Source organism: Serratia ureilytica (assembly GCF_013375155.1).
Taxonomy (GTDB): domain Bacteria; phylum Pseudomonadota; class Gammaproteobacteria; order Enterobacterales; family Enterobacteriaceae; genus Serratia; species Serratia ureilytica.
On the sequence record NZ_JABXOF010000011.1, the window covers coordinates 166352 to 223354 of the forward strand.

The window sequence follows — 57003 nt, forward strand, 5'->3', positions numbered from 1 at the left end:
GAATCCGCCGATGCCGCTCCGCGCCGTCCGCGTCCAGCCGGTAAAAAGCCCGCTGCGCGTCGCGAAGGCGGAGCCGCGCCGGAAAACCGCAAGCCGCGCCCACAAACTCGCCCACAGCCCGCTCGCCAACCTCGTGCAGCCAAAGAGGAAAGCCAGCCGCGTTATGCGCCAGTCACGGATATCTCTAAACTGCAAATTGGCCAGGAAATCAAAGTCAGAGCAGGCAAGAGCGCGATGGATGCTACCGTACTCGAAATCGCTAAAGATGGCGTACGTGTGCAGCTCTCTTCCGGTCTGGCGATGATTGTGCGCGCAGAACACTTGCAGTTCTGATACGGAGGCCAACCCAGGCATGAACAAATTCGTCAGATTAACAGCGATTGCAGGGCTGCTGTGGGCGGGTGTCAGTTACGGCGCGGAAACAGCCAACATCCGCATCGGCCAACTGCCCCAACTGCAACAGGAACCCCAGCACGCTACGGTGAGTGAGCGCGTCACCTCGCGCTTCACTCGCTCTCATTACCGCCAGTTCGCCCTCGATGCGGAATTTTCAGGCAAGATCTTCGATCGCTACCTGAACATGCTGGACTACAATCATAACGTGTTGCTGGCCTCCGACGTGGCGCAGTTCGCCGGCAAACGCAATCAGGTTGGCGAAGAGCTGAAAACCGGCAAGCTGGACACCTTCTACGCGCTGTTCAATCTGGCGCAGAAACGCCGCTTTGAGCGTTACACCTATGCGTTGTCGTTGCTGGACAAGCCGATGAACTTCACCGGCAACGGCACTATCGATCTCGACCGCAGCAAAGCGCCGTGGCCGAAAGACAAGGCCGAGCTGGATAGCCTGTGGGATGCGAAAGTCACGTATGACGAGCTGAACCTCAAGCTGACCGGCAAGACCGACAAAGAAATCCGCGACACGCTGACCAAGCGCTATCAGTTCGCCATCAAGCGCCTGACGCAAAGCAACAGCGAAGACGTCTTCCAGCTGGCGATGAATGCCTTTGCGCATGAAATCGACCCGCACACCAACTATCTGTCTCCGCGCAACACCGAGCAGTTCAACACCGAGATGAGCCTGTCGCTGGAAGGCATCGGCGCGGTGCTGCAGATGGATGACGACTACACCCTGATCAACTCGATGGTGCCGGGCGGTCCGGCGGCGAAGAGCAAAGCGATCACCGTGGGCGATCGCATCGTCGGCGTCGGCCAGGCCGGCAAACCGATGGTGGACGTGATCGGCTGGCGCCTGGACGACGTGGTGTCGTTGATCAAAGGGCCGAAGGGCAGCAAGGTGCGCCTTGAGATCCTGCCGGCCGGCAAGGGCACCAAAACCCGCGTGGTCACCTTGACCCGCGAGCGCATCCGTCTGGAAGACCGCGCGGTGAAAATGACCATCAAGACCGTCGGCAAAGAGAAGGTGGCGGTGTTCGACATCCCCGGCTTCTATGTCGGTCTGACCGATGACGTGAAAGTGCAGCTGCAGAAGATGGCCAAGCAGAACGTCAAGAGCGTGATCATCGATCTGCGCACCAACGGCGGCGGCGCGCTGACCGAAGCGGTGTCGCTGTCCGGCCTGTTCATTCCGAGCGGCCCGGTGGTGCAGGTGCGCGACAACAACGGCAAAGTGCGCGAAGACGCCGACACCGACGGCGTGACCTACTATAAAGGCCCGCTGGTGGTGCTGGTCGATCGCTTCAGCGCCTCCGCCTCCGAAATTTTCGCGGCGGCGATGCAGGATTACGGCCGCGCGCTGATTGTCGGCGAGCCGACCTTCGGTAAAGGTACCGTGCAGCAGTACCGTTCGCTGAACCGTATCTACGATCAGATGCTGCGCCCTGAGTGGCCGGCGCTCGGTTCCGTGCAGTACACCATTCAGAAGTTCTACCGCGTCAATGGCGGCAGCACCCAGCGCAAGGGCGTGACGCCGGACATTCTGATGCCGACCGGCGTCGATCCGGCGGAAACCGGCGAAGCGTTTGAAGACAACGCCATGCCGTGGGACAGCATCAATGCGGCGACCTACAGCAAGACCGGCGATATGGCGCCGTTCGAGCCGGAGCTGCTGAAAGATCACCAGCAGCGCATCGCGCAAAATCCGGAGTTCCAGTACATCGCGCAGGATATTGCGCATTACAAGGCGCTGAAGGATAAACGCAACATCGTGTCCCTCAATCTGGCGGTACGCGAGAAAGAGAATCACGATGACGACGCGACCCGTCTGAAACGCATCAACGAGCGTCTGGAACGTGCGGGCAAGAAGCCGCTGAAATCGCTCGACGATCTGCCGAAGGATTACCAGGAGCCGGATCCGTACCTGGATGAAACCGTGCATATCGCGCTGGACCTGGCTCATCTGGAAAAGGATCAGCCTGCTCAGCAGCCGACGCCGGCCAAATAAGGCCACGGCTTTGCCTGTGAAAAACGCACCCTCGGGTGCGTTTTTTTTGGTTGCGGCAAGCCCGGCTTAAGCCGGTTTCTTACGGTGACGCAGCCCGAGCTGAATGCAGGAAACCACCACCAGCAGACAGCCGAACAGCGACAGCAGCAGCGGGATCTCATGCCAGAACAGCCAACCCCAGGCGATGTTGAACACGATGCCGATATAGCGCACCACCGAGACCACGATCAGGTTATCGGAAGAGAAGGCCTGGGTTAAGACGACCTGCCCCAACAGCGACACCAGGGCGATGGCGAGCAGAATGGCGAACTGATAGGCGTTGGGCCAAACGAACGCGTTCCACATCAGCGGCAGCGAGATCAGCGTTGCGATGAACAGGAAGTAGAACACGATCTCGTAGTTGTGGTGGCGCTTGCTGAGTTTGTTGACCGACAGATAGGCGATCGAGGCGAACACCGCGCTCATCACGCCGACCAGCGACGCCAGGGTATAGGCCGAGAAGTGCCACGGCCGCACCAGCAGCACGGCGCCGATGATGACCATCGCCAGCCAAAACGCGGTGCAGGCGCTGACCCGTTCACGCAGCACCAGCAAGGAGAGCAAAATGGAGAAAAACGGCGACAGGTAGGCCAGCATGCTGGCGTCGGCCAGCGTTAGATGGGCGATGCTGTAAAAATAACAAATGAGATACAGCCCGCCCATGGTGCCGCGCAACACCAGCAGCGGCCGGTCTACGCGGCTGAAGGCGATGCGGTGGCGGTACATCAGCAGCAGAACCAGCACACAGCCGATGCTGCTGCGAAAGAACACGATTTCACCGGTGGGAATAGCATCGGAGATGGTTTTAACCAGCGCGTTCATGACGCTGAAAATCAATGAGGCAAAAATGGCCAGTAGCGCACCCTGATTCATGCTTGCCTCCGCCATTGTCGGTAAATGATGTCCGCCTGCTCGTCGCAGGTATCGTCCAGCAACGAACGATGGCAATGCTCGGCGCCGATCCGGGTGACGAAGTGCTGCAGCGCCTGCTGAAAGCGGGCCAACAGACGCTGGGCGGCGGGCATCTCGACGTCAAGCCGCTGCGCCAGCAAGACCAGGACGCGCAGTTTGCGCACGTCCTCTTGCGGCACGCGCGGCAGGCGCCAGCGCCCCTGGACATCCTGGAAGACGCGGGCGACCCTGACGGCGGAAAAATCATAGTAGCGACCCTGCGCGTCCGGCTCGGAATAGGGGTCGACCAGCAGCGCGGTATAACGCGTAAACAGCGCATAGCATTGCTCCGTCGGCGCGAGCTGCGGGAATTGGTCAATCCAGCGGCGGCTCACCATACGGGGCGGAACCGGGTAGTTGTCGTCATTCAAAAAGCGCAGCAGGTTAATGGCCTCGATGCCGAACCGGTTGAGCAACTGCTGGTAATCCTGCGAGAGCGCCAGCATGTCGGCGATCGCCTCGGGACAGATGGGGCCCTCGGGGTGGGTTTTATACAGGTACTGGATCGGCGCCTGCGGCTCGAATATCGCCTGCAGCGTGGTTTCGGCCAGCGCCAGCGGAGGATGAACATAATTGGTGATGCTGAAGCGCTCGGCGGCGAGCTGGCTGTTGCAGCGTTGGGCGTCAATGCCGTGACGCGCCAGCAGCGAGCAAAGCCAGTCGAGTTCGGCGCAGTCTGACCTTGTGCCTGCGCCGGCCAGATAAATTCGCTGCTTGAACGCCTTGGTGTAGGCGCGGTAAGGCTGTTCGGCGTTCTGGTATTTGGTGTCGGCGTAGTAGCTCGACAGGCTGATGACCTCGACGTGGGATTGCCCGGCCTCCTGCAGCAGGCTTTGCGCCATCAAGCCGGAGCCGATGGAGGGAGAGAGCAGGATCAGTGAGCGCAGTTGGGGCAACGCCGCCCATGGCACCTGTCGCAGCACGTCATGGTATTGATCGGCGGGGACGGCAAGGATCAGTCTGCGCCAGTCGCAGCCGACGAGCGCCAGATCATCGCAATAGCGGTCAATTGTCACCTGCGCATCGTCTTGGGTGCGCTGCGCCTTACCGGCGCCCGTCAGCCACAGGCTGGGCGTGTGCGCCAGATGTTGCTTCAGGCGGCGCCCTTTTTCGCTGGGACGGTTGTACAGGCCGATGCGCGCATTGCCCGCGGCCTTGATGTCCGCCGCCAGTTGGATCGCCGCCGGGCCGGCGCCGAGGATCAGGGTGGGAAAGGCATTATTCATGGCGGTGAGGCTCCAAAATCAACAGATCGTACAGCGGGGTGGTGAGCGGTTTACCGCTGACGCGCCAGGGCGAGCCGGCGGCCTGGTGGTGGTAAGGGCAGTTGAAGATCGACTTGAGGCCATTGCCATAGCGCACCAGCAATTTGCCGCACTGGGGCAGCAAAGGCCGCAGCGCCTTCAGCAAACCCTGCTTGTCCGCCACCAGGGAGGCGATGATGATGTGATCGATATCGTTGCGCGTCAGGCCGTTCAGCTTGTCGATGCAGGGCATCTGCTGCACCAGCCCCAGGTGGCGCGTGAGCCGGCGGGCAAAACGCTGGGCCGCCGGGTCGCAATCGTAGCAAATGACGGTGGCGGAGAGCCTGGCGACCAGCGCCAGCGCCGTGGTGGGCAATGCGCCGCTGCCCACCAGCAGCACCCGTTCGCCGGGTTTAATGTCGGCGGCCGCGATCTCCAGCTGCAGCGCGCGGTCGAAACTGTTCAGGTAGGCGTTGGTTTGCGCCGGTTCCCGGCACAGCGCCGAGACGCGATGCTTCTCGTAGTCGCACAACGCGGCGTTGGCCGTCGCCCGCAGTTGGGTGATCTGCGCCGTTATCAAACGGTCGTTTTCCAGCTTTTGACGATAGGCCTGCAGCTGCGGTTCGTCGTTAAAGGCCTGCAGGCGGCTGAAACGACGTTCCAGCAGGGAAAAATGGCGCCGATCTTGCCGGGCGGAACGGTGAAGCTGGTGAATTTCCTGTTGCAAGCCGGCGAGTTGCGCCAGCATGTCCGCCTTGGTCAGAGTGTACATGGGGATTCTCCGTGTGCGTGTAACAGCTGTGTCGGCAGCAGATAGGGGTAGCCCTGCGGGCTGACGCCGTTTTCGATGCCGACGCCAAATACGCGAGACACCATCGGATGTCCCATCATCTGATGGGTATCGCCGTGGCAAACGACGCGTCCGTGCGCGAGCAGCGTGAGTGAGTGGCAATAGCGCAGCGCCAATCCCAGATCGTGGATCACCAGCAGCGTGATGCAGCGGTGGCGCCGGCCGTAGTCGGCGATCTGATTGAGCACGCGCAGCTGGTGGTGGATATCCAGCGCGCTGGTGGGTTCGTCGAGCAAAATGATCTGCGGCTGAGAGACGAAGGCCTGAGCCAGCATCACCAACTGTCGCTGGCCGCCGCTGAGACGGTTGAAGGGGCGATCGGCGAGCGCGGAAATGCCGCATTCCGTAAGCGCCTGCTCGACCGCATCGGCCTGGGCGGCGCTGATGCGCCAGCTCAACTGGCGTACCTTGCCCAGCAGCACCATGTCAAAAGCGGTCAATGCCGAATCGCAGCGATTAAGCTGCGGCACATAGGCGATACGGCTGGTTTTCGGATCGAGAGGGCGCTCGCGGTAAGCGATCTCGCCGCTGCACGGCACCATGCGGTTAATCGCTTTCAGCAGCGTCGATTTGCCGGCGCCGTTGGGGCCGATGATGCCGCCGAGCTGCGCCTCCGGCCAGCTCAATGAAACGTCTGCCAATAGCGAGCGGCGATGCAGCGAGACGCCGACGCGGGTGAGGGTCAGTTGAGTCATGGGCGTTTAACCTGTCGAGTGACGAAGTAAAACAGCACCGGCACGCCGATCAGGGCGATAACGATGCCGATGGGCACCACGCCGTTCGGCATCACCAGCTTGGCGACGATCGAGGCGCACAGCAGCAGCAGGCTGCCGCAGAGGGCGGAAATGCAGATCAGGTAGCGCTGATCCTCACCCACCAGAAAGCGGGCGAAATGCGGGGCGATCAGCCCGACGAACCCGATGGTGCCGACAAACGAGACCGAGGCGGCCGTCAGCAAGGTCGCCAGCAGAAAGGCCAGCTTGCGCAAGGCGCTGACATTGATGCCCAGCCCCTGGGCCTGCTCTTCGCCGGCGGACAGCGCCGTCAGCCGCCAGGCGAGCCGCAGACTGACGAACAGCGCGCACAGCAACACGACGCCGGTGATCGCCACGCCGTGCATATTGGCTTTGAGCAGGCTGCCGAACAGCCAAAAGACAATTTGCTGCATGGCTTCCGGCGAGGCCAGAAACAGCAGCAGCGATTGCAGCGACTGAAAGAAAAACAGCACCACGATGCCGCTCAACACTAATATTTGCGGCGTCATGCCGCGGCGTTGTCCCAGCAGATAGACAGGCACGCAAGCCAACAGCGCCATCAGCGAAGCCAGCAGCGGCGTGCCCAGCGCCAACGCGCCGCCCAGGCTGAAGCCGGTGAGGATCGCCAGCGCCGCGCCGAACCCCGCCGCGGCAGAGATCCCCAGCGTATAGGGGCTGGCGAGGGGATTGGCCAGCACGGTCTGCATCAGCAGGCCCGCCAGCGCCAGGCTGGCGCCGACCACCAAGGCGGTGAGCGTCATCGGCAAGCGAATCGACCAGAAAACCGCCTGATGCAGTGCGTTGCCGGGGGCAGAGCCGGGCCAAAGCATCCGCACGATATCCGTGAGGCCAAGTTGCGCGGCGCCGACGGTGAGATCGATGGCGGTCGCCGCCAGCAGCGCGCCGAGCAGCGCCAGCGTCAATAGCCCGCGGCGCAGCCTGCGCCGTCGCAAAAACGCACGTCCTGTGTGGGCCATGGTTATTCTCCTTGCCAGCGTTGCAAGAAGATGCCGTCCGCCTCTATCGGCAAATATTGATGGTAGAACTGCGCCAGATTGCGCGCGGGATCAACATCGGCAAACGCGGCGGGATAGAGCGCTTTTGCCAGATACTGGACAAAGATAAAATCGTAAATCGTGCGCGCGCCGCCATGGTAAAGCGCATAAAGACGCTGATTTTTTACCGCCGGCAGTTGCGGCCATCCCGCCCGCCGGGCGTATTGCGTCAGGCGCGTCTGTAGGGGGGCTGCCTGCGTGCCGTAGCCCATCGGCACGGCGTTCGGCATGTTTTCCCAGTCGCCACCGGCGAGAAAAATCACCTCGGGCCGTCGGGTCAGGACATAGTCGGCGCGCAAGGGGGAAGGGCTGCCGACGACGCCGGCGGCGATATTGTCGGCGGCGGCCAGCTGCAGCAGCGGCCCCCAGATCGATGCGCCATAGCTGCTGCCGTACTCGCCGGGGCCCTTGTCCCCCAGCTCAATGTAGGTGACCGGCGGCGGCAGCTGCGCCTGGCGGATGCGCCGCCGGGTATCCTCGAGACTTTGGCGATATTCGTCGGCCAGCCGTTCCGCTCGCTCGGCGTGGCCCATCGCCTGGCCCATTAACCGGATGCTGGCGAGCTTGACTTCAACGCCCTGATTGAAGTCGACGACGATGTAAGGAATGTTGAGCTGTTGCAGCACCGGCAGGTAGTTGGCGAAGCCGTCGAGCTGCCACTTCGCCAGGATCAGCAGGTCTGGTCGCGTGGTCAGCAGGCGTTCAAAATCGAAGCTCTGGTTATAGAGCGAACCGACATCGACCAGTTGAGCGAGCCGTGGCAGCGCCGCCTGATAGCGCGTCCATTGGCTGGCGCGCAACGCCCAGTCGCTTTTGGAGAAGGCGACGACCTGTTGATAACTCTCCGGGCCGTTCACCGCCAGAAAATCTTCGTAGTAAAAGCCGATATAGGCGCGCTGTGCGGGGGCGGCCAGGGTAACCTGGCGTCCTTCAACGTCGGTGAGGTGAATTTCAGCGTGCGCGACCTGGCAGAAAAGCAGCCACGTCGCCAGCATCCAGACGATACGCGATAACATGATTGACATCCCTTTACGATTAATTGTGATGTTATAATGTAACAATTAATCGCGAGATTCAAACTTTCATCGCCGCTGAATCAGGCGGGGTATGATGAAACGCGCTGAGCGGATATTGGCCTATAAAGCGTGAGGATAACGGTTCTCGTTGTCATGGCGTGCGGGCAAAGAAATTTTTCTGCAAAATCCCTCCGCCTTGCGCAACAATCGTTTACAATTTGCCAAATCCCGGTCGCGCGTCGTTTTTGTAAAGTTTCGTATTTTTAGTAGGTTAATGGCGCGCAACTCTTGAAACTGTGACGAATGCCCATACGATCCAGGGTATCTGGACAGTGTTTTGTTAACATTTATGAGGAAGTAAACATTTTATGATGCGTATAGCTCTGTTCCTGCTCACCAACCTGGCGGTGATGTTGGTTTTCGGGCTGGTGCTCAGCCTGACAGGAATCCAATCCAGTAGCGTTCAGGGCCTGATGATCATGGCCGGTCTGTTCGGCTTCGGCGGCGCTTTCGTGTCGTTGCTGATGTCCAAATGGATGGCGCTGCGCTCCGTGGGCGGGGAAGTGATTGAACAGCCGCGTAACGAAACCGAAAACTGGCTGCTGGAAACGGTGCGCCGTCAATCGCAGCAGGCGGGCATCGCCATGCCGCAGGTCGCTATCTACCACGCGCCGGACATCAACGCCTTCGCCACCGGCGCACGGCGCGACGCTTCGCTGGTCGCCGTCAGCACCGGCCTGCTGCAGAGCATGAGCCGCGACGAAGCGGAAGCGGTTATCGCGCACGAAATCAGCCACGTCGCCAACGGCGATATGGTGACCATGACCCTGATCCAGGGGATCGTGAACACCTTCGTCATCTTCATTTCGCGCCTGATCGCACAGGTTGCCGCCGGCTTCCTGGGCAACCGCGACGGTGAAGGGGAAGGCAACGGCAACCCGATGATTTACTTCGCCGTGTCGATGGTGCTGGAACTGGTGTTCGGCATCCTGGCGAGCATCATCACCATGTGGTTCTCGCGTCACCGCGAATTCTATGCCGACGCCGGTTCCGCCAAACTGGTGGGCCGCGAGAAGATGATCGCCGCCTTGCAGCGTCTGAAAACCAGCTATGAACCGCAGGAAGCGGGCAGCATGATGGCGTTCTGCATCAACGGCAAATCCAAGTCGTTCAGCGAGCTGTTCATGTCGCACCCGCCGCTCGACAAGCGCATCGAAGCGCTGCGCACCGGTCAGTACCTGAAGTAATCGGCTGAATGAAATGAAAAACCCCGGCTTGCCGGGGTTTTTTTATGGCATGCCTGAACCGCTATTTCAGTGGCGGCGACGGATTCAGCAATGAAATTCGGCAATGAATGGGATGAGCGCTTCAGCGAAGTTTGCGGGCGTTAATGCCGTGCAGCAGCGCCCGAAGTCGCTGAAGCCCACCTGCAAACCGCGTCTTTCGGCCTCTCAGCCTGGGCTGGCGCGGTGCCAGATCACCCGGTGAGAGGGCAAGCCGCATCGGGCCCGGTCACGACCGCCTGTTTGGCTTTGGAAGCGTATGTTATATGCTTTGGCACAATGACATTTGTCCCTGAGGCCCTATGAAAATCAACCACCTTCCCTTACTCAACGGTGATGAGGTGTCGGCGCGCCTGGCCGCATTGGCTGGCGGTGTCGCCGATGCGGTTGCGGAATTGTTGAACCGGCATGATGACGATGATGAGCCACCGGTTATTCGCTGGCATTCAGGCGATCTGCGCCAGCCGGCGTTTTTCCCCGACGAGCACGACGGCCACGATTACGATTACCTGATCGTGGACGGCGATGTGATCGTGGAGAGATGCCTGGCGGTGTCACCGCAGCGAGAGGACGGCGGCATTGTCGTGCTGGGGCGGCTGCAGGCGGATACGCTGATTTGCTGGGGCGGGCTGGTCGTGCGTGACGATGTCCGCATACGCCATGCCTATTGCAGCTCAGGAAACGACGGCGCGTTCGTGGTGGGGGGAGACCTGACCGCGCTCACCCTGGTAGAAACGGGGGAGTTTATCCATGTTCATGGCGATCTCGACGCGCGATGTCTCGCTTCGTTGCAGAACTTCGTTCAGGTTGACGGAGAAACGCGCTGCGACTGCCGCATCGACAGCGCGCAGTCCGAAGATCTGATAAAGCGCATGTTCGCCCCCGGCCTGCTCAAGGCCTTCGAGGGGATGGATAACGACGGCCAACGCCTTGTTGGCTGGTATCCGGATGACGACGCCTATTTAGCCTGTTTACGACAAGGCCGCAGCCCGTTGAGGTGCGGCGACTGACGCCTGGCCTGCCATGCTCCCGGCACCGCACCCGACGCGGCCCGGCCGCCAGTGCTGGCCCCGTCGGTTTTACAATCGATGAGGGCTCGGCTCTTTTATGTGCGCTATTTCACCTCGCGGCTGGGCTGCGCCGTTTGCGTCGTCGGTTGAGTGATGCGCAGGCTGCTGACGGCCGCCGCCAGGGTGGCGAACACCCCAGCCAGGATCAGTGAAGCGTGGGTGCCGGAGGCCGGGAACAGGTTGAACATCAGCGCCACCAGGGCGGCTCCCGAGGTTTGTCCCAGCAGACGGGCAGTGCCCAGCATGCCGCTGGCGCCGCCGCTGCGGTTGCGCGGTGCGGCGGAGATGATGGTGTGGTTGTTGGGCGACTGGAACAGGCCGAAACCGGCGCCGCACAGCACCATGCGCCAGATGATGTCCATATTCGACGGCGCCGCGGGCAGCAGCGCCAGCGAGAACAGCCCGAGCGCGAACACCGCCAGCCCGATGCAGCCCAGCAGGCCGGCATGCACGCGTTCCACCAACCGGCCGGCGATCGGGGCCATCACCACGATCGCCAGCGGCCACGGCGTCAGCAGCAGCCCGGTCGCCACCTCGTCGCGGCCCAATGCGCTTTGCAAGAAGAACGGCAGCGACACCATCGCCAGCATTTGCGCGGCAAACGAGCAGATTGAGGTGCCCATCGACAGGGCGAAGATCGGAATGCGCAGCAGATCGACCGGCAGCAACGGAAATTCCTGGCGCAGCTGGCGGCGCACGAACAGCGCGCCAATCGCCAGCAGCGCGGCGATCTCGCTGAAGATCAGCGTCAGGCTCTGGCCCTGGGCGAAGCCGCTGATGGCGGTGATCAGCAGGCCGAAGGTCAGCGCATTCAGCACGGCGCTGGTGGGATCGAAACGGCGGTTATCGCTTTTTTGGCCGTTGGCCGGCAGGAATTTCATCCCCAGCAGCAGCGCGACGATGCCGATCGGCAGGTTGATGGCGAACAGCCATTGCCAGGACGCGACCGACAGGATAGCGGCCGCCACCGTCGGCCCGGCCGCCGAGGAGCAGGCGACGATCAGCGAGTTGATGCCCATGCCGCGGCCGAGAAAACGCTGCGGGTAGATGATGCGGATCAGCGCGGTGTTGACGCTCATGATGGCGGCGGCGCCAAAGCCCTGCAGCACGCGGGCGATGGTCAGGGTGAGCAGCGAGTCGGACAGGGCGCAGAACAGTGAGGTGATGCTGAACACCAGCAATCCAGCCTGATAGATGCGGCGATAGCCGACCAGATCGCCGAGCGACGCCAGCGACAGCAAAGAGACGGTGATCGCCAGTTGATAGGCGTTAACCACCCAGATGGAACTGGCCGGACTGGCGTTGAGATCGCGCGCGATGGTGGGCAGCGCCACGTTGGCTATCGCGCCGTCGAGCACGGATACGGTAATGCCGAGGGCGATGGCGAGGATCGCCCCATAGCGTTGCGGGACGGGGAGGCCGTCGGAACAAGGACGCATGCAGGTCTCAGCGGTATTTATTCAGGAGAGTATTATCATGCTAATCATATTCGCCTGCGATTGCATGCCCCTTGTCCGCTTAATTGTAAACGGCGGTGAGCGGCAGGCGGTTATTCATTTGGCTTCAATCGCTTAGCCTTCAGCTGCGTTGCGCGTCGCGATCTGTTCCGATTATACTGAAACCCTTGTTTAAATTTCCTGAAACAAAACCGTTAAGTAGGGTATTCGCCATGGCTAACGCAGATTCAGACAAGCAACCGGATGCCGTCTCATCCGTGATGAAAGTGTTCGGCATTTTGCAGGCGCTCGGCGATGAGCGCGAGATAGGCATTACCGAACTGTCCCAGCGGGTGATGATGTCTAAAAGCACCGTCTACCGGTTTCTGCAGACCATGAAAGCGCTGGGTTACGTTTCACAGGAGGGCGAGACGGAAAAGTATGCGCTGACGCTCAAGCTGTTCGAACTGGGCGCCAAATCGTTGCAGAACGTCGATCTGATCCGTAGCGCCGACGTGCAGATGCGCGAGCTGTCGAATCATACCCGTGAAACCATCCACCTCGGCGCCCTGGACGAGGATGGCATCGTCTACATCCATAAGATCGACGCGATGTACAACCTGCGCATGTATTCGCGCATCGGCCGCCGCAACCCGCTGCACAGCACCGCCATCGGCAAGGTGCTGCTGGCCTGGCGCGAGCGGGATGAGGTGGCGCAGATCCTGTCGCAGATTGAATTTACCCGCAGCACCGAGCATACCCTGACCAGCGCCGCCGAACTGTTGCCGGTGCTGGATCGGGTGCGTGCGCAGGGATACGGCGAAGATGCCGAAGAGCAAGAAGCGGGGATCCGCTGCATCGCGGTACCGGTTTTTGACAGGTTCGGGGTGGCGATCGCCGGGCTGAGCATCTCTTTCCCGACGCTGCGCTTTTCCGAAGCGGCGCGGGAGGAGTATGTGGCGTTGCTGCACGTCGCCGCCCGACGCATTTCCGAACAGCAGGGCTATCACGACTACCCGTTCTGACCTGCGTTTCGATGAGCAAGGCGCCGCCATGACGGCGCCTTGCTGTTATTTTGCGCCGGGCGTCAGCCGCTGAGAAATCCGCTCCAGCACCAACATCAGCAACAGCGTGGCCGCCACCAGGATCATGGTCAGCGTTGCGCCATTGGCGATGCTGCCGCGATCGGTCAGGCTGAAGATCGTGACTGGCAGCGTCGCCCAGCTCGGCGGGTAGATCATCATGGTCGCGCCCAGCTCCCCCATCGACAGCGACAGGCTGAGCGCGAAGGCGGAGATCATGTAGGGGGCGATCATCGGCAGGGTGACGTGGCGCAGGCGAAACAGCGGCGAAGCGCCCAGGCTGGCGGCGACGTTCTCGTAGTCGTCAGGCAGCCGGGTCAGCCCGGCCATGACGTTGCCGAAGGTAAAGGCGGAAATCAGCACGAAGTGGGCGGCGGGCACGATCAGGAAGGTGCCGTTCATCTGCAGCGGCCCCTGGCTGAACGCCACCAGCATCCCCAAACCGATAGAGACCGAAGGCACCGCGCTGGGAATGAAAAACAGCGTGCCCAGCAGCCGTCGGCCGCGTTCAGGCACGTGGCGCAGCGCCAACGCCGCCCAGGTGCCGCACAACAACGCGAACAGGCTGGCGCTGAAACCGATAGCCAGACTGGCGATCAGTGCGTCCCAGGAGGCGCCGCTGAACGCCTGGCGGAAGTGGCTGAGGGTGAAGCCGCTCGGCAGCACGCCGCTCCACTGTTCACTGAGGCTGGACATCAGGATCACCGCCAGCGGCAGGCAGAAGAACAGGGCGAACAGCGTGACCGCCAGTGTGCAGGTCAGGGTGCGTCCGGTGCGAGACCAAATCAACATCGTCAGTTCCTCAGCCCGGCGCGCGCCGCGGCGTAGCGGTAAAGGGAGAACAGCCCGAGCGACAGCGCGATATTCACGACGGCGATCGCGCAGGCGACGGCGTAGTCCGATTCCAAAATCGCTTTGGCGTAGACCATCATCGGCAGCGTGGTGACGCCCTTGGCGCCGATAAACAGCACGATGCCGAACTCATTGGTGGTCAACAACAAACACAGGCTGCCGCCGGCCAGCAAGGCCGGCAGCGCGGCCGGTAAAATCACCTGGCGCACCACCCGTCCCGGCCGGGCGCCGAGGATGCTGGCGGCCTCGAGCTGGCTGCGGTCGATCTGCGACAGCGCCGCCATCAGCGGGCGCATCACCAGCGGGGTAAACACGGTGATTTCCGCCAGGATCACCCCCCAGATGGAGTAAAGAAAATCCACCGGCGGCAAGGTGAAACCAAAGGTCGCCATCAGCGTGCCGTTCAGCAGGCCGGCGGAACCGTAGATGAACGTGAAGGCCAGCGTGATGAGGAAGGTCGGCATGGCGATAAAGGTATCGATCACCCGGGCGATCAGACGGCTGCCGGGGAACGGCGTGAACACCAGCAACAGCGACAGCAGGGTGCCGAGCACCAGGCAGCCCAGCGTCGCCAGCAGCGCGATCTGCAGCGTGTTGAGCAGGGCGCCGACAAAGCGGCGTGATTCGAACGCCTGCTGCAGCGCAGCGGCGCTGAACAGCCCTTGGTCGTCGGTAAATGCCTGTTTGACGATCAACGCCAGCGGGTAGAAAAACAGCGTCGCCAGCGCCAGCAGCGGCAACAGGATCCACAGGCGGCGCGACAAACGCAGCCGCTGGGCCGGGCGAGTAAGCGTAGAGTCGGTCATGTCAGTCCTCGATCAGTACCGCATCGTCGGGGGCGAAATAGAGCGGCACCCGTTCGCCGATCTGCGGCATCCGGCTGCGATGGGTGGTGACCACGCGCAGCGGGTGGCCTTGCGCGTCGAACTGCAGGTGCGTCAGTTCACCCTGCCAATGAATATCGCGTAGCGTGCCGATAAGGCAGTTGCTGCGCTGAGCGTCGGCATCGAGCGCAATATGCTGCGGCCGGATGCACAGCAGCTTGTCGAAGCCGCGTTGTGCGCCGTAGGTGAAACAGCCGATCACTTTGCCGGCGCAGCTGACGGTGGTCATGCCTTGCCCGGTGGTGGTCTCCAGCGCGGTGGCCGGCAGCAGGTTGGCGCGGCCGAGAAACTCGGCGGCGAAGCGGTTCGTCGGATGGTGGTACAACGCGCGGGTTTCGCCGTGGGCGATCAGGTGGCCGTCGCGCATGATGCCGATCTTGTCCGCCAGCGTCAGCGCTTCGCCCTGATCGTGGGTGACGTACAGGATGGTCAGATCCGGCAGCTCGCGGTGCAGGCGGGCGATCTCTTCCACCATGCTGTGGCGGATTTGCGCGTCCAGCGCCGACAGCGGTTCATCCAGCAACAGCACTTTGGGGCGCACCGCAATGGCGCGGGCGATCGCCACCCGCTGTTGCTGGCCGCCGGAAAGCTGGCTGGGATAGCGCCTGGCGTAGGCGGACATGCCGACGATGGCCAACGCTTCTTCGACGCGCTCGGCGGTCAGGCCGCGCGGCTTGCCCTGGGCGCGCAGGCCGAACGCCACATTGTCTTCGACGCGCATATGCGGAAACAGCGCATAGTTCTGCACCACCATGCCCAGGCCGCGTTCATAGGGCGGCACGTCGGTGACATCGATATCGCCGATGGCGATGCGTCCGGCGGACGGCTGCACGAAACCGGCAATCGCTCGCAGTACGGTGGTTTTGCCCGAGCCGGAGGGGCCGATCAGCGCCAGCACTTCGCCGGGCGCGATGGTGAGCGTCAGGGGTTTCAGCACTTCGGTGCCGCGGTACGACACGCTGACGCGGTCAAGCTGAATGCCCGACGGCCCGGCGATGTCCCGGCTGTTATCCCGCGCCGAGGCGCGGGAAGAGAGTGTAGAAGGCATCGTCAGCGTCATTCTGTCACCTGGTGCCAGCGGGAAATGTCGGCGGACAGGCTGCTCACCACCTGATTCCAGTCCGGCGCCCAGATATCCACGCCCTGCAGCGCAGCCTGCGACTGCCTGAAGTTATCGTCGGTCGGGGTCACGTCTTTACGCACCGGCATGCCGTAGGAAATGGCGCTGACGCTGCTCTGCGCTTCTTTGCTCAGCAGGAAGTCGATCAGCTTTTTGCCATTGGCGCTTTGCGGCGCGCCTTGCACCAGGCCGATGTAGTAAGGCAGCACCAGCGTGCTGCGCTTGCCGTCCGGCCCGGCCGGCCAGAACACCTTCACGTTCGGGTTGCTGCGCATCTGCGCCAGGTTCATCTGCAGATCGCCGTTGGCCACCAGCAGCTCCCCTTTATTGACCAGCGCGGTCAGCTTGCCGGTGGAGGCGGAAGGGCCGACGTTGTTGCTTTGCAGCTTGCCGAGGTAGTCGAAACCGGCGTCTTTGCCGCCGAAGCTGTGGAACGCCTGCAGCATCACCGCAGTGCCGTCGCCCGCCTGGCCCGGCGTGGAGTACTGCAGCTTATTGCGGAACTGCGCGTCCAGCAGCTGTTGGTAGCTGGCGGGCGCCTGCGGCAGCAGTTTGGCGTTATAGATGAAGCTCAGGTAGTTGTTCACCAGCGGCACGAACTGCGGCTGGGCGTCGGCGATCTGCGCCGCATCCTGCGGGGTGAAATCCTGCAGCAGTTTTTCCGCGGCGGCGCGCTGGATGAACGGCGGCAGCGTCACCAGCACGTCGGCCTGCGGGTTGCTGCGCTCCTTCGACAGGCGTTCCACGATGGCGCCGGAGCCGCCTTCGACGTACTGCACCTTGACGCCGGTCGCCTTGGTGAAGGCGTCGAACTGGGTTTGATACCAGCTGTGATCGCCGTCGTGCAGACCATCGGCGGAGTAGACGGTCACCACCGCGTCGGCGGCCCAGGCCGGCGCGGCGCCGAGTGCGATGGCGGTCATCACGACCAGACGAGAGAATTTCATAGCTTCAGCCTCACTGTTACGGGTTAATGCGAACTGGTATACACCAGATATGCGGCCACGCTAATCGGCGAATATGACAAACAAATGAAATCAGCAAAATATCATTGCCGGAAACGGGGAGGACGACGCGGGAGAGAAAGGCGGGCCTGCGTGCGCAGGCCCCGTTGGGCAGGGGGTTAAAGCGTATCGACTTCGATGCGCAGGCTGTCGTGGCGCCAGTATTCGATATCGAAATCGAGAATGCGGCCGTGCTGATCGTAATTCAACCGGCGCAGCAGCAACGCGGGCAGGCCGACCATGGCGCCGAGCGCGTTGGCGGCGCGATAAGGCAGGGCGGTCGGGTAGAACGACAGGTGCATGTTGCTGTAAATCAAATCGTAATGCTGTTGATAAACCTCGGTCAGGCTGCCGTTGAGATCGTGACTGAGCAGTGCCGGCACCCGCTGCGGCAGGCAGTGGTTCTCGCAATAGCAGATGGCGCGGCCGTCGGCATACCGCACGCGGCGCAGCAGATACACCTGATCGAACGGTTCGAGCGCCAGCGGCTGCATCACGTCGAGCGGCACCGTGGTTTTTTCGCCGGACAGCAGTGCGGTGCGCGGCGTGCGCCCTTGCTCCTGACAGAGACGGTGGAAGTTGGTGTTCTGCGTCGGATCCAGCCACAGCCGTTCCGGCGTGACGAACCAGCCGCGGCGATCGGCGCGGTAGATGGCGCCGGTGGCTTCCAATTGCGCCAGGCTTTCGCGAATGGTGACGCGGGTGGTGGAGAAGATGGCGCACAGCTCGCGCTCCGAAGGCAGCTTATCGCCGGCCTGCAGCGCGCCGCGGGTGATGCGCGCCTGAAGCTGATCCTTGATCTGCAGGTAGTGAGGCATATCGCCCTGATGTTCTTTCATTTCGTCTCGCTATGGCATCGGCCCGACATTCCGGCACGCGCTTATTATACATAGCCAGATGAATTTTTTGTTTCACCGCGCTTTGTCGTTTGACCGAGGCAGGAATTTGCCGCCACAATGCGCACAATCTGGTATAGACCAATAGGTGAATAACATGTCCGATCGTAACTACCTGCTGTTGACCCCCGGCCCGTTGACCACGTCGAAAACGGTGAAAGAGGCGATGCTGTATGACAGCTGCACCTGGGATGAAGATTACAACCTCGGCGTGGTGCAGCGCATTCGCCAACGGTTGGTGGCGCTGGCGACGCCGTCCGCCGGTTATACCTCGGTGCTGCTGCAAGGCAGCGGCAGCTTCGCGGTAGAGGGCGTGCTGGGCACGGTCATCGGCCCGCAGGACAAGCTGCTGATCGTCAATAACGGCGCCTACGGGGCGCGGATGATCGAAATGGCGCGGCTGATGGATATCGACCACCACGCTTTCGACTGCGGTGAGGTGAATGAACCGGATGTGACGGCGATGGAGGCGGTGCTGAAAAGCGATGCGCGCATCAGCCATATCGCCATGGTGCACTGTGAAACCACCACCGGCATGCTCAACCCGCTGCAGAAGGTTGCCGGTCTGGCGGCGCGCAACGGCAAGACCTTTATCGTCGACGCCATGAGCAGCTTCGGCGGCATTCCGTTGGATGTGGACGCGCTGGGCATCGATTTTCTGATCAGCTCCGCCAACAAATGCATTCAAGGCGTGCCGGGCTTCGCTTTTGTCATCGCCCGCCGCAGCGAGCTGGAGAAATGCGCCGGCCGCTCACGCTCGCTGTCGCTGGATCTGTATGCCCAGTGGCGTTGTATGGAGGATCAGGCCGGCAAATGGCGCTTTACGTCGCCCACTCACACCGTGCTGGCCTTCGCGCAGGCGCTGAAAGAGCTGGAACAAGAGGGCGGCATTGCCGCGCGCCACCACCGCTATCAGACTAATCAGCGTCGGCTGGTGGCGGGCATGCGCGAGCTGGGCTTTGAAACCCTGCTGGACGATGCGTTGCATTCGCCGATCATCACCGCGTTCTATTCGCCGAAGGCCGACACTTACCGCTTCGCCGAGTTTTATCAGCGCCTGAAGCAGCAAGGTTTCGTGATTTATCCCGGCAAAGTGTCGCAGAGCGACTGCTTCCGCATCGGCAACATCGGGGAAATTTATCCGCAGGATATCGAACGTTTGCTGGCGGCCGTCGGGCAGGCGATGTACTGGAATCAATAAGGATTGACCATGAAACAGATCAACGCAGTGATCCTCGACTGGGCCGGCACCACGGTGGACTTTGGCTCCTTTGCGCCGACGCAGATTTTCGTCGAGGCGTTCAAACACACCTTCGATATCGATATTAGCCTGGCGGAAGCGCGCATTCCGATGGGCCTCGGCAAATGGCAGCACATCGAGGCGCTGGGCAAACTGCCGGCGGTCGACGCGCGTTGGCGACAGAAGCTGGGCCGCTCGATGAGCCATCAAGACATCGACGCGCTGTATCAGGCGTTTATGCCGCTGCAAATCGCCAAAGTGATCGACTTCGCCGATCCCATTGAGGGCGTGCCGCAGGTGATTGCCGGGCTGCGCGAACAGGGCATTAAAATCGGCTCCTGCTCCGGTTATCCGCGCGCGGTGATGGAGGTGCTGGCGCCGGCCGCCGCGCAGCGCGGTTACGCGCCGGATTACTGGGTCGCCACTGACGATCTCGCGGCCGGCGGGCGGCCGGGGCCGTGGATGGCGTTGCAGAACGTCATCGTGCTGGGCATCGATGCGGTGGCGCACTGCGTGAAGGTGGATGACGCGGTGCCGGGCATTGCCGAAGGGCTGAACGCCGGGATGTGGAGCGTCGGGCTGGCGCTGTCCGGCAACGAGTTCGGCGCTACCTGGTCGGAGTACCGTCAAATGGCGGCGGGGGAAATAGCGCAGCGCCGCACGGCGGCCGCCGATAAGCTGTACGCGGCGGGCGCGCATTATGTGATAGACACGCTGGCGCAATTACCGGATGTGATCGCCGATATCAACCGGCGGCTGGCGAACGGCGAGCGGCCGTAACGACCGAAAGCGGGGCATAAAAAAACCGGGGATAATCCCCGGTTTTTTTGTTCTGAGACGGCGTTAGCGGTGAGCCAGTTCGACTTCGTCTTCGCTGTCCATCACGGCTTTGTCGGTTTGCTTCATCAGCTGGCTGGTGATGGTGCCTGCCGCCATCGAGCCGTTGACATTCAGCGCGGTGCGGCCCATGTCGATCAACGGTTCGACCGAGATCAGCAGCGCGACCAGCGTCACCGGCAGGCCCATCGCCGGCAGCACGATCAGCGCGGCGAAGGTGGCGCCGCCGCCCACGCCCGCCACACCGGCGGAGCTGATGGTGACGATGCCGACCAGGGTGGCGATCCACACCGGATCCAGCGGGTTGATGCCGACGGTCGGCGCAACCATCACCGCCAGCATCGCCGGGTAGAGGCCCGCACAGCCATTCTGGCCAATGGTGGCGCCGAACGACGCCGAGAAGCTGGCGATGGATTCCGGCACGCCCAGACGACGGGTCTGCGCTTCCACGTTCAATGGAATGCTGGCGGCGCTGGAGCGGCTGGTGAAGGCGAAGGTGATCACCGGCCACACCTTGCGGAAGAACTTCATCGGGTTCACGCCGGTGAAGGCCAGCAGGATGGCATGTACCACGAACATGATGGCCAGGCCGATGTAGGAGGCCACCACGAAGCTGCCGAGCTTGACGATGTCGTGAATGTTGGAACCGGCGACCACTTTGGTCATCAGCGCCAGCACGCCATACGGCGTCAGCTTCATGACCAGACGCACCAGCTTCATCACCCAGGCCTGCAGGGTGTCGATAGCCACCAACACGCGCTCGCCTTTCGGCTTGTCGTCTTTCAGCAGCTGCAGCGCCGCCACGCCGAGGAAGGTGGCGAAAATCACCACGCTAATGATCGACGTCGGGCTGGCGCCGGTCAGATCGGCGAACGGGTTTTTCGGGATGAACGACAGCACCATCTGCGGCACGGTCAGGTCGGCCAGTTTGCCCACGTAGTTGGTCTGGATCGCCGTCAGGCGCGCGCTTTCCTGCGCGCCCTGCACCAGGCCTTCGGCGGTCAGGCCGAACAGGTTGGTGACCAGCACGCCCACCAGCGCGGAGATCAGCGTGGTGAACAGCAGCGTGCCGATAGTCAGTACGCTGATTTTGCCCAGAGAAGAGGCGTTATGCAGCTTGGCCACCGCGCTCAGGATCGAGGCGAACACCAGCGGCATGACGATCATTTGCAGCAGTTGCACATAGCCGTTGCCGACGATGTTGAACCAGCTGATGGATTCTTTCAGTACCGGGTTGTCGGAGCCGTACACCAGCTGCAGGCCCAGACCGAACACCACGCCGACCACCAGGCCGACCAGCACTTTTTTCGCCAGGCTCCATTGCTTGTGGCGGGTTTGCGCCAGCAGCAAAAGGAGCGCGACAAACACCAGCACGTTAATCACGAGCGGAAGATTCATCCCCAATGTCTCCAATAATCTTTCTTATAAAAACGACAACGCATCACGTATGTCGCGATGTAAATATCGTAACAGTTTGCCGAGTGGCCCACTTATATCCAAATGGAATTTGATATAGCTTTTTGTGTGTTTTTGTTCGTTTTATATACTTCAAGGTGATGGGTTAAGCGTTTTTTTGTGATCAGAGTCTGATATTTCTGATTTGCTCGACATAGGATTGCACCGGCAGGGTGAAATCACCTTGCCAGCAGATGGCAAACGCCACCAGGCACAGACACAGCACCCGCTCCAGCTGGTTGCCTTTTTGCGAGTTGAGCAGCGGCAGGCGAAAACGCCAGCGGCACGGCCACAGCAGCGGTACGCCGGCGGGCGTGAGCATGTCGGCCAGCAGATGGCTGAAGTAACCGATGATCATGGCGTGCAGCGCGTCGGCCGGGATCGGCCAACTGCGCGGCACATCAAGCTGAAACAGCGCCATGCCGCCGGCGATCGCCAGCAGGCTGTGGGTGAAACCGCGGTGGCCGAAGGCGCGGGCGATGGGAATGGCGATCCAGCGCAGACGCTGGCCCAGCACCGACTTGGGGTGATCTATGTCCGGCAGCAGTGAGGTCAGCAGCGCGGCGGGTATGATGTGCCACCAGTCGCCGGTAGCCAGCTCTGGCGTCACTTCCGCCTTCTTGGCGAAGATCGCGCAAGCGACAGAGAATATAAGGTGTCCTTCCGCGGTCATGCTGTTGCGATTCCGACTGGTAAACTGTTAATTTATCCAGTATATGGGAAAATTCCCAGTAGTGGAAGCAGTTACCCTGTAACCAATTGTTTATTTTCCCCTGTTTTACAACGGCTTGTTACGGCAATGGGTAACAAAGCATCGATTTTGACGGGCGAGAACAAAAAGCGGGCGATGGGGGGCGTATGGCGGTGAGAAAAAAGACGGTTGCTCGGCGTGTGGCGGGAGGAAGCGGCGGCCTTGAACCGCGCTGCGTGGCAGTGACAACGCGCCGCGGGCCGTCGCTTTCCCTGCCATGCAGCATAATGAGAACGTCATGCCAATTCAATAAAATGAAACGGTGTTTCGTTTATTTTGCGGTGCGGATCCCTTTTATGACGCAGAGCGGCAAACCCAGGGCGCCGATGGCCGGCGCCGCAGGTCAGGCAAAGTGGGCGGGGGTGAGCTGTTCCAGGGTGTCCAGCTTGTGGTCCGCCAGCGCCCAGCGCGGATCGTGACGGTATTCGGCTGCCGGGATCACGATGGAACGCATGCGTGCGGCCTTGGTGGCGATCATGCCGTTAAACGAGTCTTCCAGCGTGATGCAGCGCAGCGGATCGCTGCCCAGGCGTTCGGCGGCGATCAGGTAGACCTCCGGGTGCGGCTTGCTGTACGGCAGGTATTCGGCGGAAACCAGCTGATCGAAGTAATCCTCAAGCTCGAACATCTTCAGCACCTGCCGTTGCATGTGCAGCGGCGAGGCGGAGGCGAGACCGATGTTCAGCCCCTGGCGGCGGCACAGCTCCAGCGCCTGCTGAACGCCCGGCAGCAGCGGGCGCGTCTCGTGCACCAGCTCGATGGCGCGCTCGATAATCCGCGCCGACACCTCATCAAGCGAAACCCCTTGCCACGGCATCGCCTGATACCACATCTTCACCACCAGATCGATGCGCAGCCCCAGCGTGTCCGGCAGCTTGTGACGGTCGGACAGATCCAAACCCAGCGCGCCGAAGATATCCAACTCGGCCTGCAGCCACAGCGGTTCCGAGTCGATCAACAAGCCGTCCATATCAAAAATTGCGGTTTCAATGCGTTGCGAATAAGCCATTAGCGGTTAACTCCTGCCGGCGCGGGTGAATGTGCCCGACACTTTATCATCGCCGGTGACGAGACTAAAACCTTTGCCTGCGCGTTTGGCTTTTGCCAAAACGCAGGATATTCCACACCTCGCGCAATTTCAGCCACCAGCGCTGGTGTTGACGCTCGGTGACCTGTTGCAACATGCGTGCGTAGTCCAGCACCAAACCCGGCGTCCAGGTCATGCTTTCGCCGCGGCTGCGCAGTACCGCCAGCATCCACAGGTTGGGATCGAGCACCAGCAACAGAAAGCGGCGCCACAGATGTTTATCGCCCAGCACGCCTTCCAACGCGCTGTCGAGCGCGCCGATGACCGTGGTGGAGCAGTTGCGCCGGGTCAGATTGTAGGTGGCGTCCTGCCGATAACGCAGCCAGAATGCGCGCAGCGCCGCCGGGTTATAGCGGTAGAATTGAATTTTTTTGTCCGGGGGGCACCAGGCGGCGATCTCGCCCGCCAGGTCGGGCAGGAAACGCCCGTCGACGTTGTTCTGTTCGCCGGCATGCAACAACTGGCGGAAATCCTGAACGGAATGGCTGATGTCGTTGAGCGGGTAGTGACTGATATACACATCCGGCGCGAGCGCCAGGGCGGCGTGACCGGTGGAGATATTGCCGCCGCCGTCGACCGCCGCGATGTATCGGTCGACGATATAACGCCGGCGCGGATCTTTAGCCGCACCAATCGGTGTCCAGACATACACCGTGAGCGGCGCAGTCTCATCCTCCGGGTGCGGTGGCTGCCGCGCGGGGTGCTGATTCAGAGAGAAGCTTGTCAGTCTCCGGGCGATACGCAATAAGGCCCAACCGGAAAGCACCATCATCACGCCGAGGCAAAAGGGCACCGTCATCCGATGCGGCGCCGGCCAGCCGACAAAAATCATCAACGAAAGCAGGATCTCGCCGCTGCCCGCCAGCGCCACGCCTTTCCATCGACTGTGTTGAATCACCGTGGAGGAGGCGATGCGCACGGCGCCGTCAAGCAGCAGCGCGCTGCCAAACACCACGGTGGCGACGATGTTATCGTCTGCGGGCACGTCCAGCATTAAAAAGGCCATAAAGACAAAACCCAATCCTTTCAGCAGCACCGGCCTGCTGGCCGAAGAGCCGATCACCAGCGCGGCGGATACCGCCACCAACCCCTCCAGCGCCAGGATGACCGCCAGGGCATCCAGCGCCAGCACCGACCGGCCATCCTGCAGGATGTCGAACAGCATCAGCGCCCCTGCGGCTATCCACAGCCAACCGAACAGCACCAGCAGACGGCGCTGACCGTGCAGCGCCTGCGCGCCCAGCAATAAGATAATCAGTCGAATCATGGCGGCCTCTGCCCGAATGGATAACGTTATCTCTTCAATGATAGTGTGCCGGCGCGGTTAAGTTTTTGATTTCGACTAATTCGGCTAAGCTTGTAGCACAGCGGGAGTGAAGAAAACGGTGGGCGAGTTTCGCCAACAGCAGGTAGACTTAGCCGATTCGGTTACGTCGCTAACAAGGGGAACACATGACGTATCAACAGGCCGGGCGTCTCGCCATTTTGAAACGCATTCTCGGATGGGTGGTTTTTATCCCGGCGTTGCTGTCGACGCTGATTTCCGTGCTGGGTTTTATCTATCAGCACAGTGAAAAAACCAAGGGCATCAACGCGGTGATGCTGGATTTCGTCCACGTGATGGTGGACATGGTGCGTTTCAACACGCCGTTCCTGAACCTTTTCTGGTACAACTCACCGGTGCCCGACGTGGATAAAAGCCTGTTCAGCGGCGCCAATCTGATGTTCATCATCATCTATATTCTGATCTTCGTCGGGCTGGCGCTGCAGGCTTCCGGCGCGCGCATGTCGCGTCAGGTCAAGTTCATCCGCGAAGGGTTGGAAGACCAGATGATCCTGGAGCAGGCCAAGGGCAGCGAAGGGCACACGCGCCAACAGCTTGAGGAGCGCATTACGCTGCCGCACCACACCATCTTCCTGCAGTACTTCCCGCTGTACATCCTGCCGATCGTGATTGCGGTGATCGCCTGGTTCGTGATCCGCCTGTTGGGGCAGTTGGCTGGCGCGGCCTGAACCATGAACGGGGCGCCGCTCGGCGCCCCGGAACGTTATGACGCTTCGGGCTGCAACAGCGCCTCCACCGCGCGTTGGGCAGCCACCAAATGCTGGCCGCCGAACAGATTGCTGCGGTTGAGCAGGTAGTACAGCTGATACAGCGGCTGGCGTTCGATAAATCCGGCCCCCAGCGGCCACACGCTCTGATAGCCGTCGTAGATCTGCGGCGGCAGCTCCGGATACAGCGGCAGCATCGCCAAATCGCACTCTCTGTCGCCCCAGTAGCTGGCCGGATCGAACAGTATCGGCCCGTTGGCGGTCATCGCGCAGTTGCCCGGCCACAGGTTGCCGTGCAGCAGGGAAGGCTGCGGCTGGTGGTGCTGCAAGCGCAGATACACCCGATCGACGATGTCGTCGATGTCGCCGAAGGTCATGCCTTTTTCCGCCGCCAGCTGCAGCTGCCAGCCGATGCGCTGCTCGGCGAAGAATTCCGACCAGCGGCGTTGCCAGGCGTTGGGTTGCGGGGTGGTGGTCAGATCGCTGTCGAAGTCGAGACCGAACTGCGGTTGCTCGCTCCACTGGTGCAGATGCGCCAGTTGTTGCCCCAGGCAGTAGGCGCCATGGGCGTCGAGGGGTTTCAACTGCTGATACTCCAGCAGCAGGAAGCTGTAGTCGCGATCGCTGCCGACGCCGTACACTTCCGGCACCCGCACGCTTTTGCTGCGCGCCAGCAGCGCCAGCTGATCGGCCTCGGCGGTGAATATCGGCAGTTGTTCACGGGCGTCGCATTTCACGAACACCTCGTTGTCACCGTAACTCACGCGCCACGCCGGGTGAATGTCGCCCCCGGGCAGTTCAATCCTTTCGCGTATCTCTGCGCTGCCAAGATGTTCACTTAACAGACGGCTAACGGCTTGCCACATGGTATTTCCCCCTCTGTGCTGCCTGATAATTCATTAGGTTAGCGTCTTTCCCGTGGTGAAAACACGACGCGGCGCACAGCCGGCGTCAAAGGCGGCGATTTTTTCAGCATCCCGCCAGCTCACAGTATATACCCTATTGATTAATTTAAGCGCAATACCGGTTGCAACTTGATGACAACGGATAAGGGGGCAGAGGAAACAGGATGCGGCGGAGAGCGCCGCCGCATCAGAGGAGGGCGTTTAACTGTCGCCCAGGGCGGTTTGGTTACGCTGTAACGGACGCAGTTTACCGTACAGTAAGGCGATAACGAACAGCACGGCCTGTACAATGACGATGCAGGGCCCGGTTGCGCCGTCGATGTGGAAACTGATCAGCGTGCCGAGCACGCAAGAGAACACCGACACCACCGTCGCCACCATCAGCATGCGATCGAAGCGGCGGCACAGCATAAAGGCGATGATGCCGGGGGCGATCAGCATGGCGATCACCAGGATCACCCCCACAGCCTGCAGCGAGGCGACGATGGTCATCGCCAGCAGACACAGCAGCCCGTAGTGCAGCAGCTTGACCGGCAGGCCAATCACCCGCGCATGGTGCGGATCGAAACAGTAGAGCATGAAGTCTTTGCGTTTAAGCAACACCACCGCCAGGGTGAAGCCGGCGATCAGCAGGGTTTGCTTCAGCTCGCCGTCGGTGATGCCCAGCATGTTGCCGAACAGAATGTGGCTCAGGTGCTGGTCGGTGTCGATGCGCGAGAACAGCACCAGGCCGAAGGCGAACATGCCGGAGAAAACGATGCCCATCACCGTGTCTTCTTTCACCCGGCTGTTCTCTTTCAGGTAGCCGGTGGCCACCGCGCAGAAGATGCCGGAGAGGAAGGCGCCGATCGCCAGCGGAATGCCGATGACGAACGCCACTACGATGCCGGGCAAGACGGCGTGCGAGATGGCGTCGCCCATCAGCGACCAGCCCTTGAGCACCAGATAGCAGGAGAGCACGGCGCATACCACGCCGGTGACGATGGCGGCGACGATCGCCCGCTGCATGAACGGGTAGGCGAAGGGTTCGCTGAGCAGTTGGTAGAGCGTGTCCATCAGCGGCCTCCGGTTGGTGACTGTGCTACGCGACGTTTTGCCGCCAGCAGGCCGTGTTTCGGCGCGAAGCAGAACGCCGCCAGGAACACCAGCGTTTGCAGGGTGACGATCACCCCGCCGGTGGCGCCGTCGAGGAAGAAACTCAGGTAGGCGCCGATGCCGCTGGTCAATGCGCCGATGATGATGGCGATGATCACCAGCCGGCTGAAGCGGTCGGTCAGCAGATAGGCGGTGGCGCCCGGCGTGATCACCATGGCGATCACCAAAATGGCGCCGACGGTTTGCAGTGCGGCGACGGTGCAGGCGCTGAGCAGGGTGAAGAACAGGATCTTCAGCTTCAGCGGCGACAGGCCGATCGACACCGCGTGGCTTTCGTCAAAGAACACCGCCAGCAGATCTTTCCACACCAGGCACAGGATCAGCAGCGAAACGCCGATGATGATTTCCACCTGCAGCACGTCTTCGTCGGCGATGCCGAGGATATTGCCGAAGATGATCGACTGTACGTTGACCGAGGTGGGGTTGAGCGACACGATCAGCAGGCCGACGGCAAAGAAGGTGGAGAAGATAAAGCCGATGATGGCGTCTTCGCGCAGCCGGGTGATGTGGCGCACCAGCGTCATCGCCAGCGCCGCCAGCATGCCGGTGAAGAAGGCGCCGGCGGCGTAGGGCAGGCCGAGGGCATAGGCGCCGGCCACGCCGGGCACCACCGAGTGCGACAGCGCATCGCCCATCAGCGACCACCCTTTCAGCATCAGGTAGGCGGACAGAAACGCGCAGGCGGCGCCGACGATGGCGCTGACCCAGATGGCCTTCACCATGTAGTTATAACTGAAAGGTTGCAGCAGAAGGTCCAGCATCAGGATTGTTTCTCCCTGGCCTGACTGTTGGCAGGCGGATCGCTCTTGGTGTGGCCATAGAACACCGCCGGGCGTTCATCGTCGGTCAACACCGTGACGGTGCGCGGATCGTTGTCGTCGTGCAGATCCGGGCCGGAGAGGTTGATATGGCGCAGCACGCCGCCGAACGCCAGCTCCAGATTGCTCTGGGTGAAGGTGGTTTCGGTCGGGCCGGCGGCCAACACCGTGCGGTTGATGAGGATCACCCGATCGCAGAACTCCGGCACGCTGCCGAGGTTATGGGTGGAAACCAGGATTAAATGCCCCTCGTCGCGCAGCGAGCGCAGCAGATCGATAATGGCATTCTCGGTTTTCACATCCACGCCGGTGAAAGGCTCATCCAGCAGCAGCACCGTGCCCTGCTGCGCCAGGGCGCGCGCCAGAAACACGCGCTTTTTCTGACCGCCGGAGAGTTCGCCGATCTGCCGGCCGCGCAGCTCGCTGAGGCCGACGCGCTCCAGCGCCTTGTCGACCCGCAAGCGATCCTCGCGCGACGGAATGCGCAGGAAATTCATCTTGCCGTAGCGGCCCATCATCACCACGTCTTCCACCAGCACCGGGAAGTTCCAGTCGACGTCTTCGGTTTGCGGCACGTAGGCGATCAGGTTCTTTTTCAGCGCGTCCGCCACCGGTTTGTCGCTCAGCGACACCCGGCCGCTGGTGGGCTTGACCAGCCCCATGATGCTTTTGAACAGCGTCGATTTACCGCTGCCGTTAACGCCCACCAGCGCGCAGATAGAACCGCCGCTCAGGGTAAAACTGGCGTTATGAATGGCGGTGTGCCCGTTGTTGTAGGTCACGGTGACGTCGTCCACGCTCAATTCAGGGCGGACAAACAGCTCATGGGTCATTGATCGAATCCTTTGGCGATGGTTTGCACGGTGGTGTTAAGCAGATCGATATAGGTCGGCACCGGGCCATCGCGGGTGGACAGCGAATCCACGTACAACACGCCGCCGTATTTGGCGCCGGTCTCTTTCGCCACCTGCCTGGCCGGCTTGTCGGAAATGGTGCTCTCGCTGAACACCACCGGAATATGGTGGGCGCGCACCGCGTCGATCACCCGGCGGACCTGTTGCGGCGAGCCTTGCTCATCGGCGTTGATCGGCCACAGATAGACTTCTTTCAGCTGATAGTCCTGCGCCAGGTAGCTGAAGGCGCCTTCACTGGTCACCAGCCAACGCTGCGCGGCCGGAATGCGCGCCAGGCGTTCGCGCAGCGGAGCGTCCAGCGCGCCGATTTTCTCTGCGTAGGCCTTGGCGTTGCGGTTGTAGGTTTCCGCATTGGCCGGATCGTGCGCCACCAGCGCTTTACGGATGTTTTCGATATATACCAGCGCGTTGCTCGGTGACATCCAGGCATGCGGGTTCGGGTTGCCGTTATAGGGCCCTTCACGGATCGGCAGCGGGGTGATGCCTTCGGTCACGACCGCCGCCGGCACCTGCTTGATGTTCTCGAAGAAGCGCTGGAACCAGCGTTCCAGGTTCATGCCGTTCCACAGGATCAGGTCGGCGTGCTGCGCTTTGACGATATCGCGCGGGGTGGGCTGGTAATCGTGGATCTCGGCGCCCGGTTTGGTGATGGATTCCACGACGGCGGCGTCACCCGCCACGTTCTGGGCGATATCCTGAATGATGGTGAAAGTGGTCACCACGCGCAGCTTTTTTTCCGCCAGCGCGGGTTGGCTGACCAGAGCGGCGCCGAGCAGCAAACAGGCGAGCGTGAAGGGGCGTAACAGTGCGGCAGCGCGGGGAGGGCGACTGCGACGAAAAGCGCAAGTTATCAATGGCATGATGACGTCTCCTGGTTCAAATGAAAATGATTATCAATATCAATTGAAGCGAAGTCAAGCGTCACTTGCCCACCGCCGGCGGGGCTATTTCTCCAACTGAAAAATAATACCGTCCGGGGAGTTATAGCATTTTATGTATCAGTATGTAACCGCTGAAGGTAGTCCTTACAGGTGCAGATCGCCACCTCCGGCTGTTTTCCCAAAGCCAACTGCCCGAACCCCTGCGCCAGACGCTGCACATCCTCTTGATCCAGAACGGTTATGAACGCAAAACTGTTGCTGCCGAGTTCATGATGAACGCCATTTTCGTCTGTCACCGACGTGACAAAACCTTCACGGGTCAATTGCCCGGTCAGCTTGGCCAGGTCGGTCAGTCCCGCTTCCTGATAGCGAAAAGTCACCACAAAGCAGCTTGTTGCAGATTGACTCATAAATCACCTCTTGGTATATGGATAGCTTGAGATTAGTCCAAAAAATTACTGCAGGTGTCCTTACAAGTTGTATATGCTACGCAACTCATTGAAAGGAGTGAGGGATTCTGTGAAAACAAAAATAGGTTGCCTTACGGCAATTTTGCTTTTGTCGGGGTGCGCCAAAGACCCGCAAACGGCGAGCAATATTTCAGGCAGTGGCACAACGCGTGGCGGTTGGTTAAAACCCCCTCCGCAGGCACCGGTAAACCGCACAGGCACCCCGGTTGCTTATAACGATTACATTCGTCAGGCCGCCAGCAACTACGGCGTCGACGAAACGCTGATTAAAGCGATTATTCAGGTGGAGTCCGGGTTTAACCCGAACGTGGTCAGCACCTCGAACGCAGTGGGATTGATGCAGCTGAAGGCTTCTACCGCCGGCCGCGACGCCTATCGCATGAAAGGACGAAGCGGGCAACCCAGCTCGCGTGAGCTGAAGGATCCGGCGGTCAATATTGATCTGGGAACGGCCTATATCAATATTCTTCAAAGCCAGCAGCTAGCCGGGATCAACAACCCACAGACTTTGCGTTACGCCACCATCGTTTCGTATGTGAACGGGGCGGGCGCCATGTTGCGCACTTTCTCCTCGGACAAGCGCGTGGCGGTTAATCGCATCAATCAGATGAGTCCGGATGAGTTTTATCAGCACATCCAGAAAAAGCACCCGGCACCGCAGGCGCCGCGCTATTTATGGAAAGTGACCACCGCTTATCAGGCGATGTCGCAGTAATCCCATCCTTTGAATCGGCCGCCGAACGCGGCCGATTTTGTTTTCGGCGTCAGTTTTTAGCGCGACCCGCCTCTCATTTTTCGTTATTTCCTCATCGCTTATCAGAAAAACCGCACAAAAAGTTAAATTTACGTTAGCAGATAAATCTTTACGTTCATTCAATAAGTTACCGGTAACATTTTTGCTTTTGCTCGCATTCTGACCTTCAATAAATAGACAAATAAGTAACAAATTATTTTAAAAACCCGTATCGATCGCAAGGTTGCGGTTAAATAGTTGTGACTATCTTTGGATGGAATGTGACATGTCGAATCATAAAACCAACAATTCGCGGCGCGATTTCTTGTTGAAATCGATGACCTTAATTCCTGCGGCGGTAATTGGTGGCAGCGGCGTTGGCGCGCTGACGGCCCCAGCACCAGCGGTCGCTGCCTCGAACACTTCAACGCAGAACGATTACCAACCGACCTTTTTCACCCCGGAAGAGTGGGCCTTCATCAAGGCCGCCGTCGCGCGCCTGATCCCGGCCGACGAACGCGGCCCTGGCGCGCTGGAAGCCGGCGTGCCGGAGTTTATCGATCGCCAGATGAACACGCCGTACGCCACCGGTTCCATCTGGTACATGCAGGGGCCGTTCAACCCCGATGTGCCGAAGGAAATGGGCTACCAGCTGCCGCTGGTGCCCAAGCAAATCTACAACCTCGGCATCGCAGACGCCGACGCCTACAGCAAGAAAACCGCCGGCAAGCCTTTCGCCGAACTGGATGGCGCGCAGCAAGACGCCCTGCTGCAAAAGTTCGAGTCCGGCGAGGCGGAGTTCCAGCAACTGCCGTCGAAACTGTTCTTCTCCTATCTGCTGCAAAACACCCGTGAAGGTTTCTTCAGCGATCCGATCCATGGCGGCAACAAAGACATGGTTGGCTGGAAGCTGATTAATTTTCCGGGCGCGCGCGCCGATTTTATGGACTGGGTTGAGCGAGGGGAGCGTTATCCCTTCCCGCCGGTCTCGATTCGTGGGGAGAGGGGCTAACCATGGCAACGGTAATGAAAAAAGTAGACGCGGTGATCGTCGGCTTCGGCTGGGTGGGCGCGATCATGGCCAAAGAGCTGACCGAGGCCGGCCTCAACGTGGTGGCGCTGGAGCGCGGCCCGATGCGCGACACCTACCCGGACGGTTCTTATCCGCAGGTGATCGACGAGCTGACCTATAACATTCGACGCAAGCTGTTCCAGGATCTGTCGAAAAGCACCGTCACCATTCGCCACAACAGCAGCCAGACCGCGGTGCCTTACCGCCAGCTGGCGGCGTTCCTGCCGGGCACCGGCGTCGGCGGCGCCGGTCTGCACTGGTCGGGCGTGCATTTCCGCGTCGATCCGATCGAACTGCGCATGCGCAGCCATTATGAAGAACGCTACGGCAAAAACTTCATTCCGAAGGACATGACCATCCAGGACTTCGGCGTGACCTACGACGAGCTGGAACCGTTCTTCGACAAAGCGGAGAAAGTGTTCGGCACTTCCGGCACCGCCTGGACCATCAAAGGGCAGAAAGTGGCGCAGAAGGGCGGTAACCGCTTTGCGCCGGATCGCTCCGACGACTTCCCGCTGCCGGCGCAGAAAAACACCTACTCCGCCCAGCTGTTCGAGAAAGCGGCGCTGGAGGTGGGTTACCACCCTTACAACCTGCCGTCCGCCAACACCTCGGACTCTTACACCAACCCGTACGGCGCGCAGATGGGCCCATGCAACTTCTGCGGTTTCTGCAGCGGCTACGCCTGCTACATGTATTCCAAAGCCTCGCCGAACGTCAACATCTTGCCGGCGCTGCGCATGGAGAAACGCTTCGAGCTGCGCACCAACGCCAACGTGCTGAAGGTCAACCTGACCGATGATAAGTCCCGCGCCACCGGCGTGAACTACGTCGATGCGCAGGGCCGTGAGATTGAACAGCCGGCCGACCTGGTGATCCTGGGCGCGTTCCAGTTCCACAATGTGCACCTGATGCTGCTGTCCGGCATCGGCAAGCCTTACGATCCGGTGACCGGCGAAGGAGTGGTCGGGCGCAACTTCGCCTACCAGAACATGACCACCATCAAGGCGTTCTTTGATAAAGACGTCTTCACCAACCCGTTCATCGGCGCCGGCGGCAACGGCGTGGGCGTGGATGACTTCAACGCCGACAACTTCGATCACGCCAAAGAAGGCTTCGTCGGCGGTTCGCCGTTCTGGGTCAACCAGGCGGGCACCAAGCCGATCTCCGGCCTGCCGACCCCGCCGGGTACCCCGGCCTGGGGCAGCAAGTGGAAAGCGGCGGTGGCGGATGCCTACACCCACCACGTCTCGATGGATGCCCACGGCGCGCACCAGTCGTACCGCAACAACTATCTGGATCTCGATCCCAACTACAAGAACGTGTTCGGCCAGCCGCTGCTGCGCATGACGTTCGACTGGCAGGAAAACGACATCAAGATGGCGCAGTTCATGTACGACAAGATGGCGCCGATCGCCAAGGCGATGAACCCGAAACTGATCGCCGGCAGCCCGAAAAACGCCAACAGCCACTTCGATACCACCAGCTACCAGACCACCCACATGAACGGCGGTGCGGTGATGGGGGAAGATCCGAAGACCAGCGCGGTCAACCGCTATCTGCAGAGCTGGGATGTGCACAACGTGTTCTCGATCGGCGCATCGGCCTTCCCGCAAGGGCTGGGCTACAACCCGACCGGCACCGTGGCGGCGCTGGCTTATTGGTCTGCCCGCGCCATTCGCGAGCAGTATCTGAAAAACCCAGGCCCATTGGTGCAGGCATAAGGACGGCGAACGATGAAAGCATTTGTACCGGCACTGGTTCTCAGTGCAGTGAGTTTCTCCGTTTGGGCGCAGGACGCCACCGTCAGCAGCGAGCTGATCAAGCGCGGCGAGTACCTGGCGCGCGCCGGTGACTGTGTGGCCTGCCATACCGATGGCAAGAACGGCAAGACCTTCGCCGGCGGCCTGGCGATGGAGACGCCGATCGGCACCATCTACTCGACCAACATTACGCCGGACAAGAAAACCGGCATCGGCGATTACAGCTTCGAGGATTTCGACAACGCGGTGCGTAAGGGCGTAGCCAAAAACGGCAGCACCCTGTACCCGGCGATGCCGTACCCGTCGTTCGCGCTGGTGAAAGAGGACGACATGCGCGCCATGTATGCCTATTTCATGCACGGCGTGCAGCCGGTGGAGCAGGCCAACAAGGACTCCGACATCCCGTGGCCGCTGTCGATGCGCTGGCCGCTGAGCATCTGGCGCGGCATGTTTGCGCCGTCGCCGGCGGATTTTGTCGCCGACGCCAAGGCCGATCCGGTGATTGAGCGCGGTCGCTACCTGGTGGAAGGCCTGGGCCACTGCGGCGCCTGCCATACCCCGCGCAGCATCACCATGCAGGAGAAAGCGTTGAGCAACAGCGAAAGCGACGACTACCTGTCCGGGAGCAACGCGCCGATCGACGGGTGGGTGGCTTCCAGCCTGCGCGGCGACCGCAAGGACGGCCTGGGCAGCTGGAGCGAAGCCGAGCTGACCGAGTTCCTGAAAACCGGCCGTAACGACAAAGCCATCGTGTTCGGCGGCATGAGCGACGTCGTGGAGCACAGCCTGCAATACCTGAGCGACGACGATCTGACCGCCATCGCGCGCTACCTGAAATCGCTGCCGCCGAAAGACGGCAAGCAGCAGGCGGCGCCGGTCGAAGACAGCGTGGCCAAGGATCTGTGGCGCGGGAATGACAGCAAGCCCGGCGCGGCGCTGTATGTCGATAACTGCGCGGCCTGCCACCGCACCGACGGCGTGGGCTACAAGCGCGCCTTCCCGTCGCTGAAGGGCAATCCGGTGGTGCAGACCGAGGACGCGACCTCGCTGATCCACATCGTGCTGACCGGCAACACCACGCCGGCGGTGCAGGGCGCGGTGTCCAACATCACCATGCCGCCGTTTGGCTGGCGTTTGAACGACCAGCAGGTGGCGGACGTGGTGAACTTCATCCGCACCAGCTGGGGCAACAGCGCCAAACCGGTGAGTGCCTCCGACGTGGCCGACGTGCGTAAAGACCGCTCGATGATCCGCGACGAGAAGGAGATGGGCAGCGCCGAGGTGCCGGACCATCCGGACGCGAAGAAGTAAACCGCTTAAGGGCTCCGCAAGGGGCCCTTAGTTTTTCCTGCCTGCGCCGTTTTTTTCAGCATTTCCTGTTCGCAAATCGTTCGTTCGGCCGATAAAACATAGACCCGCAGCGGATTTTTCATTATCCTTTGCCGTCCTTTCATCAGGCGTAAGTATGAAATATCGCTTTAATTCACTGATTACTATTAAAAAATTCGCGGAGAAGGATATCCCGTTAGGCGCAATCGTTGGCGCCGCAGATTAAGGTAGACTGTCTCATGAGTACGATTTCTCCCGATTCAGGCACGCTGACGGCCGCTCAGCCTGCCAAATGGAACAAAACCGACACCGTCTGGATGTTCGGTCTTTATGCCACCGCGGTGGGCGCCGGCACGTTGTTCTTGCCGATCAACGCCGGCCTGAACGGCCCGTTGGTGTTGCTGCTGATGGCGCTGTTCGCTTTCCCGCTGACCTATTTGCCGCACCGCGCGCTCAGCCGCTTCGTGCTTTCCGGTTCCAGCCGCGACGGCAACATTCACGATGTGGTGGTGGAACACTTCGGCGTGCTGGCCGGCAAAATCATCATGGTGCTGTATCTGATGGCGTTCTTCCCGATCGTGCTGGTGTACAGCATTTCGATCACCAACGCGCTGGACAGCTTCCTGATCCATCAGTTCCACGTGGCGCCGCTGCCGCGCATCTGGCTGAGCCTGGCGGTGGTGGTGGTGCTCAATCTGGTGCTGCTGCGCGGCAAAGACAGCATCGTGGCGGCAATGGGCATGCTGGTGTTCCCGCTGCTGGTGTTCCTGATGGGCATTTCGCTGTACCTGATGCCGAGCTGGAATACCGCCAACTTCGTGCATGGCCTGGCCGCCACCCGCTTCGACACGCCGGGGCTGTGGCATTCGCTGTGGCTGGCCGTGCCGGTGATGGTGTTTTCCTTCAGCCATGCGCCGATCATCTCTTCCTTCGCCTCGACCCAGAAGAGCCTGTACGGCGACAAGGCGGAACGCCGCTGTGCGCGCATCATGCGCTACAGCTATGTGCTGATCTGCGTTACCGTGCTGTTCTTCGTGTTCAGTTGCGTGCTGAGCCTGTCTCATGAAGACATGCTGCAGGCGAAAGAGCAGAACATCACGGTGCTGACCACGCTGGCCAACAAGTTCTCCAACCCGCTGATCGCCTACCTTGGCCCGGTGATGGCGATGCTGGCGATGGCCAAATCCTATCTCGGCACCTCGCTGGGGGTGACGGAAGGGGCGACCAGCCTGATCGACGGCGTCACGCGCGCGGTCGGCAAGCCGCTCAGCTCGCGCATGACGCACCGCATCTCGGCGGTGTCGCTGTTCCTGCTCACCTGGGCGGCGACGGTGTGGAACCCCAGCGCGCTGCATATCATCGAAACCATCAGCGGCCCGCTGATTGCGGCGATCCTGTTCATCTTGCCGATGTACGCCGTGCGTGCGGTGCCGGCCATGCGCCAATATCGCGCGGCGAGCAACGTCTTCGTGCTGGTGATGGGCCTGATCGCGCTCTCGGCGCTGATCTACGGCCTGATGTGATCCCCTGGGCGCGCTGGCTCCGGCGCGCCTCTTATCCTTCCTTTACACATCCCTTTGCAATTAATCGCCGGCATGCCGGGCGTTATCTTTGATAATGCAAGCCATTCTCATTAGTATTTCCTGAATGTATTCATGACTAAGGAGTCTTTCGTGCACCGTCGAATCACTTTGCCGGCGCTGGTTTGCGCCGCCTTACTCGCCTCTCCGGCGATGGCCACTACCTATCCGTTGACCCTGACCGACACCTCCGGCCAGACGGTCACCCTCCCGCAGGAGCCGAAACGCATCGTGGTGCAGGACGGGCGCGACATTCTCACGCTGGCGCTGCTCGATCGCGCCAACCCGTTCGGCCGGCTGGTGGCCTGGAATAACCTGCTGAAGAAAAGCGACGCGGCGACCTGGGAAATCTTGCAGAGCAAATGGCCGGCGGCGAAAAACATCATCGACATGGGATTCAGCGATAAAGGTGAAGTGAATCTGGAGAGCGTGATCGCCAAGCGGCCCGATCTGATGATCGCCCAGCTGCGCTCCAAACCTTCCCTGAGCCAAACCGGCGTGCTGGATAAGCTGAAGGCGCTGAACGTGCCGGTGTTGTTTATCGATACCATGCTCAAGCCGGTGGAAAACACGCCGAAAAGCGTGATGCTGTTGGGGGAAACCCTCAACCGCGAAAGCGAAGCCAAGCAATATACCGATTATTATCAGCAGCATTATCAGGCCATTCAGGCCAAAACGCAGGCGGTGGCACCCAAACCGTTGGTGTTCTTTGAAGCCAAGGCCGGTCTGAATGGCCTGGAATCCTGCTGCTTCACCCATGCGCACGTCGGCTGGGGCGCGTTGGTCGAAGCGGTCGGCGCGCGCAACATCGGTTCTGCGCTGCTGCCGGGTGCGACCGGCGACGTGGCGCTGGAAAAAGTGATCAGCATGAAACCGGATGCCTACATCGTTTCCGGCTCGCAGTGGGCCAGCAAGACCAACGCCGCGGTGCCGTTCGGCTATGGCGTGACGCAGCAGCAGGTGGATGAGGCCTTCAACCGCATGAAGCAGCGCCCGGGGTTCTCGCAGGTGTCGGCGGTGAAGGAAGGGCGGTTCTACGGCATCTACCATAACTTCTACAACCACCCGTACAACATCGTCGGGCTGGAGTATCTGGCGAAGTTTATCTATCCGGCGCAGTTCCCGGATATGGATCCGGCCAAGACCTACAGCGAGATCCTCAGTCGCTTTACCGAAGTGCCGGAAGGCAAGGGCATTTTGGGCGCGCAGGCGCCGGCGGGGAAATAACGGCAACGGGCGCGATGTCGCGCCCGTTTTTCATGGTCAGGCGGCGGCCGGTGTATAGGTGGAGATGATCTCCAGCACGCCGTTGATGATGAACTGAACGCCCATGCACACCAGCAGGAAACCCATCAGGCGCGAGATCGCCTCGATGCCGCTTTTCCCGACCAACCGCATGATGGCGCCGGAACTGAGCAGGCAGGCCCACAGGATCACCGCGACCGTCAGGAAGATGGCGACCGGCGCCACGGCCAACACCCAGGGTTCAAAACCCAGCGAATTCGCTTTGACGCTCGACGCCGAGCTGATGATCATCGCGATGGTGCCCGGCCCGGCGGTGCTCGGCATGGCCAGCGGCACGAAGGCGATGTTGGCCGACGTCTTGTGGCGCAGCTCGTGCGACTTGCTCTCCACCTCCGGCGCGTCTTCGGGGCTCTGCTGCGGGAACAGCATGCGAAAACCGATGAAGGCGACGATCAGGCCGCCGGCGATGCGCAGGCCGGGGATCGAAATGCCGAAGGTGTTCATCACCACCTGCCCGGCGTAAAACGCCACCGTCATGATGCAGAACACATAAACCGAGGCCATCAGCGACTGCTGATTACGCTCTTCGCGCGTCATATTGCCGGACAATCCGAGCAGCAACGCCACCGTGGTCAGCGGGTTGGCCAGCGGCAACAGCAGCACCAAACCCAGTCCGATGGCCTGGAATAACTGCAAAATACCCGTCATAAAATAGACTCCCTGTGCAACGTTCAAGCCGCCAAACGGCGGCCCATGAGCTGAACAGCCTAGCCTGCCGTACGCCTGGCGGCAATGGGGATAGCTCGTAACGTTAATTAACCGTCGGCCCGGGCGTTCAGCATCGCCGGCCGGCGAAATTCGTCGGCGGGAGACTCATCGTCATCGCTGCACTCGCCGGCGAGCTCAGGTTCATCCTCACACCCCAGCGGCGCCTCGTTGACCGCAATCGCGCGCGGCACCGAACGTGCGCCAAAATGCACCAGCCCATATAACGTCGCCAATGCTGCGCACGCCACGATGAGGGCTGCGAGTAACCGGTTCATGTTGTGCGCTAAGACCTTGTTCATTGGTGGATAGCGTAAGAATAGTGACGCTAAGGCGGCCTGTCAGCGTAGCGCCGCTGAAAGTAAACGCACGTCTGAAGTCATTATCATTAATTATTTTTAACTGTTTTCACCCTTTAACCGCCTGATCGATGAAGCGAGTCTATAATGGTAAGGCTTTCTGGCATTTCTTTATAATCGAAAACTTAAAAGGAGTTTTACTATGGAAGTGGCAAAAGAATGGGTAGCGGCGAAAAAAATCTCCTGGGGCAGCGTCATCGGCGGCGTGATCACCGTATTGGCTGTTTCACTGTTGCTGTCGACGTTAGGCACCAGTCTTGGATTCTCCATCGTGGATCCGACATCAGACGATCCGATAAGCGGCGCCGGTACCACCGTAGTGATTTGGTCCGCTGTTTCAATCATTATTAGTTTGGCCGCCGGCGCTTTTATTGCCGGGCGTTTGGCTGCTAATGACGGACTTATTCATGGCTTCCTGGTATGGGCGACCTCACTGATTGTGGCGGCGGTGCTGGGGGGGATGCTGGTCGGGTCTGCCGTGAAGGCGACCGGCAATGCGCTGGGCGCTATCGCTTCGACCTCCGGCAGCTTGCTCTCCGGCGCCGGTTCAGCGATTGGCAAAGGGGCATCCGGATTGGCGGACGCCGGCGGTAAAGTGTTTGACAAGTTGGGCATTGACACAACCTTGGAACCTGAACAGTTGCAAGGCGATGTGGTTACGGCGCTTAAAAAAAGCGGTATCCCGTCATTACAGCCTGAATTCATGCAACAGCAGTTGAATGCGGCCAAAACTGATTTGGCGGACGCAGTAAAAGCTCTGGCACTTCAGCCTGACAATAGCGACGCCATTATTAATCAACTGGTCGCCAAGCTTAAAAAACAGGGTGAGGCCATCTCGCAAGATGTGGATCAAGACGCCCTGAAAAAGGCCTTGGCGGAAAATACCGAGATGACGCCGCAGGAAGTGGACCAGACGGTGAAGAATTTGGTCGAAGCCAAAAATAAAACTGCCCAGCTGGTTAATCAGCGTTTGGATGACGCCGAAGCAAAAATCAATCAGGCAAAACAGGAGTATGTGGAGCTGAAACAGAAGGCGCGCGAGCAGGCTGCCGCTGCTGCGGACGAATTGTCGCGGGCCGCATTGTGGTCGTTCTTTGCGCTGTTGATTGGCGCAGTGGTCAGTGCGTTGGCCGGCTTGTGGGGCGTTAACACCAATGTCCGCCGTATCGCGGTATCACCTGCGCAGGCGTAATCTTCAGGCTCCTTTGCGCGTCTCGATGATATAGGGATGAGAGCCTGGAATACTGACGACGATGAAGTGACTGCCAGGAAAGACTGGCCTCACCCCGGCCCAGGTGCCGGGGTTTTTTATTGTTTCGGCGTAATTAACGACCACCTTTCGCGCGGCGCAGGGCATTAGGCATCAATTGCCACGATCCCTGAGAACAGGTGGATACCATAGATGCGCTGTAAATAATAATGAGTGTGATTATGAAACAAGAACTGCATATTTTACTGGGGAAAATCGGCGCATTCGCGCTTTCCGCCGCCTTCATGGGGGCATTGGTCGGCCTGGTGTTTATCGATGTGCACTGGCTGCATAACTTCGTGCATGAAACCTCGTTGACCGAAGCGGCGCAGGAGCTGTTGCTGCTTGCCATCTCCGGCGGTTTCTTCGCCGCGGCTCGGCGACAGGCCGAGCGTCGTTCCGCCTGGCTGCTGGTTGGCGGCTTCTTTCTCTGCATGCTGATCCGCGAGATGGACTTCGCTTTCGATGCGTTGTGGCACGGCGCCTGGGTGTGGTTCGCGCTGGCGGTCGCCTTGGCCTGTCTGTGGCATGCCGCAAGGCATATTGCGGCTACGGCGCGCGGCCTGGTCTATATCGTGTCGCACCCCGGCTACGGCATGATGTGCGCCGGCCTGCTGTGCATCCTGGTGTTTTCACGCCTGTTCGGCATGAGCGCGCTGTGGCAAACGCTGATGCTGGACGGTTACAACCGGGTGGTGAAAAACATGGTGGAAGAGGGATGCGAACTGCTGGGCTACGGCCTGTGCCTGCTGGCCACCCTTAGCTATCTGAAAGGCGTGTTTGCGCCGGATAGAGCGAAAGTGTGAGGGCGGCGGCGCTTTATTTATCCGGAACAATTTTAGTGATACTATTCGCTTAGCCGAATGCGGCTGAGAAGGTATGCGTTCCATTCTGTATACCCAGTGAGGTTTCAATCTGGCAATTGTGGGCGAGATCTGAAACCTGGCTGACCAAACCCAAAATCCAATTTTCGTACTGCATGTGATCTGTCGTGTGGGTCACCACTGTAGATAAGGAATTATTAATGCCTGTTATTACCCTTCCTGACGGAAGTCAGCGTCATTTCGACCACCCCGTTTCCCCGATGGATGTCGCGCGCGATATTGGCCCTGGCCTGGCGAAAGCCTGTATCGCCGGCCGTGTCAACGGCGAGCTGGTCGACGCCGGCGATCTGATCGAATCAGATGCGCAGCTGGCCATCATCACCATCAAAGACGAAGACGGTCTGGAAATCATGCGCCACTCCTGCGCGCACCTGCTGGGTCATGCGATCAAGCAGCTGTGGCCGGATACCAAAATGGCGATCGGTCCGGTGATCGACAACGGTTTCTATTATGACGTGGACATCGATCGCACCCTGACGCAGGAAGACCTGGATCTGCTGGAAAAGCGGATGCACGAGTTGGCCGATAAGGATTACGACGTCATCAAGAAGAAGGTCAGCTGGCAAGAAGCCCGCGACACCTTCGCTGAGCGCGGCGAAATCTATAAAGTGGCGATCCTGGATGAGAACATCAGCCATGACGATCGTCCGGGCCTGTATCACCACGAAGAATACGTCGACATGTGCCGCGGTCCGCACGTGCCGAACATGCGTTTCTGCCACCATTTCAAACTGCAGAAAACCTCCGGCGCTTACTGGCGCGGCGACAGCAAAAACAAAATGCTGCAGCGTATCTACGGTACCGCCTGGGCAGACAAGAAGCAGCTGAACGCCTACCTGCAACGCCTGGAAGAAGCGGCCAAGCGCGATCACCGCAAGATCGGCAAACAGCTCGACCTGTATCATATGCAGGAAGAAGCGCCGGGCATGGTGTTCTGGCACAACGACGGTTGGACGATCTTCCGCGAGCTGGAAGCCTTCGTGCGCATGAAGCTCAAAGAGTACCAGTACCAGGAAGTGAAAGGTCCGTTCATGATGGACCGCGTGCTGTGGGAAAAAACCGGCCACTGGGAAAACTACAAAGACGCCATGTTCACCACCGCGTCGGAAAACCGCGAATACTGCATCAAGCCGATGAACTGCCCGGGTCACGTGCAGATCTTCAACCAGGGCCTGAAGTCGTACCGCGATTTGCCGCTGCGCATGGGCGAATTCGGCAGCTGCCACCGCAACGAGCCTTCGGGTTCCCTGCACGGCCTGATGCGCGTGCGCGGCTTCACGCAGGATGACGCCCACATCTTCTGTACCGAAGAGCAGGTGCGCGCCGAAGTGAACGAATGCATTCGCATGGTCTATGACGTGTACGGCACTTTCGGCTTCGACAAGATCGCCGTCAAGCTGTCCACGCGCCCGGAAAAACGCATCGGCACCGACGACATGTGGACCCGTGCGGAAGAAGACCTGGCCGCCGCGCTGACCGAGAACGGCATTCCGTTCGAGTACCAGCCGGGCGAGGGCGCCTTCTACGGACCGAAAATTGAATTTACCCTGCATGATTGTTTGGATCGCGCATGGCAATGTGGTACCGTGCAGCTCGATTTCTTCTTGCCGGGCCGTTTGGGCGCATCGTACGTTGGCGAAAACAACGATCGCGTCGTGCCGGTAATGATTCACCGCGCCATTTTGGGCTCCATGGAACGCTTCATCGGTATCCTTACCGAAGAATATGCCGGGTTCTACCCGACCTGGATCGCTCCGGTGCAGGTGGTGGTGATGAATATCACCGACAGCCAGTCTGATTACGTCCAGCAATTGACCAAAAAACTGCAGGATGCAGGTATTCGCGTGAAAGCGGACTTGAGAAATGAGAAGATTGGCTTTAAAATTCGCGAACATACTTTACGTCGAGTCCCTTACATGTTGGTGTGCGGTGACAAAGAGGTCGAAGCAGGCAAAGTTGCCGTTCGTACCCGCCGTGGCAAAGACTTGGGCAGCCTGGACGTAAACGAAGTCGTAGACAAGCTGCTGAAAGAGATTCGCAGCCGTAGTCTTCATCAACTGGAGGAATAAAGTATTAAAGGCGGAAAACGAGTTCAACCGGCGCGTCCTAATCGCATTAACAGAGAAATTCGCGCGCAAGAAGTTCGCCTAACCGGCGTCGATGGCGAGCAGATTGGTATTGTCAGTCTGAATGAAGCTCTTGAAAAAGCTGAGGAAGCGGGCGTTGATTTAGTAGAAATCAGCCCAAATGCCGAACCGCCAGTTTGCCGAATCATGGATTACGGCAAATTCCTCTACGAGAAGAGCAAGTCGACGAAAGAACAGAAGAAGAAGCAAAAAGTTATCCAGGTTAAGGAAATCAAATTCCGTCCTGGCACCGATGATGGCGACTATCAGGTCAAACTACGCAACCTGATTCGCTTTCTGGAAGATGGCGATAAAGCCAAAATCACCCTGCGTTTCCGCGGGCGTGAGATGGCGCACCAGCAGATCGGCATGGAAGTGCTTAACCGCGTCCGTAAAGACCTGTGTGAAGATATGGATCTGGCAGTGGTCGAGTCCTTCCCTACGAAGATCGAAGGCCGCCAGATGATTATGGTGCTCGCTCCTAAGAAGAAACAGTAAGGCTTACAAGTAATGGAACCCGCGCGGCGCTTGCGCTGTGTGGGTTTTATTCGCCCAACTGATTCGTTGTTTAACAATGCGAAGTGGATTTAATTAAAATGCCAAAGATTAAAACTGTACGTGGTGCAGCCAAGCGCTTCAAAAAAACCGGCAGCGGTGGTTTTAAGCGTAAACATGCCAACCTGCGTCATATTCTGACCAAAAAAGCAACCAAGCGTAAACGTCACCTGCGTCCGAAAGGCATGGTGTCTAAAAACGATCTGGTCCTGGTTACCGCGTGCCTGCCGTACGCATAAGCCATTTTTTTTGAATTTAGAATAAGACTTTAGGAGAGAGCATATGGCTCGCGTAAAACGTGGTGTAATTGCACGCGCACGTCACAAGAAAATCATGAAGCAGGCGAAAGGTTACTACGGTGCCCGTTCGCGCGTATATCGTGTTGCCTTCCAGGCAGTAATCAAAGCAGGTCAGTATGCTTACCGTGACCGTCGTCAACGTAAGCGTCAGTTCCGTCAGCTGTGGATTGCACGTATCAACGCAGCTGCTCGTCAGAACGGTCTGTCTTACAGCAAGTTCATCAACGGCCTGAAAAAAGCCTCGATCGAAATTGACCGTAAGATCCTGGCTGACATCGCAGTCTTCGACAAAGTGGCCTTCGGCGCACTGGTTGAGAAAGCGAAAGCAGCTCTGGCGTAAGTCAGTAGAAGAGGGAGCTTGCTCCCTCTTTTAATCTTTGTTTTCAGCGACAAATATTGACTTTCATTGCCCGCCGCTATATCACTGGTGGACAATCATCGACAAGGTACCGCAATCATGCACGCAGCTATTTTTCGTTTCTTTTTTTACTTTAGCGCCTGACTTCAGGAGGCTTTGCGCGTAAGAAAAGAAACGAAAAGTAGCGCCTAAGCCTCCCTCGTGGAGGCTTTTTTGTTTTTGGCCATCGTCCCGCCTTGCAAAGCGTTGCGGTGAGAACGGCGGGTACTCAGCCGGCCCTGCGCCGCGCAGGCGAGCTGCCTGGCCGGCAACGCATTGAAAAGTCTTTGAAGATTGCTCAAAGGCGTGTTCGAATAATAGATAACAATTACTTAGGGCCATCCCGGCCAGAGGAAGAGGAAAGCAATGCCACATCTCGCAGAGCTGGTTGCCAATGCCAAGGCAGCCGTAGAAGATGCCCAGGATGTTGCCGCGTTAGATTTGGTGCGCGTCGAATATTTTGGCAAGAAAGGTCATTTCACCTTGCAGATGCAGTCTCTGCGCGACGTACCGGCGGAAGACCGTCCGGCGGCCGGCGCGGTGATCAACCAGGCCAAGCAAGAGGTGCAAGACGCCCTGAACGCGCGCAAGAACGCGCTGGAAAGCGCCGCGCTGAACGCGCGCCTGGCGGCTGAAACCATCGACGTCTCCCTGCCGGGCCGTCGCATGGAAAACGGCGGCCTGCACCCGGTGACCCGCACCATCGACCGCATCGAAACCTTCTTCGGCGAGCTGGGCTTCTCCGTCGCTACCGGCCCGGAGATTGAAGACGATTACCATAACTTCGACGCGCTGAACATTCCAGGGCATCACCCGGCGCGCGCCGACCACGATACTTTCTGGTTCGACGCGACGCGCCTGCTGCGCACTCAGACCTCCGGCGTGCAGATCCGCACCATGAAGAACCAGCAGCCACCAATCCGCATCATTGCGCCGGGCCGCGTTTATCGTAACGACTACGATCAGACTCACACCCCGATGTTCCACCAGATGGAAGGGCTGATCGTCGATAAAGACATCAGCTTCACCAACCTAAAGGGCACGCTGCACGATTTCCTGAATAACTTCTTTGAAGAAGACCTGCAGGTTCGTTTCCGTCCGTCCTACTTCCCGTTCACCGAGCCGTCCGCCGAAGTGGACGTGATGGGTAAAAACGGTAAATGGCTGGAAGTGCTGGGCTGCGGCATGGTGCATCCGAACGTGCTGCGCAACGTGGGCATCGATCCGGAAGTTTACTCCGGCTTCGCCTTCGGTATGGGCATGGAGCGCCTGACGATGCTGCGTTACGGCGTCACCGACCTGCGCGCATTCTTCGAAAACGATCTGCGTTTCCTCAAACAGTTTAAGTAAGGCGGGAATATCACATGAAATTCAGTGAACTCTGGTTGCGCGAGTGGGTAAACCCGGCCATCAGCAGCGAAGCATTATCCGATCAAATCACCATGGCCGGTTTGGAAGTGGACGGCGTGGATCCGGTTGCCGGCGCGTTTAACGGCGTCGTGGTGGGTGAGGTTGTCGAGTGCGGTCAGCACCCGAACGCCGATAAACTGCGCGTCACTAAAGTTAACGTGGGCGGCGATCGCTTGCTCGACATCGTCTGCGGCGCGCCGAACTGCCGCACCGGCCTGAAAGTGGCGGTCGCCACCGTGGGCGCGGTGCTGCCGGGCGATTTCAAAATCAAGGCCGCCAAACTGCGCGGCGAACCTTCGGAAGGCATGCTGTGTTCGTTCTCCGAGCTGGGCATTTCCGACGATCATGACGGCATTATCGAACTGCCGCTGGATGCGCCGATCGGCACCGACATCCGTGACTATCTGAAACTGAACGACAACACCATCGAGATCAGCGTCACCCCGAACCGCGCCGACTGCCTGGGCATCATCGGCGTCGCGCGTGACGTGGGCGTACTGAACCAGGTTGCGCTGACCGAGCCGGACATGAGCCCGGTGCCCGCGACGATTGACGCCACGCTGCCGATCCGCGTTGACGCGCCGCAGGCGTGCCCGCGTTATCTGGGCCGCGTGGTGAAAGGCATCAACGTCAAGGCGCCAAGCCCGCTGTGGATGCGTGAAAAACTGCGTCGTTGCGGTATCCGTTCTATCGATGCCGTCGTCGACGTCACCAACTATGTGCTGTTGGAACTTGGCCAGCCGATGCACGCTTTCGATCTGAGCCGCATCGACGGCGGCATCGTGGTGCGCATGGCGGAAGAAGGGGAAACCTTGACGTTGTTGGACGGCAACGAAGCCAAACTGAACGCCGACACCTTAGTGATCGCCGATCACCAAAAAGCATTGGCGATGGGCGGCATCTTCGGCGGCGAGCATTCCGGCGTCAACGGCGAAACCCAGGACGTGCTGCTGGAGTGCGCTTTCTTCAGCCCGCTGTCGATCACCGGCCGCGCGCGCCGTCACGGCCTGCACACCGATGCTTCTCACCGCTATGAGCGCGGCGTCGATCCGGCGCTGCAGTACAAAGCCATGGAGCGCGCCACGCGCCTGCTGCTCGACATCTGCGGCGGCCAGGCAGGCCCGATTATCGACGTGACTCACGAGAATGAACTGCCGAAGCGCGCCACCATCACGCTGCGCCGCGAGAAGCTGGATCGCCTGATCGGCCACGTGGTGCCGAGCGAGCAGGTCAGCGACATTCTGCGCCGCCTGGGTTGCCAGGTGACCGAACAGAGCGACAGCTGGCAAGCGGTCGCGCCGAGCTGGCGTTTCGATATGGAGATCGAAGAGGATCTGGTGGAAGAAGTGGCGCGCGTTTACGGCTACGACAACATTCCGGATGTACCGGTGCGCGCCGATTTGGTGATGACCCAGCATCGCGAAGCCGATCTGACGCTCAAGCGCGTGAAGACCATGCTGGTCGATCACGGTTATCAGGAAGCGATCACCTACAGCTTCGTCGATCCGAAAGTGCAGGCGCTGCTGCACCCGAATGAAGAAGCGCTGATCCTGCCGAGCCCGATTTCGGTCGAAATGTCGGCGATGCGTCTGTCGCTGTGGACCGGCCTGCTGTCTGCGGTGGTGTACAACCAGAACCGCCAGCAGACGCGCCTGCGCCTGTTCGAAAGCGGCCTGCGCTTTGTGCCTGATAGTGCGGCAGATCTGGGTATCCGTCAGGACGTCATGCTGGCGGGCGTGATCGCCGGCCATACGCACGATGAACATTGGGATCTGGCGCGCAAGCCCGTCGACTTCTATGATTTAAAAGGGGATCTGGAGTCTGTCCTCGAGCTGACCGGTAAATTATCCGAAATTCAGTTCCGGGCGGAAGCCAATCCGGCCCTGCATCCAGGGCAAAGTGCGGCGATTTATTTGCACGGCGAACGCGTTGGTTTCATCGGTGTGGTTCACCCGGAACTTGAACGTAAACTGGATCTTAACGGCCGCACCGTGGTGTTTGAACTGGAGTGGAACAAGCTTGCGAGCCGCGCCGTGCCTCAGGCGCGGGAGATTTCGCGCTTCCCGGCAAACCGCCGTGATATCGCCATTGTGGTGGCTGAAAACGTCCCCGCAGAAGATATTTTGGCCGAGTGTAAGAAAGTTGGCGCAAATCAGGTAGTTGGCGTAAACTTGTTTGACGTGTACCGTGGCAAGGGCGTGGCAGAAGGTGACAAGAGCCTGGCTATCAGTCTGGTATTGCAGGATACCGCTCGTACACTGGAAGAAGAGGAGATAGCCGCTACCGTTGCAAAATGCGTAGAGGCTCTAAAACAGCGATTCCAAGCATCCTTGAGGGATTGAACCTATGGCGCTTACTAAAGCTGAAATGTCAGAACACCTGTTTGAGAAGCTTGGGCTTAGCAAACGGGACGCCAAAGACCTGGTGGAACTGTTCTTTGAAGAGGTCCGTCGGGCCCTTGAGAATGGCGAACAGGTAAAACTGTCGGGTTTTGGCAACTTTGATCTGCGTGACAAGAACCAACGTCCGGGGCGTAACCCGAAGACCGGCGAAGACATTCCGATTACGGCGCGCCGCGTGGTGACCTTCCGTCCGGGGCAGAAGCTGAAAAGCCGGGTAGAAAACGCCAGCCCGAAAGGGTGAGTGACGTGACATCAAAAAAGGCCGCTTGCGCGGCCTTTTTCTTTTCTGGGACAAAATTCAGTTTATTCCTAATCGATAAGACATGACTTCATTGAGCCGTTAAGTCGGCACGGCGAAAATCATTGTCCTTAATTGCGGAATATTCTTATATCTTATTTCATGTAATGCGTGGCTTTTATTTCTCACTTCAATAACGCCCGTAATAATGGCCAGGGCCATCGCCACGGTGGCCGCCGCCTCCGTGAGGGCCCCAGCAGCAGGCGCTAAGGGTTGAGGCCAGTGCGACCACGGCCAGCAGCATACCGAGTCGTTTAATCATCTTATTATCCTCCGGTGGGGATCCGTTTAATTATCATTGTCGCGCCGCTTAAGCGATGTCAGTTATTCGTTAAGCCTTGGCAGAGGCAATAATAATTAAAGACGTCGGCAAACAGTGTCGGGATTGTGTAAGGCCGTCGAAAACGATCTGAAAATAGGCACCGGTGAGATAGTCGCTAAATAAGCGCACTGATATAACCACTGCAGCAAGAAAAATAGAGTGAGAAGGCAAAATGAAAAAGCTCCTGTTGCTGGTGTGTTTCCCTCTGTTGCTGCCGCTGGCGGCACAGGCCGATGTCTCTGTCGATATCAACGTGCCGGGCGTTTCCCTGCATTTGGGGGATCAGGACCGCCGCGGCTACTACTGGGATGGCTACGACTGGCGTCCCCCGCAATGGTGGCATGCACACCAGGGCCGCGGTTTGGGGGAGCGCAATGCGCGCGGCCTGTACTGGGACGGCGGGCGCTGGCAGCCTTCGCCGCCGCGCGGCTATGAGCATCGCGAGCCGGCGCGCAGCGGCAATCCTTTCCACGGCGATCGCGATAATCGTGATCATGACGATCGCGGCGACCATGACCGGCGCGATGACGGCCGCGGCTGGCCTTATCCGCAGGGCAACCCCGGTCAGCACCGTTAACCCCTGAGTGTATCGGCGGCTGGTTTTGCCATCATCTTGGCGATGACGGGCAGGGCCAGCCGTTGCTTTCCTGCGCCATCGCTTACGCAAGGCTTCCCCTTGCGGCGTTAACCCCCTAATATTTGACTCAGACGTCAATTATCCGGCCACGACAGCGGCCGGCAGGGAATCGCCGCGCCATGCCAACCAGCCGTACCTTCACCTTACTGTTGCAACATCAACGTTACCGCGATAAACGCCAGGTCATTCTGTTGGCGCTGGGTGTGGTGCTGGCATTGCTGTTTAGCCTTTGCGCCGGCGATCGATGGATATGGCCGTCAGAATGGTTCAGCGATCGGGCGCAGCTGTTCGTCTGGCAACTGCGATTGCCGCGTGCGCTGGCGGTGATGTTGGTCGGCGCAGCCCTGGCGGTAGCCGGGGCAGTGATGCAGGCGCTGTTTGAAAACCCGTTGGCGGAACCTGGCCTGCTGGGGGTGGCGAACGGCGCCGGCGTTGCGCTGGTGCTGACGGTGCTGCTGGGTCACGGTCTGCTGCCGGTAGCGCTGATGAGCGCCGCCGCGATAGCAGGCGCGCTGGCGATGACGTTCTTGCTGCTGGGCTTCGCTCGCCGGCGCCGCCTGACCAATACGCGGCTGTTGCTGGTGGGAGTGGCGCTGGGCATCGTGTGCAGCGCGTTGATGACCTGGGCGGTCTATTTCAGCACCAGTCTCGATCTGCGGCAGTTGATGTACTGGATGATGGGGGGCTTCGGCGGCGTCGACTGGCGCCAAAAGTGGCTGGTGTTGGCGCTGCTGCCGGTGCTGCTGTGGCTGTGCGGCCAGGGGCGAGCGCTTAACCTGATGGCGCTGGGCGAGGTGCAGGCGCGGCAGCTCGGGCTGTCGCTGCATCTGTGGCGCAACCTGCTGGTGCTGGCGATCGGCTGGCTGGTGGGCGTCAGCGTGGCGCTCGCCGGGGTGATCGGCTTCGTCGGGCTGGTGATCCCGCATATTTTGCGGCTCACCGGCCTGACCGACCAACGCTATCTGTTGCCGGCCTGCGCGCTGGCGGGGGCCGGCGTGTTGCTGGTGGCCGATGTGATCGCCCGCGTTGCGCTGCTGGCGGCCGAACTGCCGATCGGCGTGGTGACCGCTACGCTGGGAGCGCCGCTATTTATCTGGTTACTGACCCGGGCAAAAGGCGTAAGGTAGTTTTCTTCATTCACCTGCCATTAAAAAACTACAGGATGACAACCGATGAGCAATCCAATTTATAACCTGCCGTTACAGACCATCGAAAATCAGGCTACCACGCTGGGGGCCTATCAGGGCAAGGTGCTGCTGGTGGTCAACGTGGCCTCGGAGTGCGGCCTGACGAAGCAATATGAAGGGCTGGAAGCGCTGTACGAAACCTATCGCGATCGGGGGCTGGAAGTGCTGGGGTTCCCGTCCAATGAATTCCTGGGGCAGGAGCCGGGCAGCAACGAAGAGATCCTGGCGTTTTGCCGCGGCACTTTCGGCGTGCAATTCCCGATGTTCGCCAAGATTGAGGTGAACGGCGAACACCGTCATCCGCTGTATCAGGCGCTGATTGCCGCGCAGCCGGCTGCTGTCGCGCCGCAGGGCAGCGAGTTCCTGGCGCGGATGACCAGCAAAGGGCGTGCGCCGAAGCACGCCGGCGATATTCTGTGGAACTTCGAGAAATTCCTCATCGCGCGCGACGGCACGGTGATCCAGCGCTTCTCGCCTGACACCACGCCGGAAGATCCGGCGCTGGTGGCGGCGGTGAAACAAGCGCTGGCAGGGTAAGACGGATGCTGCAACTCGTTGAGGTTGGGGTGGCGGGGCGCCTGGCGCCTTTTTCGGCACAGATTGACGGCGGGTTGCAGGTTCACCTGATCGGCCCAAACGGCGCCGGGAAGAGCACTCTGCTGGCGCGGGTGGCGGGCATGCTGCCGGGGCTGGGCGAGGTTCGTCTGGACGGACGCGCGCTCTCCGATTATCCGGGGAGCGAACTGGCATCCCGGCGCGGTTACCTCAGCCAGCAACAGCCGCCGGTGTCGCTGATGCCGGTGTTTCAGTATTTGGCGCTGCACCGGCCTGCGGCGGCAACGCAAACCGATGTGGAGCACGCCATCCTCTATCTGTGCCGGCGGTTGAAGCTGGTGGATAAGCTGTCACGCATGCTGACGCAGCTTTCTGGAGGCGAATGGCAACGGGTGCGGCTGGCGGCGGTCTTGCTGCAGGTGTGGCCCAGCGTCAATCCGCACAGCCGCCTGTTGTTGCTGGATGAGCCGACCAACAGCCTGGATGTGGCGCAGAAAGTCGCGCTGGATCGCCTGCTGCGCGAATTCTGCCAGAGCGGGCGCAGCGCGCTGGTATGCGCGCACGATCTGAATCACACCCTACAGCAGGCCGATCGGGTTTGGTTGCTGCATGCCGGCCGGCTGGTGGCGCAGGGCGTCACGCGTGAAGTGATGGCGCCCGCGCTGCTGTCGCAGATTTATGAAGTGGATTTCCAGCTGCAATGGGTAGGGGACCAGCGTTGGATCATGACCCGCACGGCTTAATTAACCCAGTCGGCGGGGCGCAACGTAAACGGAAACTAAACACAGTGAATATAAATAGCGGGGTAAGGACCGACGAATATTGTGCGGTCTCTCATTTTCATACCGATTTTCTTGAAAAACGTCGATGACGTGCTACGCTTGATTCGGCAAAAATAAAATACGTAAGTAATTATTAAAAAATATAAGAATTTGATTTACATAATAAAATTATATTAATGATGACGGCACCTCCCTATCAGTTCTCCCACTGATGATAAGTCTCGTCTTAAGGTTTAGTTAAGCTTGCGGCCTTACATTGGCAGTTAATCCACGGAAACGATTCTTCTCTGGCGTTTAATATTCGTTAAACGAAAGGGATTTACAGTGTCATCAAAAGCAGTCCGATACGTTTGGGGTTAACTATGGATCAATTTTTACCTTTCTCTCGTCCAGCCATCGGCGACGAAGAAATCGCCGCGGTAGAGAAAGTGTTGCGTTCCGGTTGGATCACCACCGGCCCGCAAAATCAGCAACTGGAAAGCGACTTCTGTTCCACCTTCGGCTGTAAGCACGCCATCGCCGTCAGTTCCGCCACAGCGGGCATGCACATCACTTTGATGGCGCTGGGCGTGGGGCCCGGCGATGAAGTCATCACCCCTTCCCAAACCTGGGTTTCCACCCTCAACATGATCGAACTGCTGGGCGCTACGCCGGTAATGATCGACGTTGACCGTGAGACCTTGATGGTCAGCGCCGCCGACGTTGAGGCTGCCATCACCCCGAAAACCAAAGCGATTGTTCCGGTGCATTATGCCGGCGCTCCCCTGCAGATGGACGCTTTGCGCGCCGTGGCCGAACGCCATGGTCTGCCGCTGATCGAAGACGCCGCCCACGCGGTTGGCACGCGCTACAACGGCGAATGGGTCGGCGCGCGCGGCACGGCGATTTTCTCGTTCCACGCGATTAAGAACGTGACCTGCGCCGAAGGCGGCCTGATCGCCACCGACGACGATGCGCTGGTGGATCGCCTGCGTTGCCTGAAGTTCCACGGCCTGGCCGTCGATGCCTTCGATCGCCAGCAGCTGGGCCGCAAACCCCAGGCCGAAGTGGTGGAGCCGGGGTACAAATACAACCTGTCAGACATTCACGCGGCGATCGCTGTGGTGCAACTGTCGCGCTTCGCCGAGCTGAACGCGCGCCGTAAGGCGCTGGCGCAGCGCTACCTGAGCGCGCTGGAAGGCTCGCCGTTCCAGCCGTTGGGCGTGCCGGATTATCCGCATGACCACGCCTGGCACCTGTTTATGGTGCGCGTCGATCCCGAGCGCTGCGGCCTCGATCGCGACCAGCTGATGGAGCGCCTGAAAGAGGTTGGCATCGGCACCGGGCTGCATTTCCGTGCCGCGCACACCCAGAAATTCTACCGTGAGCGCTATCCGCAGCTGTCGTTGCCGAATACCGAATGGAACTCGGCGCGGCTGTGCACCTTACCGCTATTCCCTGATATGACCGACGCCGATGTGGATCGCGTGGTCAATGCCTTGTCTTCTGTTGTGGAGTCTTTACGTGTCTCGCGTTGAACCGATCAAAAAAGTGTCGATAGTCATCCCGGTATACAACGAGCAGGAAAGCCTGCCTGCGTTGCTGGAGCGCACTACCGCCGCCTGTAAGCAGTTATCCCAACCTTATGAAATCATTCTCGTCGACGATGGCAGCAGCGACAACTCCGCTGACATGCTGACCGCGGCGGCCGAAAAGCCGGACAGTCACGTGATTGCCGTCCTGCTTAACCGCAACTATGGCCAACACTCAGCGATCATGGCCGGTTTCAATCAGGTGACCGGCGATCTGGTGATTACCCTTGACGCCGATCTGCAGAACCCGCCGGAGGAAATCCCTCGGCTGGTCAGCGTGGCGGAAGAGGGCTATGACGTGGTGGGCACCGTGCGCGCCAACCGTCAGGACTCCTGGTTCCGCAAAAGCGCTTCGCGCGTAATCAACATGATGATTCAACGCGCCACCGGCAAATCGATGGGGGACTACGGCTGCATGCTGCGCGCCTACCGTCGTCATATCGTTGAGGCGATGCTGCACTGTCATGAGCGCAGCACCTTCATCCCGATCCTGGCGAATACCTTCGCCCGTCGCACGACCGAGATCGACGTGCGTCACGCCGAGCGCGAGTTCGGCGACTCCAAATACAGCCTGATGAAGCTGATCAACCTGATGTATGACCTGATCACCTGTCTGACCACTACGCCGCTGCGTTTGCTCAGCGTGGTCGGCAGCATCGTGGCGCTGTCCGGGTTCGTGTTGGCGCTGGTGCTGATCGCGCTGCGTCTGCTGCTCGGTCCTGAATGGGCCGCCGGCGGCGTGTTCACGCTTTTCGCCGTCCTGTTCACCTTTATCGGCGCCCAGTTTGTCGGCATGGGGCTGCTGGGTGAATACATCGGCCGCATCTATACCGACGTGCGCGCACGTCCTCGCTATTTTGTTCAGAAAGTGGTCGGCGTACAGCAAGACCACAATACTCAGGAAGAAGAATGATGAAAGCTATTGTATTTGCTTACCATGATATTGGCTGCGCAGGTCTGAAAGCGCTGACTGAGGCGGGTTATGACGTGCAGGCTGTGTTCACGCACACCGACGACCCAGGTGAGAACAACTTCTTCTCCTCCGTGGCCCGTTTGGGCGCCGAATTGGATCTGCCGGTCTATGCGCCGGAAGACGTGAACCACCCGCTGTGGGTTGATCGCATTCGCGAACTGCAGCCGGACGTGATCTTCTCGTTCTACTACCGTCACATGCTGAGCGACGAGATCTTGTCGCTGGCCCCGTTGGGCGGTTTCAACCTGCATGGTTCGCTGCTGCCGCGCTACCGTGGCCGCGCGCCGGTGAACTGGGCGTTGGTGAATGGCGAAACCGAAACCGGCGCCACCCTGCACAAAATGGTGAAACGCCCTGACGCCGGCGACATTGTGGGCCAGCAGAAAGTGGCTATCGCCGACAACGACACCGCGCTGACGCTGCACAAAAAAGTGCTGGAAGCCGCGCAGGCCATGTTGAAAGAGCAACTGCCGAAGCTGAAGAACGGCACCGCCACTTTTACCAAGCAGGATGAGTCTCAGGCCAGCTACTTCGGGCGCCGCACCGCGGCGGACGGCGAGATCTTGTGGCACAAATCCGCCAAAGAGATCAACAACCTGGTGCGCGCCGTCACTGAACCGTACCCGGGGGCATTCAGCTACCTCGGCCAGCGCAAGCTGATCGTCTGGCGTTCCCGCGTGCTGGATACCCAACACGATAAACAACCGGGCACCGTGCTGAGCACCGCCCCGCTGGTCATCGCCTGTGGCGAAGGCGCGCTGGAAATCGTCGCCGGGCAGAACGAAAGTGGCCTGTACGTGCAGGGCAGCCGCCTGGCGCAGGAAATGGGCATCGTCACCGACGTGCGTCTGGCCGCCAAGCCCAACGCCGTGATGAAACGCCGCACCCGCGTGCTGATCCTCGGGGTCAACGGTTTCATCGGCAACCACCTGACCGAGCGTCTGCTGCGCGACGATCGTTACGACATCTACGGTCTGGATATCGGCTCTGACGCCATCAGCCGCTTCCTCGACAACCCGCGCTTCCACTTCGTGGAAGGCGACATCAGCATCCACTCCGAGTGGATCGAGTATCACATCAAGAAATGCGACGTGGTGCTGCCGCTGGTGGCGATCGCGACGCCGATCGAATACACCCGTAACCCGCTGCGCGTGTTCGAGCTGGACTTCGAAGAGAACCTGAAGATCGTTCGCGACTGCGTGAAATACAACAAGCGCATCATCTTCCCGTCCACCTCCGAAGTGTACGGCATGTGCGACGACAAAGAGTTCGATGAAGACCATTCTCGTCTGATCGTCGGGCCAATCAACAAACAACGCTGGATCTACTCGGTCTCCAAACAGCTGCTGGATCGGGTGATCTGGGCTTACGGCGCCAAAGAAGGCCTGAAGTTCACGCTGTTCCGTCCGTTCAACTGGATGGGGCCGCGTCTGGATAACCTGGACGCCGCGCGCATCGGTTCTTCCCGCGCCATCACCCAGCTGATCCTCAACCTGGTAGAAGGTTCGCCGATCAAACTGATGGACGGCGGCGCACAGAAGCGTTGCTTCACCGACATCAACGACGGCATCGAAGCGCTGTTCCGCATCATTGAGAACCGCGACGGCCTGTGCGACGGTCAGATCGTCAACATCGGCAACCCGACCAACGAAGCGAGCATTCGCGAGCTGGCGGAAATGCTGCTGGAAAGCTTCAACAACCACCCGCTGCGCGACCGCTTCCCGCCGTTTGCCGGCTTCAAGGACGTGGAGAGCAGCAGCTACTACGGTAAAGGTTACCAGGACGTCGAGCACCGCACGCCGAGCATCAAAAACGCGCGCCGCCTGCTGGGCTGGCAGCCGACCATCGAGATGAAGCAAACCGTCGCCGATACGCTGGACTACTTCCTGCGCACTACCGTTCAGGAAGGGAACGATGCATGAAGAAAGTCGGTCTGCGGGTTGATGTAGATACCTTCAGCGGCACCCGTGAAGGGGTGCCGCAATTGCTGGACCTGTTCGAAAAGTA

56 protein-coding genes and 1 other annotated feature (2 of these 57 only partly in view) are annotated in these 57003 nt (G+C 59.9%); of the genes, 32 read left to right on the forward strand and 24 right to left on the reverse strand.

The window, feature by feature from the left end:
• Nucleotides 1–333, forward strand: partial view of an RNA chaperone ProQ gene (gene proQ / locus HWW83_RS20250; RefSeq protein WP_004931497.1) — the end only. It extends 378 nt beyond the left edge of the window; only the last 333 of its 711 coding nucleotides appear in the window; the start codon falls outside the window, past its left edge; its stop codon occupies nucleotides 331–333.
• Between the two features lie 19 nt (nucleotides 334–352).
• Nucleotides 353–2401, forward strand: coding sequence for a carboxy terminal-processing peptidase (gene prc / locus HWW83_RS20255; RefSeq protein WP_033642845.1), 2049 nt, complete (start codon nucleotides 353–355; stop codon nucleotides 2399–2401).
• 66 nt (nucleotides 2402–2467) lie between these two features.
• On the opposite strand, the gene HWW83_RS20260 is transcribed toward prc, so the two are convergent.
• The 6 genes from HWW83_RS20260 to HWW83_RS20285 are packed head-to-tail and all read right to left on the reverse strand — an operon-like array spanning nucleotide 2468 to nucleotide 8311.
• Nucleotides 2468–3313 (reverse strand): DMT family transporter, encoded by an 846-nt coding sequence (locus HWW83_RS20260; RefSeq protein WP_033642846.1) that lies wholly within the window; start codon nucleotides 3311–3313, stop codon nucleotides 2468–2470.
• On the reverse strand, nucleotides 3310–4617 hold the full coding sequence (locus HWW83_RS20265) for an opine metallophore biosynthesis dehydrogenase (RefSeq protein WP_176589513.1): 1308 nt from the start codon (nucleotides 4615–4617) through the stop codon (nucleotides 3310–3312). The genes HWW83_RS20260 and HWW83_RS20265 overlap by 4 nt, the downstream gene beginning before the upstream one ends.
• Nucleotides 4610–5407 (reverse strand): nicotianamine synthase family protein, encoded by a 798-nt coding sequence (locus tag HWW83_RS20270; RefSeq protein ID WP_033642848.1) that lies wholly within the window; start codon nucleotides 5405–5407, stop codon nucleotides 4610–4612. Before HWW83_RS20270 ends, HWW83_RS20265 begins: the two co-directional genes overlap by 8 nt.
• Entirely contained in the window at nucleotides 5395–6180 is a 786-nt protein-coding gene (locus tag HWW83_RS20275; RefSeq protein WP_142002346.1) for an ABC transporter ATP-binding protein, read from the reverse strand. The genes HWW83_RS20270 and HWW83_RS20275 overlap by 13 nt, the downstream gene beginning before the upstream one ends.
• A complete protein-coding gene (locus tag HWW83_RS20280; RefSeq protein ID WP_033652483.1) occupies nucleotides 6177–7217 on the reverse strand; it encodes a FecCD family ABC transporter permease in 1041 nt (346 codons plus the stop codon). Before HWW83_RS20280 ends, HWW83_RS20275 begins: the two co-directional genes overlap by 4 nt.
• 2 nt (nucleotides 7218–7219) lie before the next feature.
• Entirely contained in the window at nucleotides 7220–8311 is a 1092-nt protein-coding gene (locus HWW83_RS20285; protein WP_033642851.1) for an ABC transporter substrate-binding protein, read from the reverse strand.
• A gap of 368 nt (nucleotides 8312–8679) precedes the next feature.
• On the opposite strand from HWW83_RS20285, the gene htpX reads away from it, so the two are divergent.
• Entirely contained in the window at nucleotides 8680–9558 is an 879-nt protein-coding gene (htpX, locus tag HWW83_RS20290) for a protease HtpX (protein ID WP_033652481.1), read from the forward strand.
• A gap of 338 nt (nucleotides 9559–9896) precedes the next feature.
• Complete coding sequence (locus HWW83_RS20295) at nucleotides 9897–10604, forward strand: hypothetical protein (RefSeq protein WP_060660797.1); 708 nt, start codon at nucleotides 9897–9899, stop codon at nucleotides 10602–10604.
• Between the two features lie 104 nt (nucleotides 10605–10708).
• On the opposite strand, the gene HWW83_RS20300 is transcribed toward HWW83_RS20295, so the two are convergent.
• Nucleotides 10709–12103 carry an MFS transporter gene (locus HWW83_RS20300; protein ID WP_033642854.1) on the reverse strand — a complete coding sequence of 465 codons (1395 nt, stop codon included), beginning with the start codon at nucleotides 12101–12103 and terminating at the stop codon, nucleotides 10709–10711.
• A 230-nt stretch (nucleotides 12104–12333) separates the two neighbouring features.
• Between HWW83_RS20300 and kdgR the strand changes: the two genes are divergently transcribed.
• Nucleotides 12334–13125 (forward strand): DNA-binding transcriptional regulator KdgR, encoded by a 792-nt coding sequence (gene kdgR, locus HWW83_RS20305; protein WP_033642855.1) that lies wholly within the window; start codon nucleotides 12334–12336, stop codon nucleotides 13123–13125.
• A 45-nt stretch (nucleotides 13126–13170) separates the two neighbouring features.
• Here the strand turns inward: kdgR and HWW83_RS20310 are convergent, their stop codons facing one another.
• The 5 genes from HWW83_RS20310 to phnR form a co-directional block, all read right to left on the reverse strand.
• A complete protein-coding gene (locus HWW83_RS20310) occupies nucleotides 13171–13974 on the reverse strand; it encodes an ABC transporter permease (protein WP_042784335.1) in 804 nt (267 codons plus the stop codon).
• A 2-nt stretch (nucleotides 13975–13976) separates the two neighbouring features.
• Nucleotides 13977–14840 carry a 2-aminoethylphosphonate ABC transporter permease subunit gene (phnU, locus tag HWW83_RS20315; RefSeq protein ID WP_047576055.1) on the reverse strand — a complete coding sequence of 288 codons (864 nt, stop codon included), beginning with the start codon at nucleotides 14838–14840 and terminating at the stop codon, nucleotides 13977–13979.
• Between the two features lies 1 nt (nucleotide 14841).
• The gene (phnT, locus tag HWW83_RS20320; RefSeq protein ID WP_405051636.1) at nucleotides 14842–15972 is read right to left on the reverse strand and encodes a 2-aminoethylphosphonate ABC transport system ATP-binding subunit PhnT; all 1131 of its coding nucleotides are present in this window, start codon (nucleotides 15970–15972) and stop codon (nucleotides 14842–14844) included.
• Between the two features lie 2 nt (nucleotides 15973–15974).
• Nucleotides 15975–16985, reverse strand: coding sequence for a 2-aminoethylphosphonate ABC transporter substrate-binding protein (locus HWW83_RS20325; RefSeq protein WP_176589515.1), 1011 nt, complete (start codon nucleotides 16983–16985; stop codon nucleotides 15975–15977).
• Between the two features lie 176 nt (nucleotides 16986–17161).
• Entirely contained in the window at nucleotides 17162–17881 is a 720-nt protein-coding gene (gene phnR / locus HWW83_RS20330; RefSeq protein ID WP_033642859.1) for a phosphonate utilization transcriptional regulator PhnR, read from the reverse strand.
• Nucleotides 17882–18035: 154 nt separating this feature from the next.
• Between phnR and phnW the strand changes: the two genes are divergently transcribed.
• The gene (gene phnW / locus HWW83_RS20335; protein ID WP_033640525.1) at nucleotides 18036–19139 is read left to right on the forward strand and encodes a 2-aminoethylphosphonate--pyruvate transaminase; all 1104 of its coding nucleotides are present in this window, start codon (nucleotides 18036–18038) and stop codon (nucleotides 19137–19139) included.
• A gap of 9 nt (nucleotides 19140–19148) precedes the next feature.
• Nucleotides 19149–19958: a phosphonoacetaldehyde hydrolase gene (gene phnX, locus HWW83_RS20340; protein ID WP_033640524.1), complete on the forward strand. Its 810-nt coding sequence runs from the start codon at nucleotides 19149–19151 to the stop codon at nucleotides 19956–19958.
• Nucleotides 19959–20021: 63 nt separating this feature from the next.
• On the opposite strand, the gene HWW83_RS20345 is transcribed toward phnX, so the two are convergent.
• The 4 genes from HWW83_RS20345 to HWW83_RS20360 form a co-directional block, all read right to left on the reverse strand.
• Nucleotides 20022–21413, reverse strand: a complete 1392-nt coding sequence (locus HWW83_RS20345) for an L-cystine transporter (RefSeq protein WP_172428004.1) — start codon at nucleotides 21411–21413, stop codon at nucleotides 20022–20024.
• A gap of 181 nt (nucleotides 21414–21594) precedes the next feature.
• Nucleotides 21595–22143, reverse strand: a complete 549-nt coding sequence (locus HWW83_RS20350) for a metal-dependent hydrolase (protein WP_033642861.1) — start codon at nucleotides 22141–22143, stop codon at nucleotides 21595–21597.
• Nucleotides 22144–22564: 421 nt separating this feature from the next.
• A complete protein-coding gene (gene hxpB / locus HWW83_RS20355) occupies nucleotides 22565–23230 on the reverse strand; it encodes a hexitol phosphatase HxpB (protein ID WP_033652469.1) in 666 nt (221 codons plus the stop codon).
• 64 nt (nucleotides 23231–23294) lie between these two features.
• Nucleotides 23295–24575, reverse strand: coding sequence for an HdeD family acid-resistance protein (locus HWW83_RS20360; RefSeq protein WP_046686946.1), 1281 nt, complete (start codon nucleotides 24573–24575; stop codon nucleotides 23295–23297).
• Nucleotides 24576–24760: 185 nt separating this feature from the next.
• Here HWW83_RS20360 and HWW83_RS20365 point away from each other — a divergent pair, with 185 nt between their 5' ends.
• A complete protein-coding gene (locus tag HWW83_RS20365; protein ID WP_025302601.1) occupies nucleotides 24761–25321 on the forward strand; it encodes a YniB family protein in 561 nt (186 codons plus the stop codon).
• A 35-nt stretch (nucleotides 25322–25356) separates the two neighbouring features.
• On the opposite strand, the gene HWW83_RS20370 is transcribed toward HWW83_RS20365, so the two are convergent.
• The 6 genes from HWW83_RS20370 to ghoS all read right to left on the reverse strand — a co-directional run bounded on the left by HWW83_RS20370 (nucleotide 25357) and on the right by ghoS (nucleotide 30443).
• Nucleotides 25357–26226 carry a fructosamine kinase family protein gene (locus tag HWW83_RS20370; RefSeq protein ID WP_033642864.1) on the reverse strand — a complete coding sequence of 290 codons (870 nt, stop codon included), beginning with the start codon at nucleotides 26224–26226 and terminating at the stop codon, nucleotides 25357–25359.
• Between the two features lie 240 nt (nucleotides 26227–26466).
• Entirely contained in the window at nucleotides 26467–27321 is an 855-nt protein-coding gene (locus HWW83_RS20375; protein ID WP_033642865.1) for a metal ABC transporter permease, read from the reverse strand.
• The gene (gene yfeC, locus HWW83_RS20380) at nucleotides 27321–28181 is read right to left on the reverse strand and encodes an iron/manganese ABC transporter permease subunit YfeC (protein ID WP_016927980.1); all 861 of its coding nucleotides are present in this window, start codon (nucleotides 28179–28181) and stop codon (nucleotides 27321–27323) included. Before yfeC ends, HWW83_RS20375 begins: the two co-directional genes overlap by 1 nt.
• The gene (locus tag HWW83_RS20385; protein ID WP_033642866.1) at nucleotides 28181–29071 is read right to left on the reverse strand and encodes a manganese/iron ABC transporter ATP-binding protein; all 891 of its coding nucleotides are present in this window, start codon (nucleotides 29069–29071) and stop codon (nucleotides 28181–28183) included. Before HWW83_RS20385 ends, yfeC begins: the two co-directional genes overlap by 1 nt.
• The gene (locus HWW83_RS20390; RefSeq protein WP_033642867.1) at nucleotides 29068–30012 is read right to left on the reverse strand and encodes a metal ABC transporter substrate-binding protein; all 945 of its coding nucleotides are present in this window, start codon (nucleotides 30010–30012) and stop codon (nucleotides 29068–29070) included. The genes HWW83_RS20385 and HWW83_RS20390 overlap by 4 nt, the downstream gene beginning before the upstream one ends.
• A 131-nt stretch (nucleotides 30013–30143) precedes the next feature.
• Entirely contained in the window at nucleotides 30144–30443 is a 300-nt protein-coding gene (ghoS, locus tag HWW83_RS20395) for a type V toxin-antitoxin system endoribonuclease antitoxin GhoS (RefSeq protein ID WP_033642868.1), read from the reverse strand.
• Nucleotides 30444–30552: 109 nt separating this feature from the next.
• On the opposite strand from ghoS, the gene HWW83_RS20400 reads away from it, so the two are divergent.
• From HWW83_RS20400 to HWW83_RS20425, 6 genes are all read left to right on the forward strand, one after another.
• Nucleotides 30553–31218, forward strand: coding sequence for a transglycosylase SLT domain-containing protein (locus HWW83_RS20400; protein ID WP_004931439.1), 666 nt, complete (start codon nucleotides 30553–30555; stop codon nucleotides 31216–31218).
• Between the two features lie 304 nt (nucleotides 31219–31522).
• Nucleotides 31523–32248, forward strand: a complete 726-nt coding sequence (locus HWW83_RS20405) for a gluconate 2-dehydrogenase subunit 3 family protein (RefSeq protein ID WP_033652465.1) — start codon at nucleotides 31523–31525, stop codon at nucleotides 32246–32248.
• 2 nt (nucleotides 32249–32250) lie between these two features.
• Nucleotides 32251–34032 (forward strand): GMC family oxidoreductase, encoded by a 1782-nt coding sequence (locus HWW83_RS20410; protein WP_004931432.1) that lies wholly within the window; start codon nucleotides 32251–32253, stop codon nucleotides 34030–34032.
• Between the two features lie 12 nt (nucleotides 34033–34044).
• Nucleotides 34045–35382 (forward strand): c-type cytochrome, encoded by a 1338-nt coding sequence (locus HWW83_RS20415; RefSeq protein ID WP_047576030.1) that lies wholly within the window; start codon nucleotides 34045–34047, stop codon nucleotides 35380–35382.
• Nucleotides 35383–35639: 257 nt separating this feature from the next.
• Complete coding sequence (locus HWW83_RS20420) at nucleotides 35640–36923, forward strand: SLC5/6 family protein (protein ID WP_089194673.1); 1284 nt, start codon at nucleotides 35640–35642, stop codon at nucleotides 36921–36923.
• 150 nt (nucleotides 36924–37073) lie between these two features.
• Nucleotides 37074–38207, forward strand: coding sequence for an ABC transporter substrate-binding protein (locus tag HWW83_RS20425; protein WP_176589516.1), 1134 nt, complete (start codon nucleotides 37074–37076; stop codon nucleotides 38205–38207).
• Nucleotides 38208–38243: 36 nt separating this feature from the next.
• Here HWW83_RS20425 and HWW83_RS20430 read toward each other — a convergent pair whose 3' ends face one another.
• Nucleotides 38244–38933: a MarC family NAAT transporter gene (locus HWW83_RS20430; RefSeq protein ID WP_033652461.1), complete on the reverse strand. Its 690-nt coding sequence runs from the start codon at nucleotides 38931–38933 to the stop codon at nucleotides 38244–38246.
• Between the two features lie 107 nt (nucleotides 38934–39040).
• On the reverse strand, nucleotides 39041–39268 hold the full coding sequence (locus tag HWW83_RS20435) for a hypothetical protein (RefSeq protein ID WP_047576023.1): 228 nt from the start codon (nucleotides 39266–39268) through the stop codon (nucleotides 39041–39043).
• Between the two features lie 223 nt (nucleotides 39269–39491).
• Here HWW83_RS20435 and HWW83_RS20440 point away from each other — a divergent pair, with 223 nt between their 5' ends.
• From HWW83_RS20440 to arnD, 18 genes are all read left to right on the forward strand, one after another.
• Nucleotides 39492–40541 carry an AAA family ATPase gene (locus HWW83_RS20440; protein ID WP_176589517.1) on the forward strand — a complete coding sequence of 350 codons (1050 nt, stop codon included), beginning with the start codon at nucleotides 39492–39494 and terminating at the stop codon, nucleotides 40539–40541.
• Between the two features lie 239 nt (nucleotides 40542–40780).
• On the forward strand, nucleotides 40781–41404 hold the full coding sequence (locus HWW83_RS20445) for a hypothetical protein (RefSeq protein WP_046686952.1): 624 nt from the start codon (nucleotides 40781–40783) through the stop codon (nucleotides 41402–41404).
• A gap of 218 nt (nucleotides 41405–41622) precedes the next feature.
• The gene (gene thrS, locus HWW83_RS20450; protein ID WP_025159696.1) at nucleotides 41623–43551 is read left to right on the forward strand and encodes a threonine--tRNA ligase; all 1929 of its coding nucleotides are present in this window, start codon (nucleotides 41623–41625) and stop codon (nucleotides 43549–43551) included.
• Nucleotides 43552–43554: 3 nt separating this feature from the next.
• Nucleotides 43555–44106, forward strand: a complete 552-nt coding sequence (gene infC / locus HWW83_RS20455; protein WP_048233542.1) for a translation initiation factor IF-3 — start codon at nucleotides 43555–43557, stop codon at nucleotides 44104–44106.
• A gap of 98 nt (nucleotides 44107–44204) precedes the next feature.
• Nucleotides 44205–44402 (forward strand): 50S ribosomal protein L35, encoded by a 198-nt coding sequence (gene rpmI, locus HWW83_RS20460; protein ID WP_004931418.1) that lies wholly within the window; start codon nucleotides 44205–44207, stop codon nucleotides 44400–44402.
• 43 nt (nucleotides 44403–44445) lie between these two features.
• Nucleotides 44446–44802, forward strand: coding sequence for a 50S ribosomal protein L20 (gene rplT, locus HWW83_RS20465; protein WP_004931417.1), 357 nt, complete (start codon nucleotides 44446–44448; stop codon nucleotides 44800–44802).
• Nucleotides 44803–44915: 113 nt separating this feature from the next.
• Nucleotides 44916–45038 (forward strand) — a sequence feature (Phe leader region).
• Nucleotides 44920–44964, forward strand: coding sequence for a pheST operon leader peptide PheM (gene pheM, locus HWW83_RS25610; protein WP_121626058.1), 45 nt, complete (start codon nucleotides 44920–44922; stop codon nucleotides 44962–44964). It overlaps the preceding feature by 45 nt.
• Before the next feature lie 187 nt (nucleotides 45039–45225).
• Entirely contained in the window at nucleotides 45226–46209 is a 984-nt protein-coding gene (pheS, locus tag HWW83_RS20475; protein WP_004931416.1) for a phenylalanine--tRNA ligase subunit alpha, read from the forward strand.
• Between the two features lie 14 nt (nucleotides 46210–46223).
• Nucleotides 46224–48611 carry a phenylalanine--tRNA ligase subunit beta gene (gene pheT / locus HWW83_RS20480; RefSeq protein WP_142075452.1) on the forward strand — a complete coding sequence of 796 codons (2388 nt, stop codon included), beginning with the start codon at nucleotides 46224–46226 and terminating at the stop codon, nucleotides 48609–48611.
• A gap of 4 nt (nucleotides 48612–48615) precedes the next feature.
• Entirely contained in the window at nucleotides 48616–48912 is a 297-nt protein-coding gene (gene ihfA, locus HWW83_RS20485) for an integration host factor subunit alpha (RefSeq protein WP_004931414.1), read from the forward strand.
• Nucleotides 48913–49463: 551 nt separating this feature from the next.
• Nucleotides 49464–49868, forward strand: a complete 405-nt coding sequence (locus tag HWW83_RS20490) for a DUF2502 domain-containing protein (protein WP_149542640.1) — start codon at nucleotides 49464–49466, stop codon at nucleotides 49866–49868.
• A gap of 179 nt (nucleotides 49869–50047) precedes the next feature.
• The gene (gene btuC / locus HWW83_RS20495; RefSeq protein WP_176589518.1) at nucleotides 50048–51055 is read left to right on the forward strand and encodes a vitamin B12 ABC transporter permease BtuC; all 1008 of its coding nucleotides are present in this window, start codon (nucleotides 50048–50050) and stop codon (nucleotides 51053–51055) included.
• Nucleotides 51056–51100: 45 nt separating this feature from the next.
• Nucleotides 51101–51652 (forward strand): glutathione peroxidase, encoded by a 552-nt coding sequence (locus tag HWW83_RS20500; protein WP_033642881.1) that lies wholly within the window; start codon nucleotides 51101–51103, stop codon nucleotides 51650–51652.
• A 5-nt stretch (nucleotides 51653–51657) separates the two neighbouring features.
• Complete coding sequence (gene btuD / locus HWW83_RS20505) at nucleotides 51658–52413, forward strand: vitamin B12 ABC transporter ATP-binding protein BtuD (RefSeq protein WP_033642882.1); 756 nt, start codon at nucleotides 51658–51660, stop codon at nucleotides 52411–52413.
• Nucleotides 52414–52814: 401 nt separating this feature from the next.
• Nucleotides 52815–53969 carry a UDP-4-amino-4-deoxy-L-arabinose aminotransferase gene (arnB, locus tag HWW83_RS20510; protein ID WP_176589519.1) on the forward strand — a complete coding sequence of 385 codons (1155 nt, stop codon included), beginning with the start codon at nucleotides 52815–52817 and terminating at the stop codon, nucleotides 53967–53969.
• Entirely contained in the window at nucleotides 53956–54936 is a 981-nt protein-coding gene (gene arnC, locus HWW83_RS20515) for an undecaprenyl-phosphate 4-deoxy-4-formamido-L-arabinose transferase (RefSeq protein WP_033642884.1), read from the forward strand. Before arnB ends, arnC begins: the two co-directional genes overlap by 14 nt.
• Nucleotides 54936–56918 carry a bifunctional UDP-4-amino-4-deoxy-L-arabinose formyltransferase/UDP-glucuronic acid oxidase ArnA gene (gene arnA / locus HWW83_RS20520; protein WP_176589524.1) on the forward strand — a complete coding sequence of 661 codons (1983 nt, stop codon included), beginning with the start codon at nucleotides 54936–54938 and terminating at the stop codon, nucleotides 56916–56918. The genes arnC and arnA overlap by 1 nt, the downstream gene beginning before the upstream one ends.
• Nucleotides 56915–57003, forward strand: partial view of a 4-deoxy-4-formamido-L-arabinose-phosphoundecaprenol deformylase gene (gene arnD / locus HWW83_RS20525; RefSeq protein ID WP_033652453.1) — the 5' portion only. 817 nt of this gene lie beyond the right edge of the window; 89 of the gene's 906 nt are visible here — the first part of the coding sequence; its start codon is at nucleotides 56915–56917; the stop codon falls past the right edge of the window. Before arnA ends, arnD begins: the two co-directional genes overlap by 4 nt.

Coding starts and splice junctions, on each gene's coding strand:
- HWW83_RS20300 (WP_033642854.1), bottom strand. CDS start 12,103: ATGCGTCCTTGTTCCGACGGCCTCCCCGTCCCGCAACGCTATGGGGCG.
- arnA (WP_176589524.1), top strand. CDS start 54,936: ATGAAAGCTATTGTATTTGCTTACCATGATATTGGCTGCGCAGGTCTG.
- HWW83_RS20325 (WP_176589515.1), bottom strand. CDS start 16,985: ATGAAATTCTCTCGTCTGGTCGTGATGACCGCCATCGCACTCGGCGCC.
- phnR (WP_033642859.1), bottom strand. CDS start 17,881: ATGAAAGAACATCAGGGCGATATGCCTCACTACCTGCAGATCAAGGAT.
- HWW83_RS20410 (WP_004931432.1), top strand. CDS start 32,251: ATGGCAACGGTAATGAAAAAAGTAGACGCGGTGATCGTCGGCTTCGGC.
- prc (WP_033642845.1), top strand. CDS start 353: ATGAACAAATTCGTCAGATTAACAGCGATTGCAGGGCTGCTGTGGGCG.
- HWW83_RS20415 (WP_047576030.1), top strand. CDS start 34,045: ATGAAAGCATTTGTACCGGCACTGGTTCTCAGTGCAGTGAGTTTCTCC.
- HWW83_RS20295 (WP_060660797.1), top strand. CDS start 9,897: ATGAAAATCAACCACCTTCCCTTACTCAACGGTGATGAGGTGTCGGCG.
- htpX (WP_033652481.1), top strand. CDS start 8,680: ATGATGCGTATAGCTCTGTTCCTGCTCACCAACCTGGCGGTGATGTTG.
- HWW83_RS20385 (WP_033642866.1), bottom strand. CDS start 29,071: ATGACCCATGAGCTGTTTGTCCGCCCTGAATTGAGCGTGGACGACGTC.
- HWW83_RS20285 (WP_033642851.1), bottom strand. CDS start 8,311: ATGTTATCGCGTATCGTCTGGATGCTGGCGACGTGGCTGCTTTTCTGC.
- HWW83_RS20440 (WP_176589517.1), top strand. CDS start 39,492: ATGGAAGTGGCAAAAGAATGGGTAGCGGCGAAAAAAATCTCCTGGGGC.
- rplT (WP_004931417.1), top strand. CDS start 44,446: ATGGCTCGCGTAAAACGTGGTGTAATTGCACGCGCACGTCACAAGAAA.
- phnU (WP_047576055.1), bottom strand. CDS start 14,840: ATGACCGACTCTACGCTTACTCGCCCGGCCCAGCGGCTGCGTTTGTCG.
- btuC (WP_176589518.1), top strand. CDS start 50,048: ATGCCAACCAGCCGTACCTTCACCTTACTGTTGCAACATCAACGTTAC.
- HWW83_RS20345 (WP_172428004.1), bottom strand. CDS start 21,413: ATGAATCTTCCGCTCGTGATTAACGTGCTGGTGTTTGTCGCGCTCCTT.
- HWW83_RS20360 (WP_046686946.1), bottom strand. CDS start 24,575: ATGATTCGACTGATTATCTTATTGCTGGGCGCGCAGGCGCTGCACGGT.
- HWW83_RS20420 (WP_089194673.1), top strand. CDS start 35,640: ATGAGTACGATTTCTCCCGATTCAGGCACGCTGACGGCCGCTCAGCCT.
- HWW83_RS20365 (WP_025302601.1), top strand. CDS start 24,761: ATGACGTATCAACAGGCCGGGCGTCTCGCCATTTTGAAACGCATTCTC.
- ghoS (WP_033642868.1), bottom strand. CDS start 30,443: ATGAGTCAATCTGCAACAAGCTGCTTTGTGGTGACTTTTCGCTATCAG.
- ihfA (WP_004931414.1), top strand. CDS start 48,616: ATGGCGCTTACTAAAGCTGAAATGTCAGAACACCTGTTTGAGAAGCTT.
- btuD (WP_033642882.1), top strand. CDS start 51,658: ATGCTGCAACTCGTTGAGGTTGGGGTGGCGGGGCGCCTGGCGCCTTTT.
- HWW83_RS20390 (WP_033642867.1), bottom strand. CDS start 30,012: ATGCCATTGATAACTTGCGCTTTTCGTCGCAGTCGCCCTCCCCGCGCT.
- phnX (WP_033640524.1), top strand. CDS start 19,149: ATGAAACAGATCAACGCAGTGATCCTCGACTGGGCCGGCACCACGGTG.
- HWW83_RS20405 (WP_033652465.1), top strand. CDS start 31,523: ATGTCGAATCATAAAACCAACAATTCGCGGCGCGATTTCTTGTTGAAA.
- HWW83_RS20375 (WP_033642865.1), bottom strand. CDS start 27,321: ATGGACACGCTCTACCAACTGCTCAGCGAACCCTTCGCCTACCCGTTC.
- HWW83_RS20270 (WP_033642848.1), bottom strand. CDS start 5,407: ATGTACACTCTGACCAAGGCGGACATGCTGGCGCAACTCGCCGGCTTG.
- thrS (WP_025159696.1), top strand. CDS start 41,623: ATGCCTGTTATTACCCTTCCTGACGGAAGTCAGCGTCATTTCGACCAC.
- HWW83_RS20435 (WP_047576023.1), bottom strand. CDS start 39,268: ATGAACCGGTTACTCGCAGCCCTCATCGTGGCGTGCGCAGCATTGGCG.
- HWW83_RS20500 (WP_033642881.1), top strand. CDS start 51,101: ATGAGCAATCCAATTTATAACCTGCCGTTACAGACCATCGAAAATCAG.
- rpmI (WP_004931418.1), top strand. CDS start 44,205: ATGCCAAAGATTAAAACTGTACGTGGTGCAGCCAAGCGCTTCAAAAAA.
- pheS (WP_004931416.1), top strand. CDS start 45,226: ATGCCACATCTCGCAGAGCTGGTTGCCAATGCCAAGGCAGCCGTAGAA.
- HWW83_RS20490 (WP_149542640.1), top strand. CDS start 49,464: ATGAAAAAGCTCCTGTTGCTGGTGTGTTTCCCTCTGTTGCTGCCGCTG.
- arnB (WP_176589519.1), top strand. CDS start 52,815: ATGGATCAATTTTTACCTTTCTCTCGTCCAGCCATCGGCGACGAAGAA.
- HWW83_RS20265 (WP_176589513.1), bottom strand. CDS start 4,617: ATGAATAATGCCTTTCCCACCCTGATCCTCGGCGCCGGCCCGGCGGCG.
- pheT (WP_142075452.1), top strand. CDS start 46,224: ATGAAATTCAGTGAACTCTGGTTGCGCGAGTGGGTAAACCCGGCCATC.
- yfeC (WP_016927980.1), bottom strand. CDS start 28,181: ATGCTGGACCTTCTGCTGCAACCTTTCAGTTATAACTACATGGTGAAG.
- HWW83_RS20350 (WP_033642861.1), bottom strand. CDS start 22,143: ATGACCGCGGAAGGACACCTTATATTCTCTGTCGCTTGCGCGATCTTC.
- HWW83_RS20430 (WP_033652461.1), bottom strand. CDS start 38,933: ATGACGGGTATTTTGCAGTTATTCCAGGCCATCGGACTGGGTTTGGTG.
- HWW83_RS20370 (WP_033642864.1), bottom strand. CDS start 26,226: ATGTGGCAAGCCGTTAGCCGTCTGTTAAGTGAACATCTTGGCAGCGCA.
- HWW83_RS20275 (WP_142002346.1), bottom strand. CDS start 6,180: ATGACTCAACTGACCCTCACCCGCGTCGGCGTCTCGCTGCATCGCCGC.
- HWW83_RS20260 (WP_033642846.1), bottom strand. CDS start 3,313: ATGAATCAGGGTGCGCTACTGGCCATTTTTGCCTCATTGATTTTCAGC.
- HWW83_RS20445 (WP_046686952.1), top strand. CDS start 40,781: ATGAAACAAGAACTGCATATTTTACTGGGGAAAATCGGCGCATTCGCG.
- kdgR (WP_033642855.1), top strand. CDS start 12,334: ATGGCTAACGCAGATTCAGACAAGCAACCGGATGCCGTCTCATCCGTG.
- hxpB (WP_033652469.1), bottom strand. CDS start 23,230: ATGGCTTATTCGCAACGCATTGAAACCGCAATTTTTGATATGGACGGC.
- phnW (WP_033640525.1), top strand. CDS start 18,036: ATGTCCGATCGTAACTACCTGCTGTTGACCCCCGGCCCGTTGACCACG.
- HWW83_RS20310 (WP_042784335.1), bottom strand. CDS start 13,974: ATGTTGATTTGGTCTCGCACCGGACGCACCCTGACCTGCACACTGGCG.
- HWW83_RS20280 (WP_033652483.1), bottom strand. CDS start 7,217: ATGGCCCACACAGGACGTGCGTTTTTGCGACGGCGCAGGCTGCGCCGC.